A 56,963-nucleotide genomic window follows, 5' to 3' on the forward strand; every position below is an offset into this window, starting at 1 on the left:
TTTCTACTGTTTGCTGGCGCCGTGGGTTTGGGGGGTGGCTTGGTTGTTTTTTTTGTGCACACACAAAACCCCCACCCCCCCACCCACCCGGCGCCGGTGACCCGCGCGGGGGGGGTTGGGTTGGCGACAGGCATCGAACATGTGTTCTACTGTCCGCGCCGGTCCCGGAGGGGGAAGCTCCGCGGGCCGGCACCGGACTTCAGGGAGGCACGGATGGCGGTCAAGATCACCCATCTCACCAACGGGCAGCAGGTGCGCTTCGCGAACGCGGACGGCGCCCGCCGCTACGCCGAGATCATCGGCGGCGGGGTCGACAAGTGGCGGTTCACCGTGGTCAGCGGGCATGAGCGCCCGGAATTGTCGGGGCGGGTCGTTAATGTGCCGGTATGGCGTATGACTTCCAGGTGACCGTGGACTCCGCTCATCCGCACAACCTCGCCGGCTGGTGGGCCGAGATGCTCGGCTGGCAGGTCGAGGAGAGCAACGAGGAGTTCATCCGCGAGATGGTCGCCAAGGGTTATGCCCCGGAAGAGGCGACCACCACGCACAACGGTGTCCTGGTGTGGAAGGACGGCGCGGCGATCGTCCATCCCGAGACCAAGCAGCGGTTCCTCTTCCAGCTGGTGCCGGAGGGGAAGACGGTCAAGAACCGCCTGCACCTCGACATCCGGGTGGGGGCGGACAAGATCGAGGCCGAGCTCGAGCGGCTGACCGCGCGCGGTGCGACGTTCCTGCACCGCGGCAAGCAGGGTCCCGCCGAGTGGATCACGATCGCCGACCCGGAAGGCAACGAACTCTGCCTCTCCTGAGGCGGGCCCACGAGGGCCCGCCACTGGGGGTGTCATGAAGGGACCTGGTCCCGTCGGCTGTGCCCTTCATGACCGAGCGCGCGGCCCTCGTGCGCGTCAAGGCCCTCGTGAGTGGCAAGGACGGTTAGAACCGTCCTTGCCACTCACGAGGCCCGATGTCTAGGCGAGCTTGTCCAGTGCGCGCGGCAACGCGGTCGCGAGCAGGTCGAGCTCGGCTTCCCCGGCGATCAGCGGCGGCGACACCGCGATCCCCTTGGCCAGGTTCCGCACGAGGACGCTTTCGTCCCGCGCCAGCCGCTGCAGCCGGTTCGCCGCGCCGGGGTTCGCCTCGACGACTTCGGCCTTCAGCTCGACCGCGCCGAGGAAGCCGAGCCCGGCTCGGACCTCGGCGACCAGCGGATGCGAAGCCAGCCCGGAAAGCGCGTCCGCCAACGGCTTCTCCAGTTCACGCCCGCGCGGGATGAGCCCGTCGCGCTCGTAGATGTCCAGCGTCGCGTTCCCCGCGGCGCAGGCCACCGGATGCCCGGCGTAGGTCGCGCCGTGCCGCAGCACCGGCGCCCCCGGCTTCCCGGTGAAGAACGGCTCGGCCACCCGGGGCGCGACGATCAGCGCGCCCAGCGGGATCGTCCCGCCGGTGATGCCCTTCGCGGTCGTGATCATGTCCGGTTTCACCGCCCACCGGTCGATCCCGAACCAGGTGCCGAGCCGCCCGAACGCGGCGATCACGCAGTCCGCGACGAACAGCACTTCGTGTTTGCGGCAGATCTCGGCGACCGTCTCGATGTACCCGTCCGGCGGAAGCAGGACGCCGCCCGCACCGATCACCGGTTCACAGAAGAAGGCCGCGACCCGCTCCGCGCCGACCCGCAGAATCTCCGCTTCGAGCGCTTCGGCGCTGTCGTAGGGCACGTGCGAGATGTCGCCGGGCAGCGGCCCGAAGCCCGCCGCGTTGGCCGCGATACCGCCGACGGCCGTGCCGAAACCGTGGGTGCCGTGGTAACCCTGCACCCGGCCGATGACGTGCACCTTCTCCGGCCGCCCGGTGTGCGCGAAATACGAGCGGGCGATCTTGACCGCGGTGTCGATGACGTCACCTCCGCCCGAGCCGAAGAAGACCTTCGAGCCCGGTTCGGGTGCCAGCCCGGAAACACGCTCGGCGAGCTTCAGCGCGGGCTCGTTGGCGTTGTAGCCGAACAGGTTGTACGAATCGAGCGTCCGCAACTGGTCCGCGACCGCCCGAGCGATCTCCTCGCGCCCGTGCCCGAAGTTCGCGTACCAGAGTGACGCCGTCGCGTCGAAATACCGCTCGCCCTCGTCGTCCCAGACATAGGAACCCTCACCGCGGGTGACGACGAGCCGGTCGCCGTCGACCGCCCCCATGTCCGCGAAGGGGTGCCACAGCGGATTGCGCGCGGACGCCGACGAAACCATGATCTTCCTCCTCGTGCTCGTGCCCCATCCTCACCCGGATCCGGCCGGGACGCGAACACTCCATCGTGCACAGTTCGCGCGCCGGACCTGTCCGGCTTGTCGCGGCGCCCGCCGGTGAATCTCCAACACCATCCCTTCGGCTCTTGACCGGCGCCGATCGATCCTGTTGCTTGATGAGTGAGTTTGTTCAAAGTTGAGCATTCTGGGAGGAACTTATGCGTCGTCTCGCCGGCACGCTCGTCGCCGCCTGCACGCTCACCGCCCTCTGCGTCGTCCCGGCGGCGACCGCCGCCGAGAGCCCACCACCGGTCGCGACCCCGCCGATGGGGTGGAACAGCTGGAACAAGTTCGGCTGCGACATCAACGAGAACCTGATCCGGGAGACCGCGGACGCGATGGTCTCGTCCGGGATGAAGGCCGCGGGCTATCAGTACGTCAACATCGACGACTGCTGGGCCGAGAAGAACCGCACCCCCGACGGGAAGTACGAGCCACACCGCACGCGCTTTCCCAGCGGCATCAAGGCGTTGGCCGACTACGTGCACGGGAAGGGCTTGAAACTCGGCATCTACACCAGCGCCGGCACGGAAACCTGCGCGCGGACCATGCCCGGTTCACTCGACCACGAAGAGGTCGACGCGCGGACGTTCGCGGATTGGGGAGTCGACTACCTCAAGTACGACAACTGCCACAACCAGGGCCGCCCCGCGCTGGAGCGGTACACGAAAATGGGCGAGGCGCTGAAGAAGACCGGCCGCCCGATCGTCTACGCCCTGTGCGAATGGGGCGAGAACAAGCCCTGGGAGTGGGGCAAGAGCGCGGGGGCGCAGTTGTGGCGCACCACCGGCGACATCAGCGACTCCTGGTCGAGTATGACCAATCTCCTCGACCAGCAGGTCGGCCTGGAACGCTATGCCGGGCCGGGCGGATGGAACGATCCGGACATGCTCGAAGTGGGCAACGGCGGCATGACCGACACGGAATACCGCTCCCACTTCGCGCTCTGGTCGTTGCTCAACGCGCCGCTGCTGGCGGGCAACGACCTGCGCTCGATGTCCGACGCGACCAAGAAGATCTTGCTGAACAAGGATCTTCTCGCGGTCGACCAGGACTGGGGCGGCAAGCAGGGGCACAAGATCCGCGACGACGGGGACACCGAGGTCTGGGCCAAGCCGATGTCCGACGGCTCGGACGTCGTCGTGCTGTTCAACCGCGGCGGTGCGCCGGCGACCCTGTCCGCCACCGCCGCCGAGATCGGCGCCCCCGCGGCGTCCGGCTACCGGGTCCGGGATCTGTGGACCGGCGCGGAGACCGAATCCGCCGGAACCTTGCGGGCCGGGCTGCCGAGCCACGGTTCCGCGGTGTTCCGCGTCTGGCCGTCGAACCAGCCGAAGGCCGCGCCGCATACGACGCTTTCCTTGACCTCGCCCGAATACGCGGCCGTCGACAAACCGTTCACCACGACGCTGCGGGTGTTCAACGACGGCCGGACGCCGGTCCGGGCAGGGATGGTGAAGCTGGCGGTCGGCGCGGGCTGGAAGCCCGACGGTGCCACCGAAGCGCGCATTCCCGCTGTCGCGCCGGGCAAGTCGTGGGAGCAGACCTGGACCGTGCGGCCGTCGTCCCCCGGCGGCGACCGGGTCGAGGTCTCCGGGCATTTCGGCTACCGGACGTCCTGGGGCGCGCGGTCGTTGTCCGTCACCGGAAGCGCGCCCATCGTGAAACCGCCGGCCGCCGGGGAGAACGCACTGTCGAAGGCGGTGTTCATGACGGCCGACAACGGTTATGGCCCGGTGGAACGCGGGACCAGCAATGGTGAATCGAAGGCAGGCGACGGCCATCGGATGAGCATCGGCGGGGTGACCTACGACGACGGGCTTGGCGTCCACGCGCCGTCGAAGGTCCGGCTCTACCTCGGCGGCGGATGCGCGTCGTTCACCTCGTCCGTCGGGGTCGACGACGAGAAGGCCGGTGGCAGTGTGGCTTTCGAGGTCGTCGGTGACGGCAAGCGGCTTGCGAGCACCGGCGTGCTCAAGCGCGGCCAAGCCGCGGAGAAGCTTTCCGTGCCGCTGAGCGGGGTTCAGGTGCTCGATCTGGTCGTCACGGACGGCGGCGACGGGGTCGACTCCGACCACGCGGACTGGGCGGGCGCGACGCTGCGCTGCTAAAGCTCGTGAGTGGTAAGGACGGTTCTAACCGTCCTTACCACTCACGAGTCCCGGCGGTCATAAGCGGCCAGAAGCTGCTTTTCCGCATCCCGCAGGTACTTCTCCAGCGCGGTCTCGGCGGGCCCGAAGCGGCCTCGCTCCAGGTCACGCAGGATCCGCTCGTGCCGCTCCAGGAACGGCTCGAAGAACGCGCGCGTGTTCTCGGCCAGCACGAAGAAGAGCCGCGTCTCCGCCAGCACCTGACGCATCGTCGTGCTGACCCGCTCGCTGCCCGCCAGATCTCCCACCGCCTGATGGAACGCGATGCTCGCGGTCCCGACGGCCTGCCAATCGCCTTCGCCGGCCGCGGCACGGCCGTCCCGCACGGCGTCCGCGACGGCCGAAAGATCCACAGTGGACAGTTCCGACGCACGCCGCAGCGCACCGCATTCGGTGACCCGCCGCATCACGTACAGATCCGAGATGTCCTGCGCGGTCAGCTCACGGACGAACACGCCGCGGTTGAGTTCGTGCACCGCGAGCCGTTCGTGCGCCAGCAGCTGGAACGACTCGCGCAGGGTGTTGCGCGAAACGCCGAGCGCGGCGCTGATCGACGGTTCGGAAAGCCTCGACCCCGGCGGGAAGACGCCTTCGGTGATGCGCTGGCGCAAGATCTCGGCGACCCGTTCCGCGGTCCCGCTCCGTTCGAGCAGGGGCCTGTCGCGGGCCAGCGTCTCCTCGGCGGCAGGTGTGGACACGGCGCTACCTGACGCCGAGTTCGAAGTCGAGACTGTACCGGTTGCCCGGCATGGCACCGGCCGCCTTCGCGCCGTCGATCGGGAGCGCGACCCCGTTGACGAACCGGGATTCGTCGCTGGCCAGGAAGACCACGGCCTTCGCGACCTCCCACGCCTCGCCGACCCGTCCGGCGGGCGTGCTCGCGACAAGCTGGTGCTGCTTGGCTTCGAAATCCTCCGGCGAAGCGAGGGTGCCGCGCAGCATGTCCGTGTCGATCGCGCCCGGGTTGACCGTGTTCGCCCGGATCCCCTGGTGCGCGTGCGCGACGGCGATCGACTTCATCATGCCGACCAGCGCGTGCTTGGTGGCGTTGTACACCGGGTCGCCGGGGCGGCCCATCACCCCGCCGTTGGACGAAGTCGTGACGATACTGCCCGCCTTGTTCGCGATCATCTGCGGCAGCACGGCCCGCGTGCCCAGGAACGCCGCCCGCACGTTCAGCGCGAAGATGTTGTCGAATTCCGCCAACGTGGTGTCGGCCAGCGGTTTCCCGAGGTGGATGCCGACGTTGTTGAACAGCACGTCGACCCGGCCGGTTTCGGCGACCACGCCGCGCACGAACTCGTCGACCTGTCCCTCGTCGGTCGCGTCCACAATGGAGTGGCGGGCGCCCTCGACGGATTCCGCGGGTTCGCGGATGTCACTGGTGAACACAGTCGCACCCTCGGCGACGAACTCCTTCACGGTCGCGAGACCGATGCCCCTCGCTCCCCCGAAGACCACCGCGACCTTGCCTGCCAGCCGGCCCATGCTCATTTCCTCCCTCTCGGCGAAACCGCCGTGTAATCCTCCGGAAGGCGCACCAGCGCCCCGGGTTCCCCGTGATAGGTGACCTCGACGCCGTACAGTTCGCGCGCCGCTTCCACCGAGATGTATCCGTCGACGACGTCGGCGAGCACGGCCTCCGGGTCCCGTTCGAGGGGATCGCCGTAACCGCCGCCACCTGGCAGGAACACGTTCACCACGTCGTCGGGCCGCAGGTTCACCCGGCTCTTCGACGGCAGGGCACCGCGGGTCAGCTCGAACCGGCCCACCGCGCCATCGTGTCCGGAGTCCACGCCGGACGCGGGCCGGTGAACCCGGTCGACGTTTCCGTTGACACTCCAGGAGATCTCACCACGGGCGGCCATGGTCGTGCACTGGCCGAGGCCGCCGCGCCACTTTCCGGCGCCGCCCGAGTCCGTGCGCAGCACGCGTTCGCGCTGGATCAGCGGAGCCATCGTCTCGATGACCTCCGTCGGCGTCGAGCGCAGGCCGCTCGGGAAGCCGGTGGTGTTCAGTCCGTCCTTTGTGGACCTGGCGCCGATCCCGCCGGTCTGGAAGACGTTGAGCATGAACTCGCGGCCATCGGCGTCGGCGCCGCGCCAGATGGTCATCCACAACGCGTCCGCGCTGTGCGCCATGGCGTTTCCGGGCAGGGCGGTCATCAGCAGGGACGGCAGGAAATGCCCGATCAGATGCCGCGACGCGACCGGAGCGGGCGGCGTGCAGTTGAGCACCGATCCCTCCGGCGCGGTGACGTGCACCGGCCGGAACGAGCCCGCGTTGTGCGGTACTTCCGGCGAAATGGCCGCCTTGATCGCGAACGACGCGTACGCCCTGGTGTAGTTCAAGACGACGTTGATCCCGCGTCGGCTCTGCGGCGACGATCCCGCGAAGTCGAGGTAAATGTCCTCACCGTCGATGGTCACGGCGACCTTGAGGACGACCTCTTCGTCGTCAAAACCGTCTGTCGCCAATTCACTCGTATACGTGCCGTCCGGAAGTTTCGCCAGTGCGTCGCGCAGCGCCCGTTCGGAGCGGTTCATGATCTCCGCGGCGACGTCGTCGAGCGAATCCAGACCGAATTCCTCCAGCAGCCGCACCAGGCTGGCCGCGCCGACCTCGTTCCCGGTGACCTGGGCGTACAGATCCCCGATGGTCTCCTCCGGGGTGCGGACGTTCGCGCGGATCAGCAGTTCGAGATCCGCGTTGACCTCGCCCGCACGGAGGAACTTCATGGTCGGCAGGCGCAGTCCCTCTTCGAACACCTCGTGCGCCTCGGCGGAGACCAGCCGCCCGCCGATGTCCGGTGCGTGGCAACAGGAAGCGAACCAGGCGACCAGCCGTCCCCGCAGGAACACCGGCGTCGCGACGGTGATGTCGTTGATCTGCCCGGCGGTCTGCCACGGGTCGTTGGTGAGCAGGACGTCGCCCGGCGCCAACGTCTCCGGCGGATACGCGGCGACGAAGTGGTGCATCCCGGTCGCCATCGCGTTGATATGGCCGGGGGTCCCGCCGACGGACTGGCCGATCATCTCGCCGCGCGAGTCGAACACCGCGCAGGCGAGGTCGAGCGATTCCCGCACCACGGACGAGAACGCCGTGTTGACGAGCGCGTTCTGCTGCTCGGCGAGGATCGAATGCAGCCGGTTCCCCAGCAATCCCACGAGAATCGGGTCGACGCTCATACCGTCACCACCAGACTGGCGTCTTCGCCGACGACACACCGCGCTCCAGGAGGAACGACCACAGTGGACTCTCGTTCCTCCACGATGGCCGGTCCTTCGACCCGGTCACCGGCCTTGAGCCGATACCGGTCGAACACCGCCGTGTCGACAAATCCACCTGCGGCGGGAAAGTAAGCCGGCCGGCTCCCCTTGCGCGCGTCGCCCTCCGCCTCGGCACCCGCGAGTTTCAGTGTGACCTCGGGCGCCGGCCCGCTGGAGACGACCCGCCAGTTGAGCACCTCGATCGCGACGTCCGGCCCGGTCCGCCGGTACAGCGTCCGGTAGGTCTCGGTGAACGCGCCGATGAGCGATTCCGGCCAGTTGCCCCGCTCGACCGGCACGCGGATCTCGTAGCCCTGTCCGGAGTACCGCATCTCGGCGATCCGGCGATGGGTCACATCGTCCACACCGGACTTCCGCAGTAGTTCCGCGCCCTCGGTCTCCATCTCGGTGAACAACGCGTCGACCTGCTCCCAGGAGAGATCGAGTACCGCCGAGCGCGCCGAACGGACGAAGTCGAAAGCCAAGGGCGCGGTGAGGAATCCCGCCGCGCTCAGCACCCCGGCGGCGGGCGGCGCGACCACCTCGGGCGCGCCGAGCGCCCTCGCCACACCGACGCCGTGCACCGGTCCGGCCCCGCCGAAGGTGAACATCGGCAGTTTCGCCGGATCCTTCCCGCGTTCGACGGCGTGAACGCGCGCGGCGTTGGCCATGTCCTCGTTGACGCTGGTGTGAATACCCCAAGCGGCTTCTTCGACGCTGACGCCGAGCGGTACAGCGATCTTCGAGCGGATCGCCTCCCGCGCGCCATCGGCGTCCAAAGTCATTCCGCCGCCGAGGAAATACCCCGGATCCAGGTAGCCGAGCACGAGATCGGCGTCGGTCACGGTCGGCTCGATACCGCCTCGTCCGTAGCAGACGGGGCCTGGTTCGGACCCCGCCGAATCCGGGCCGACGGTGAGCAGGCCGAGCGCGTCGATCCGCGCGATCGAGCCGCCGCCGACGCCGATCTCGATCATGTCGGTGACCGGAACCTTGACCGGCAGCCCGGATCCCGGCAGCAGGCGGTATTTCCGGTCCACTTCGAACTCGTGCGTCACCAGCGGCGCGCCGCCGGAGATCATGCACAGTTTCGCCGTCGTGCCGCCCATGTCGAAGGCCAGCAGATCCTCGACACCGGCCGCGGCGCCGATCGCGGACGCGGCCAGCGCGCCGCCCGCCGGACCGGATTCGAGGATGCGGATCGGATAGCGCGCGGCGGTGTCGACGGTCGCGATCCCGCCGTTGGACAGCATGATGTGCGGCGACGGGCGCACCCCGGTCTCGTGCAGACGCCGTTCCAGGTCACGCAGATACCGTTCGGTGAGGTCCTGGACGTAGACGTTGGCGACCGTGGTGGACGCGCGCTCGAACTCGCGGATCTCGGGGACGACCTCGCTCGACAGCGCGACCCGCAACCGGGGCGCCACCTCGGCGAGTACCTCGGCCGCCCGCCGTTCGTGCGCGGGATTCGTGAAGGCGTGCAGGAAACAGATCGCGACCGCGTCGATCCCGCGGGCGTCGAGCTCACGGCCGAGCCGAGTGACGTACTCCTCGTCCAGTCCCGTGTGGACGGTTCCGTCGGCGAGGATCCGCTCGGGAACGTCGAACCGCAGATGACGCGGGACCAACGGGGCGGGGAGTTCGATGAGCAGGTCGTACAGTTCGTACCGGTGCTCGCGCCGCATTTCCAGCATGTCACGGAAACCCGCGGTCGCGAGCAGCGCGGTGCGGGCTCCCTTGCGCTCGATCAGCGCGTTCGTGACCAGTGTGGTGCCGTGGACGAACTGCTCGACGTCGCCCGCGTCCAGCCCGGCGTCGGCGAGTGTCCTCTTGAGACCTTCCTCGACCGCTCGGGCGGGCTCGTCATGCGTCGTCAGCACCTTGCCGACGGCGACGACCCCGGTTTCGCCGAGCACGCAGAGATCGGTGAACGTGCCGCCGATGTCCACGCCGACACGGAGCCCCGTCACGGGGATTCCTTGCGGTACCAGCGCGGTGAGGTGTTGAGCGGTGGCGCCATCTTCGCGCGGACGACCAGCACGTTCGGCTCGTCGGACTCGACGAACTCGCCGAGCAGCCGCCGGAAAGCCCGCCCGAATCCGGAGACGCGATCCGCGTGCACGCCGAAGGACCTCGCCAGTCCGACGAAATCGGGGCTGTCCCAGTCGACACCCCGGCGCGGCAACCCGGCGCGATCCTGGTCGTAGCGAAGCATGCCGTACCCGCCGTCGTCGACGACGATCGTCGTGACCGGCAGCTGTTCCTGCGCGAGCGTGTGGAGATCACCGCAACCGAAGAGGAAACCGCCGTCACCGGTGACACAGATCGCGCGGCCCGCCCCCGCGGCACTGGCGCCGAGCGCCGCCGGGAAACCGTAGCCGAGCGTGCCCCAGCCCATCGGATACGCGAGCTTGCGCGGCGCACGGACCCGGTGGAACCCGCCGATCCAGTACCCGGCGACGCACATGTCCGCGACCACGACCGCGTCGGGCGGCAGCACCTCGTCCAAAGTGGACAGCAGATCCGCGGCCTGCGGCTCCTCTTCCTTGATCCGCCGCCGGACCCGGGCGGAGACCTTGGCGAGCCTGCCGACGAGCGCCGCGATACCGGACCGTTCCTCGACCTTCAGCGCCTCGACGAGCATCCGGGCGTCGCCGACCAGCGTGATGTCCGGCTGATAGTTCTTGGCCGCGTCGTCCGGGTCGACGTTGATCGCGATGAGCTTCTTCGGCTTCGGCATCAGCCAGTTCTGCGTCATCAGCCCGTCGAAGTCGGTGCCGATGGCGAGGACGACGTCGGCCTCGTCCCACAGCGCGCCGACCTCGGGCGCGTGCACCGGGTTCGGGGCGAGACAAGGATGATCGACCGGCAGAAGCCCTCGGGCGCCGAACGTGGTGAGCACCGGCGCGGCCAGCCGTTCGGCGAGTTTCCCGATCGCCTCGCCCGCCTCGGCGCGCAGCGCGCCACCGCCTGCCCAGATCAGCGGCCGGTCGGCGGCGGCCAGCAGGGCCTCGGCCTCGGTGAGATCCGGGATCTCGGCGGGCCGGGCGTGCGAACGCGGCGGACGGCGCGCGGGCGTCCGCTCGGACAGGAAGTCGGTCGGGATGCCGAGGTACACCGGCCCGCTCTGCGGCTGGAGCGCGAGCCGGGCCGCGCGGTGCAGGGTGGCGGCGACCTGATCGGCGCTCGTGACGGTGAACCCGGCCTTGGTGACCGGCGCGAACATCGCCTGCTGATCCGACGTCTCGTGCAGGACACCGCGGACGACGCCCGGCCGCCGCAGCGTGGACGGGATGTCGGTCGCGATGATCAGCACCGGTGCCGCCGACGCCATGGCCTCACCGACCGCGGCGAGCGTGTTCGCCGCGCCCGGCCCCGTGGTCACCAGCGCGACCCCGAGCTTCCCCGTGGCGCGGGCGTAACCGTCGGCCGCGTACCCCGCCGTCTGCTCGTGCCGGACCCCGACGAGCCGGATGTCCGTATCGGCCAGCGCCTCCCATAACGGCAGGTTGTGCACCCCGGGGAGACCGAAGACGACTTCGGTCCCCAGAGCGGTCAGCGCGTCGGCGAGATGCTGGGCTCCGGTGGGTGCAGGCACCTCGCCGATAGTGCCAGATCGTTCAACGATCCAGCAACCAACCGCGCTGGGCCTCGTGAGTGGCAAGGACGGTTAGAACCGTCCTTGCCACTCACGAGGTCAGTACAGACCGGCGGCGTACCGCTCCGGCTCGTAGTACGCCTCGAGGTCGGCCAGGGAATCCTCCGGCCGCTCGAAGGTCTTCGCGATCGCCGCCCGCGACGGGAGCGCGTCGGGCGTCCAGGTCTCCGGCGACCAGAGCTTCGACCGCATGAACGCCTTCTGGCAGTGGTGGAAGATCTCGTCGATGTCGACCACCAGCGCGAGCTTCGGCCTGCTGCCCTTCACGATCATGTCGTCGAAGAACGGCGCCTCACGCACCAGCCGCGCGCGGCCGTTGATCCGCAGCGTGTCGCCGCGGCCGGGGATCAGGTAGATCAGCCCGACGTGCGGATTCGACAGCACGTTGTGGAACCCGTCGGCGCGCCGGTTGCCCGGCCGCTCCGGGATGGCGATCCGCGTGTCGTCCAGCACCAGCGTGAACCCGGCCGGATCGCCCTTCGGCGAGACGTCGCAGGTGCCGTCCGCAGCGGAGGTCGCGATCAGCACGAACGGCGACTCCGCGAGCCACCGCCGGTCCATCTCGTGCAGCTTCGGGCGCGCCTTGTTCGCGGTCCGCTCCAGTGGCGGCGGCAGGATCTCGCGCAGCTCGGCCTCGGTGGTGACTTCGACGAACTCAGACAATGTTGTGCTCCCTCGTCACGGCCCGGTCGCCGGCGAACCGGCGGACGTCGAGCCCGGTGATGTCGATGGCCGGGACCCGCCCCAGGTAGAGGTCCCGCACGAGCTCCCCCACGGCCGGGCCCATCTGGAACCCGTGCCCCGAGAACCCCGTCGCGTAGAAGAACCGCGACAGGTGGACGCTTTCCCCCACGATCTGGTTGCGGTCGGGGGTGACCTCGTACAGCCCGGCCCAGCCGCCGCGGATACCCGCGTCGAGCACGGCGGGCACCCGGCGCGCCGCGATTTCGGCGAGTTCCGGCAGCCACTCGCCCGGTTCGTACCGGGTGTCGAAGCCGGGATCGCCGTCACCGTCGCAGAAGGACATCGCCAGGCCGAGGCCCTCGCGGTGGAAGTAGAACGCCGAAGGCATCTCGATGGTCAGCGGCACTCGCTCGGGCAGGTCCGCGACCGGTCCGGTGAACACGACCTGCCGCCGGTACGGCCGCACCGGGAGGTCGACGCCCGCCAGCTCGCCGATCCGCCCCGACCAGGCGCCCGCGGCGCAGACCACCGCGTCCGTCCGGACGAAACCGGCCGAGGTCCGGACACCGGTGATCTCGTCGCCGTCGCGTTCGATCCCGACGACCTCGACGCCGGTCTTCAGCACCGCGCCGTGCCCGCGGGCCGCCCGCGCGTAGCCCTGGACCGCCGAGTCCGGGGTGGCCTTGGCGTCGTCCGGCGACCACAACGCGGCGATCACGCCTTCGGTGTCGATCAGCGGGGAGAACCGCCGCGCCTCGGCCGGCTCGACGAGACGGCTGCGGACGCCATAGGAGTTCTGCAGTTCGGCGCAGCGCTCGAATTCGGGCAGGTCCGCGGGGTCGGTGATCAGGTACAGGTAGCCGTCGCGGCGGAAGTCGATCTCGGTCCCGTACGTCTCGGCGAAGGAGGCGTACTCGGCCAGCCCGCGCAGCCCGATCTCGATGTTGACCCGGGTGGTGAACGACGACCGGATCCCGCCCGCCGCCTTCGCCGTCGAGCCCGCGCCCAGGGTGTCGCGTTCGAGCAGCAGCACCGAGACCCCGGCGGCGGCGAGCCGGTACGCGCAGGCGATCCCGATGATGCCGCCGCCGATCACGACGACGTCGGTGCGTTCAGGCAGTGACTCCATCCGTGTCCCCGATCCGTTCGTCCTCGGGCGGCGGTCCCGGCGGCGTGCCGTCGCCGAACGGGCGCCCGCCCAGCTGCTCCCGGTGATGCGGCGTCGTCCAGCCGGACAGGTCCGGTCCCAAGGGGACGATCCGCGTCGGGTTCACCTGCTCGTGCACCGCGTAGTAGTGCCGCTTGATGTGGTCGAAGTCGACGGTGTCACCGAAACCCGGCGTTTGGAAGAGGTCGCGGGCGTAGGCCCACAGCACCGGCAGCTCGGCCAGCTTGTTCCGGTTGCATTTGAAGTGCCCGTGGTACACGGCGTCGAAGCGGACGAGCGTGGTGAACAGCCGGATGTCCGCTTCGGTGATCGTGTCACCGACGAGGTAGCGCTGCGTTTCGAGCCGTTCGGAAAGCACGTCCAGCATCGCGAAGAGGCGGGTGTAGGCGTCCTCGTACGCGGCCTGCTTGGTCGCGAAACCGGCTTGGTACACGGCGGCATTGACGTCGGCGTAGACCCCCGCGTTGACGGCGTCGATCTCGTCGCGCAGTCGCTCTGGGTAGAGGTCGGGCGCGCCGGGCCGGTGGAGGCTGGTCCATTCGGTGGACAGGTCGAGGGTGATCCGGGGATAGTCGTTACTCACCAGCCGTTTGCTCGGAATGTCCACAATGGCCGGAACGCTGATCCCGCCCATGTAGTGCGGATCGGCCGCGTGATAGGCCTCGGCCAGGTACTTGATCCCGAGCACGGGATCCCGGTCGCCGGGATCGAGGGTGAACCGCCAGCTCTTCTCGTCCTGGATCGGGTCGGCCACGGCCACGCTCAGCGCGGATTCGAGCCCGAGCAGCCGCCGGACGACCAGCCCGCGGCTCGCCCAGGGACAGGCCCGGCTGACCACCAGCCGGTATCTTCCCGCCTCCACCGGCCAGCCGTCACGGCCGTCGGCGGTGATACGCGCGTCGAAATGGTTGGCGGACCGACGGAACTCACCCGTCTGCGGATCGGTCGGGATCGTCATGTGAGCCACCCTAAAGCGTGAGATGGTGGTTTCGGTGTGCGTAGACTCTGGCACCCGGCGTGTTCGCACGCCGCCGCGCGGAAGGTGGTCCCGACGATGCCGTTCATGCCCGTGACCGATTCGATGTTCCTTCTCGTGGAGACGCGTGAACATCCGATGCACGTCGGCGGACTGCAATTGTTCAAGAAACCCGAGGACGCCGGGCCCGACTACCTGCGCGACGTCCGCCGGAAACTGCTCGATTCCGACAACATGCGCTCGGTGTTCCGCCGCCGTCCCGCCCGGCCGGTCAACACCGCCGGCCACCTCGCCTGGTCGACCGACACCGAACTCGAACTCGACTACCACTTCCGCCATTCGGCACTGCCCCAGCCCGGCCGGATCCGCGAACTGCTGGAGCTGACCGGGCGCTGGCACAGCACCCTGCTCGACCGGCACCGCCCGCTGTGGGAGATCCACCTGGTCGAGGGGCTGCAGGACGGCCGGTTCGCGATCTACAGCAAGATCCACCACGCGCTGATGGACGGCGTCTCGGCGCTGCGGCATCTGCAGGGGACGCTGTCGGACGACCCGGCCGACCTCGACTGCCCGCCGCCGTGGGGCCGCCGCGCCAAACCGGACGGCGGCCGCAACGGCAAGGCGTCGCCCTCGATGCTCAGCACCTTCGGCAAGACCGTCAACCAGCTCGCCGGTATCGCGCCCGCCGCGATGAAGGTGGCGCGGGAGGCGTTCCAGGAGCACACGCTCACGCTGCCGGCGCAGGCGCCGAAGACGATGCTGAACGTGCCGATCGGCGGGGCCCGGCGGTTCGCCGCGCAGTCGTGGTCGCTGGACCGGGTGCGCAAGGTGGCGACCGCCGCCGGGGTGTCGCGCAACGACGTCGTCCTCGCGATGTGCTCGGGCGCGCTGCGCGACTACCTGATCGAACAGAACGCGCTCCCCGACGCGCCGCTCACCGCGATGGTCCCGGTTTCCTTGCGGCGCAAGGACAGCGGGGACGCGGCGGGGAACAACATCGGTGCGCTGCTGTGCAACCTCGCCACCCATCTGACCGATCCGGCCGCCCGGCTCGCGACGATCAACGCGTCCATGCGGAACGGGAAGAAGCTCTTCTCGGAGCTGACCCCGCTGCAGACGCTGCTGCTGTCCGGGATCAACGTCGCCCAGCTCGGCGTGTCACCGATCCCCGGCTTCGTGAACAACACGAAACCGCCGTTCAACCTGGTGATCTCCAATGTGCCGGGGCCGCGCAAGCAGATGTACTGGAACGGCGCCGCACTCGACGGCATCTACCCGGCGTCGGTACTGCTGGACGGGCAGGCGCTGAACATCACGCTGACCAGCAACGGCGACAACCTGGACTTCGGGGTCACCGGTTGCCGCCGGAGCGTGCCGCATCTGCAGCGCATCCTGACCCATTTGGACACCGCGCTCGCCGAACTGGAACACGCGGTGTCCATCGGGCGCGGCTAGCTGCCGTCGGAGACGTAGATCGCGCCCGGGGTGATCGTGTACAGCTGCCCGTCCGGGCCTGCGGTCGCGTCCCGCGTGCGGCCGAGGTTGGTCCAGAGCTTGCCGCCGTTGCCGTTCAGGTCGAGCTTGTACGTGCCGCCCTTGAGCGACGCCATGTACAGCGAACCCTTGTAGGCGGCGAGCCCGCTCGGTGTCGCCGAGGACGTCGGCCAGGACTTGACCGGGTTGGTCATCCCCGCCGTGTTGCACGGGCCCTCGCACGTCGGCCAGCCGTAGTTCTTGCCCGGCTCGATCTTGTTCAGCTCGTCGAGTTTGTTCGCGCCGATGTCGGAGACGTACAGCTGCCCGTTCGCCCAGGTCAGCCCCTGGACGTTGCGGTGGCCGTAGGAGTAGACGCGGCTGTTGAACGGGTTGCCGGGCGCGGCCGCGCCGTCGGTGGTGACCCGCAGGACCTTGCCGCCGAGGGAGTTCTTGTTCTGCGCGTTGGCGCCGTTCTGGCCGTCGCCGGTGCCCGCGTAGAGGTAGCCGTCGGGCCCGAACCGGATCCGCCCGCCGTGGTGATACTGCGAACCACGCGGGATGCCGGTGACGATCGGCGTCGGTGTCTGGCCCAGCTTCAGCTTGGCGATGCGGTTGTCGGAGCTGGTCGTGTAGTAGATGAAGACCGTCTCGTCGGTGGCGTACTTCGGCGAGACGGCGATGCCGAGCAGGCCCGCCTCCGCCGTGACGCTCACCCCGGGGATGGTCTGGACCGTGGTGACCTTGCCCGCCTTGTCGATCTTGCTGATCGTCTTGGCGTCCTTCTGTGTGAAAAGGCCGGTGCCGTCGGGCAGGAAATCGATCGACCAGGCCTGGTTGAGACCGCTCGCGAGCTGTCTGATCGCCTGGACGGACGGCGCTTCGGCGGCCGCCGCCGGGATGGCCGCGATGGACACGGCCGTCGCGGCGGCGAACGTGGCGGCGAGAGTACGACGTAAGGACATGGGACGCCTCCTTCAGCTACACCCCTGGAGCTCGGATGGCGGCGGTAGGCGGGTGGTCGGGGCGCACCCGTCGAGTTGGATAGAAACACACAACATAACGAAACGGACACCACTGGACGGGGTATCGGGCGCGCGGACTGTTAACCGTTGTGTGCGCCGAGCGTGACGAACCGGGCGGCGCGATCCGCCATAGGTAGGAAACTTTACAAAATGCCTCCGGAAATCGGCGGCACGCTTCTAGGGTGACGGTTCGATCCCATGTGGACGTTAGGAGCGGAAATGATCGAGGTATGGACCACCCCCGACTTCGTCGAGTACGAAACCCCCATGGAGGTCACCGCTTACGCGGCCCGCTTGGAGGACTGAGTTCGCATCCGGTGGTGGGGGCCGCCCCCCACCACCGCGCCGCCGTCCCGATCAGCGAGCCGTTGGAGGCAGCACGGTGTCCGTCATGTCGTCCTCGGAGTTCATCGCGGCCCTGCGCGGGCTTTCGCATCGCTATTGGGGCACCCACCCGTTCCACGTGCGGATGCACGCCGGCGACCTGTCCGAGTACGAGCTGAAGATCTGGGCCGCGAACCGCTGGTACTACCAGTGCGTGCTCCCGCAGAAGGACGCGGCCATCATCAGCAACTGCCCGCTGCCGGAGATCCGCCGGGAATGGCTCGACCGCATCGTCTACCACGACGGGACGAAGGCCGGGGACGGCGGAATCGAGCGGTGGCTCCGTTTGTGCACCGCGGTCGGGCTCGACCGCGAAGAGGTTCTCGATCAGCGGCACGTCGCCCCCGGCGTACGGTTCGCCGTCGACGCCTACGTGACTTTCGCCCGCACGAAACCCTGGCTCGAAGCGGTCGCTTCGGGGCTGACCGAAATGTTCGCCGGCCATCTCATGCAGCGGCGGGTCGCCGACATGCTGGCGAACTATTCGTGGATCGCCCCGGAGGACCTCGCCTATTTCACCAACCGCATCGGCAAGGTCTCCGGCGAGGGCAAGGGAACGCTCGACATCGTGGTGCGGCACGCCGTCACCCGTGAGCAGCAGGAGAAGGCGATCGCCGCGCTGTCGTTCAAAACCGACGTGCTGTGGTCCATGCTCGACGCCATCGAGCGCGCGGCGGCCAAGGAGTAGCCATGACCACCCTCGAACTGGGCTCGGTACCGAGGCTCCGGCGTGGGGTCCGGCTGAGTTACGACCAGACCAGGGAAACGCACGTCCTCCTGTTCCCCGAAGGCGTGCTGGTCCCGAATCCCACGGCGGCGGCCGTGCTTTCCCTCTGCGATGGCGTCGAAGACGTCGCCGGGATCGCTTCGGCGTTGCGCGAGCGCTACTCCGGTGTTCGCGAGGAGGAGATCCTGGACGTGTTGTCCCGGCTCGGAGATCGGCGGATCGTCGAATGGACCTGACCACCGCGGCACCGTTGGGCATGCTGGCCGAGCTGACCCATCGCTGCCCGCTGCATTGCCCGTATTGCTCGAATCCGGTGGAGCTGATCGCCCGTGACGGCGAACTGTCCACAGAGGAATGGATCTCCGTGCTCTCGCAGGCTCGCGAACTCGGGGTGCTCCAGGTGCACATGTCCGGCGGCGAACCGCTCGCCAGACCGGATCTGCCCATCCTGGTCGAGCACGCCACGAAACTGGGCTGCTACGTCAACCTGGTGACCTCCGGGCTCGGGCTGACGGAGTCCAGATTGGACGATCTCGCCGAACGCGGTATCGCGCATGTCCAGCTCTCCGTCCAGGGCGCGACCGCCGACCGCGCGGACCGGCTCGCCGGCGCACGGGCCCACGGCCGGAAGCTGATCGCCGCCGAGCTGATCAAGAAGGCCGGGCTCCCGCTTTCGGTCAACGTCGTGCTGCACCGGCAGAACCACGACCAGCTCGCCGGGATCATCGACCTGGCCGAGAAAATGGGCGCGGACCGGCTCGAACTGGCCAATACGCAGTACTACGGCTGGGCCCTGCGCAACCGCGACGCCCTGATGCCGACCAGGCGGCAGCTCGACGAGGCCGAGCCGATCGTGCGCGCGGCCACCGAACGGCTGCGTGGCCGCATGGAGATCATCTACGTCGTCGCCGACTATCACGAGCAGTACCCGAAGCCGTGCATGTACGGCTGGGGCGCTCGGCAGCTGACCGTGGCGCCCGACGGGAACGTGCTGCCGTGTCCCGCGTCCACAGCGATCGAGACCCTCGAGTTCGACAACGTGCGGGACAGGCCGCTGGCGTGGATCTGGTACGAATCCGCTTCCTTCAACGCTTATCGCGGCGAAGACTGGATGCCGGACACCTGCGGCACCTGCGATCGGCGCGCGATCGACTTCGGCGGCTGCCGGTGCCAGGCGTTCCAGCTCACCGGTGACGCCGCGGCGACGGACCCGGTGTGCTCGCGCTCGCCGGATCGCGGCGTCGTCGATCTCATCCTCGCCACACCGTCGAAAACGGACGAACTCGTGATGCGGGCGCCGCGATGAAAGTGATCCTGCTCGGCACCGCGGCGGGCGGCGGTTTCCCGCAATGGAACTGCGCCTGCGCGCTGTGCGTCTCGGACGCGCCGCCGCGGACCCAGGACTGTGTCGCGGTGAGCGCGGACGGCGAAGGGTGGTACCTGCTCAACGTGTCACCGGACATCCGCGCGCAGATCCTCGCCACGCCGCCCTTGCGTGCCGGGCCGGGGCCCCGGGAAATCCCGCTGCGCGGGGTATTGCTGACCGACGCCGAACTCGATCATTCGCTCGGCCTGCTTCTGCTGCGGGAAGCGGGCGGCCTTCCGGTATGGGCGCCGGACGCCGTTCTGGGCGCCCTCTCCGAGCACTTCCCCGCGCGGTCGATCATCGACGGCTACGGCGGCTGGGACTGGTCGCCGTCGTCGGATGTCTCCATCGACGGACTCCGGGTGAGCGTGCTTCCCGTGAGCGACAAGCGGCCGAAGTACGCGCGTTCGTCCACTGAGGACGGACCGTGGGTGGTGGCGTACCGGATCGAAGACGTCCGGACCGGCGGCGTCTTCGTGTACGCGCCTTGCCTGAAGAGCTGGCCGGACGGCTTCGACGACTTCACCCGCGACGCCGGCCTGGTGTTGCTGGACGGAACCTTCTACTCGCCGGACGAGATGGCCGGCACCACCGCGGCCGAGGCCGGCGCTCAGCGCGCGATGGGGCATCTGCCGATCACCGGCAGCCTCGCGAAGCTCCGGCCCGGCGCGCGCTGGGCGTACACGCATCTGAACAACACGAACCCGGTGCTCGACCCGGCGTCGCCGGAACACGCCGCCGTACTGGCCGGCGGCGCCTCACTTCCCTTGGACGGTACGGAATTCGACCTCTAGGCGACACCCTCGGGGCTCGCGCCCGAAACGGGGACGGAGTCGGCGGTGAGCCGGTCGATCTCCGCGAGCTCGTCCGCGGTCAGGTCGATGTCGGCGGCGGCGAGGCTGGACTCGATGTTGGCCGCCTTGCGCGCGCCCACGATCGCGACGTGCACGCCCGGCTGGGCGAGCGTCCACGCGATCGCGAGCTGGCTGACCGAGATCCCCTTGCCCGCGGCGAATTCCTTGAGCCTGCCGACCACGGCGAGGTTGCGCTGGAAGGTCTCGCCGGTGAACGCCGACGACCGGGACCGCCAGTCGGTCTTCTCGAACGTCGTCTCGGGCGTGAAGGATCCGGTCAGCAAGCCGCTGCCGAGCGGGCTGTACACGAGCACACCGATGTCGTTCTCCCGCGCGTACGGGAGAGGATCGGCCTCGATGTCGCGGCGGAACAAGTGATACGGCGGCTGCAGGGTTTCCACCGGGCGGGTCTTGCCGAAGGCGGCCAGGCCCGCGGCGTCGTAGTTCGAGACACCGACGTGCCGGATCTTCCCGGCGTCGACGAACTCCTGCAGGATCCCCGCCGTCTCCTCGGCCGGGGCGTCGGGGTCGGGCCAGTGGATCTGGTAGAGGTCGATGTGGTCGACGTCGAGGAAGCGAAGACTGTCCTCGACGCCCTGCGTCAGCCACTCGCGCCGGGAGTCGCGCGGCCGTCCGGAGCGCGGCTTGATGCCGCCCTTCGTCGCGATGACGAGATTGTCGCGGTCGCGTTTGAGTTCCTCGCGCAGCGCCTTTCCCAGCATGGCTTCGGATTTCCCGAAACCGTAGGCCTGCGCGGTGTCGAAGAGGTTGACCCCGAGTTCGCGGGCGTGGCGGATCGCGGCGATCGCCGTGTCCTCGTCGAACGAACCCCAGTCCCCGCCGAGCTGCCAGGTGCCGAAGGCGATCCTCGACACCTCGAGGCCGCTCCTGCCCAATGTCGTCGTACGCATGACTCCAGCAGAGCACAGACATCGGATCACCGCACCGGTTCTCCCGGCCAACGAAACCCCCAAATAACCGTTTGACGGTCGGCGTCCCGGCAGTCGATACTCGTGACATGTCCGAGTCCCCCAGCCTCGACGGGCTCCGCGTCCTCGCCCATCCCGTGCGGCTGCGCATTCTGTCGCTTTTGACCGGTGTCGCGATGAGCGCGGCCGAAGCCGCCCGCGAACTCGGTGAGACACAAGCGAATGTCAGCTATCACCTGCGGCGGCTGCACGAGGCCGGGCTGCTCGACGTCGCCGAGGAGGTCCGCATCCGGGGCGGGCTGGCGAAACGCTACCGGCACGATCCGGAGTCCGGAATGCGGTTCACCTCGAAGAATCCGGAGGAGGAACAGCTCCTCATCGCGGCGATGGCCGAAGAACTCAAGCGCCGCAGCGAATTCCACCTGCCCGGCGAACACGGGTCGATCAGCGACGCCGAGATGTGGGTCGACCGCGAGACCTGGGAGACGGCGCTCGAACACGCTCGCGAACTGAGCGATCTGCTGCACTCGGCCGCGAAACCGCCCCGCACCAGGGGCACGATCCCGGTCAGCGCGACGGTCGCGATGTTCGAGATGAGGCGACCGTGACGTCACTGCGCGAACCTCTGCGCCACCACAACTTCCGCTGGCTGATCGGCGGCCGCACGTTCGGGGAGTTCGGCAACGCCGTCGCCCCGCTCGCGCTCGCGTTCGCCGTGATCGACCTGACCGGTTCCGCCGTCGACATCGGCATCGTCGTCGGCGCCCGCTCGGTGGCGAGCGTGGTCCTGCTGCTGTTCGGCGGGGTACTCGCGGACCGGCTGCCGCGATCGGTGATCCTGCAAGGCACCGAAGTCGCCGCCACCCTGACCCAGGCCGTCATCGCCGCGAGTGTCCTTTGTGGATTCGCGTCGATCCCGCTGCTGGTCGGCCTGAGCGTGGTCAACGGCGCGGTGGCCGCGATCTCGGCTCCCGCGTCGGCGTCGCTCACCCCGCTGACGGTGCCAGCCACCCAGCTCGCGCAGGCGAACGCGCTGGCCAGGCTGCTGTCGAACTCCGGCCGGATCGCCGGTGCCGGGCTCGGCGGCATCCTGGTCACCGCGGTCGGCCCCGGCTGGGCGCTCGCCGGGAACGCGCTCCTGTTCCTGGGCTCCGCCCTGTCCTACCGGTGCATCCGCCTCAACCGCCGGGAACGGGTCCCCGGCAGCCGCCCGCTGGCGGAACTCGTCGAAGGCTGGCACGAATTCCGGTCGCGCACGTGGGTGTGGGTCGTGGTCGTGCAGTTCATGGTGGTGAACGCCGTCATCGCCGGCGGGATCGCGGTGCTCGGTCCCGTCGTCGCCGACAGCACCTTCGGGCGCTCCGGCTGGGGTTTCGCCCTCGCCGCCCAGACGATCGGCTCACTCGTCGGCGGCATCCTCGTGGCCCGATGGCAGCCGCGGCGCGCGCTGTTCGTCGGCGTCGCCGTGATCCTCTTCGAGGCGCCGCCGCTGATCCTCCTCGGCCAGGCACCTCTGCTGCCGTTGCTGCTGGCGGCCATGTTCGTCTCCGGCCTGGCGATCGAGCAGTTCGTCGTCGCGTGGGACGTCTCACTGCAGGAGAACGTGCCCGAGGACAAGCTCGCGCGCGTCTACTCCTACGACATGCTCGGTTCCTTCATCGCCCTGCCGCTCGGCCAGATGGCGGCCGGACCGGCCGCGCAGCACTTCGGGGTCAGCACGACCCTGCTGGCGTGCGCCGCCCTGGTCGTGGCCGCCACCTGTCTCGCCCTGTGCAGCGGCCAGGTGCGCGGGCTGGTCCGGAAGACGCACGCCGCCCGGCCCTGACGCACTGCCCCGCAAAGTGGTAGCAAAGGTCCCTTGCTCCCTTTCCGCAGGTCACGGCCAGGGGCGAACCTCCTCGAGGAGCTTCGCGACGGCGAGCACCAGGTCGTCGGAGTGCCTCGGGCCGACGATCTGCAGGCCGACGGGGAGGCCGCGGGAAGTGCGGCCCGCCGGCACGCTGATGGCGGGCTGCTGGGTCATGTTGAACGGGTAGGTGAACGGCGTCCAGTCCGGCCAGCCGCTCAGCCCGCTGCCCGGCGGCACCTCGTGCCCGGCTTCGAAGGCGGGGATCGGCAGGGTCGGCGTGATCAGCACGTCGTAGCGCGTGTGGAACTCGCCCATCAGGATGCCCAGCGCGGCCCGCTCGGCGTTGGCGCCGAGATAGTCGCTCGCCGAGAAGGTCTTGCCGAGTTCCCAGACCTTCCGCAGCCCGGGATCGACCTTGGTCTCCGAACCGGCGGGGAAGGTGTCCAGCCACTTGGCCGCCCCCGTCGACCACAGGATGTCGAAGGCGGGCTTGGGATCCGTGAAACCGGGATCGGCCTCTTCGATGTGCAGGCCCGCGTCCCCGAGCGACTGGACCGCCGACTTGACGATCTCCGCGACCTCCGGATCGACGTCGACATAGCCGAGCGTCGGCGAGTACGCGGCGATGAGCCCGCGCACGTCCCGGCGGACGGCCTCGCGATAGGTCGAGACGGGCGGGGCGAGCGCGGCCGGGTCGCGGTAGTCGGGCATCGCGAGAACGTCGAGGAGCAGCGCCGTGTCGTCCACCGAACGCGCCATCGGGCCGGCGTGCGAGAGCGGCCCGAACGGGCTCGCCGGGAACAGCGGGATCCGGCCGTGTGTCGGTTTGAGACCGACGATTCCGCAGAACGAAGCCGGAATCCGGATCGAGCCGCCACCGTCGGTGCCGACGGAAAGCTCGCCCATCCCCGCCGCGACGGCCGCGGCACTGCCCCCGCTGGAGCCGCCCGCCGTCGTCGACGGGTCGACCGGGTTGCGGGTGATCCCGGTCAGCGTGTTGTCGGTGACGCCCTTCCAGGCCAGTTCCGGTGTCGTGGTCTTTCCCAGCAGTACCAAGCCGTTCTCGCGCAGCCGCGCGGTGACCGGACTGTCGACGTCCCACGGCTGGTCGGGGTCGATGCAGCGCGAACCGCGCAGCGTCGGCCAGCCCTGCGTCAGGAACATGTCCTTGATCGACGCCGGGACACCGTCGAGCCAGCCGATCGGATTACCGTCCCGCCACCGAACCTCGGACGCTTTCGCCTGCTCGAGCGCGCCATCGGCGTCGACCAGGCAAAAAGCGTTGGTTTCGCCGTCGCGTTCCTCGATGGCACGCAACGCGTTCTGGGTGGCCTCGACCGGCGACAGCTCCCCGGTGGCATAAGCGGCGACGAGCTCGCTCGCGGTCAACTTGGTGTCGTTCAATCCGGCCCCTAACCTTGGCGAAGCGTCTCCGACGGCACGTATCCGAGCTGCTTGTCCACGACGTTGCGCAGTGGCTCCCCCGCGCGCCAGCGACGGAAGTTGTCCGCGAACACCTCTACCAGAGTATTACGCCAGCCGACGAAGTCACCCGACATATGCGGCGAGATCAGCACGTTTTCCATAGTCCACAAAGGACTTTCGGCAGGCAGTGGCTCCGTGTCGAAGACGTCGAGCGCCGCGCCGCCGAGCGGACCGTCCCGCAGCGCGCCGATCAGATCCGAAGTGACGACGAGTTCGCCGCGGCCGACGTTGACGAACCGTGAGCCGGGTTTCATCGCGGCGAAGGCCTCCGCGTCGAACATGCCCTTCGTCTGCTCGGTCAGCGGCGCGACCGCGACGACGTAGTCCGCTCCGGGAAGATGACGAGACAGCTCCGAAGACGCGTACACGTCACCGAAGTCGGGATCGCCCTCGCGAGGACGGCGTCCGACCCCCGCCACCGACATCCCGGCCGCCCGCAGCATCCGCGCGATCGACCGGCCGATCGGCCCGGTGCCGACCACCAGTACCCGGCGGCCGGAGATCCGTTCACTCTCCCGATGCTTCCACCGCCGCTGCTTCTGCAGGTCCCACGACCGGGCGAAATCCTTGGCGAACGCGAGGACGACCCCGAGCACGTACTCGGCTATCGCCCCGTCGAACACCCCACGCGAGTTGGTGAGGACGACGTCGCTCTCCTGCAGCCCGGGGAAGAGCACCGGGTCGACTCCCGCGCTGGCGATATGCAGCCAGCGCAGCCTGTCGGCCGCGTGCCAGGCGCCCGGGACGGCGGTGGACAGGAAGTCGTAGACGAAGAACGCGTCGGCGCCGGATAACGCGTCGGCCAATCCGGCCGCGTCGGTGTAACGAACCACCGCTTCGGCTTCGATAGCGCGCATGTCCGGTGGGCGCGTGTCTCCGCAGAGCACCGCCAGCACAGGGGTCTCCGAGGCGATCACGTTGACACCGTAAAAGTGGCTCGTATGATTGTCAACAATCCGAGGAACGGACCCCGGAGCACCGGACCTGTGACAGCAGAAGCTTTCCGGAGGCTGAGACTTGGATTTCGACTTACTGGAGTTCGAAGGCCCGTTGGCGCAGCGCGGTATCGGCGTGATCGCCCCCTTCGACCTCGCCCTGGAACGCGAGCTGTGGCGCTGGGTCCCCATGGAGGTCTCCCTCCATCTGGCGCGCACGCCGTACGAGCCCGTGCCCGTCAGCATGGAGATGGCCCAGCTCGTCAGCGACAGCAGGCATCTCGCCGCCGCCACGAGGGACGTGCTCCACGTGGAGCCCGAAGTCGTCGCTTATCTGTGCACCTCCGGCAGTTTCGTCAACGGTGTGGACTACGAGCGTTCTCTGACCAAGGCGATCTGCGACGCCGGCGCGACGGACGCCGTCACCACGTCCGGAGCGCTGGCGGAGGTCCTGCACCAGCTCGACCTCCACCGGGTCTCGGTGCTGACGCCCTACGACGGCGACCTGACCGGGAAGCTGCACGACTTCCTGGCCGAACTCGGCGTTCGCACCGTTTCGAGCGACCATCTCGGCCTGGGCGGCGGCATCTGGAAGGTCAGCTACCGGACCATCGCCGAACGCATCCTCGCCGCCGACCACGCCGACGCCGAAGCCATCTTCGTCAGCTGCACCAACCTCCCCACCTACGATCTGATCGAGCCACTCGAAAGCGCACTCGGCAAACCCGTCCTCACGGCGAATCAGCTCACGATGTGGGCCTGTCTCCGGCGGATGAACCTGCCGATCGTCGGCCCCGGCAAGTGGCTCCGGGAGGTCGACTGACCTCTTCCCTTACGATTGTCGACAATCTGCCCTTCGGAGGTTCCGTGCCCATCACGCCGTTCGCCCCACCCGAGCCGCCGTCCGAGACGACCACCATCGGGTTCATCTATCCCGATCACGCGGCCGAAGACGACTATCCGCTCGCGGAACAGCTCCTCGGCGGGGACATGGCCGGGATCAAACTGCCGGTCGAGCACATCTACGGCACCGATCTCCATGCCGTGCCCGAACTCCTCGACCTAGGCAGCGAAAGCCGGCTCGCCGACGGCGCCGCGCTGCTGGCCAAACACGAGCCGGACGCGGTGGTCTGGGCCTGCACCAGCGGCAGTTTCGTCTACGGCTGGGAAGGCGCCCGCGACCAGGCCGACCGGCTGGCCGCCGTCGCCGGCGTCCCGGCGTCGAGCACCTCCTTCGCCTTCGTCAACGCCGCACGGGCCCTCGGCGTCCGGCGGGTCGCGGTCGCCGCCAGCTACCCCGACGACGTCGCCCGGCTGTTCGTCGAGTTCCTCGGCGCGGGCGGGGTCGAAGTGGTCTCGATGGGCAGCGCGGATATCGACACCGCCGCCGAGGTCGGCGAACTCAGCCCGGAAGCCGTCGTCGAACTCGCGGTGAGCCGCGACCACCCGGCCGCCGACGCCCTGCTCGTCCCAGACACCGCAATGCGGACACTCGGGGAGATCAACACGCTCGAAACCAGGCTCGGCAAACCGGTGCTGACCGCCAATCAGGTCACCGTCTGGGAGGGTCTGCGGCTCACCGGGAAGGCCCCGCTCGTCCGCACCTTGGGCGCCCTGTTCGGACAGAGGAGCAGCTGAACCATGTCCTTGCCGGATATCGAGCCGGTCAACCGGGAATCGACCGCCGGGATCATCGCGCGCCAGCTGCGGGACGCGATCATGACCGGCGCCCTCCCTCCCGGTACCCAGCTCGGTGAAACGGATCTGGCCTCCCGGTTCCAGGTTTCTCGGGGGCCGCTGCGCGAGGCGATGCAGCACCTCGTCTCCGAAGGGCTCCTGCGCAGCGAGCGTCACCGAGGGCTGTTCGTGATCGACCTCGAACCCGGCGACGTCTACGACATCTACTCGGCGCGCTCGGCCATCGAACGCGCCGCGATGCTGCGAGCGTTGCGCGGGGACCGGGAACGGGTCGCCACCGAACTCGAAGAGGCCGTGCGCGCCATGGCCGCCGCCGCGGACGAGGACGACCCGACCGCGCTCTCCTGGGCGGACCTCCGGTTCCACGAGGCGCTGATCGCCGCCTCCGGCAGCAAACGGCTCGTGCGCATGGCACGGACCCTGTTGATCGAGACGCGGATGTGCCTCACCGCCCTGCAAGGGACCTATCAGCAGGTCGAAGAACGGGTCACCGAGCACACCAAGATCATCGAGGCCCTGCGGGCTGGCGACGAAGAGACCGCGCTTTCGCTGCTGGAAGCCCATATGGAGGACGCCGTCCAACGGCTGGCGCCGGGAACCAGCCTGCGGGAGGGCGAAGCTCCCGAGGTGCCCTAGGGATTCAGCCACGGCCGCGCGCCCCCAGCACCGGCTGCCCACCCGTCCCGCCACGGAACTCCCTGTCCCACGGCCAATTGCCGTGCTCGTCCTGGTAGACCAGCTGCAGGGCCCGGAAGTTCTCGCCGTACAGCAGGACGGCGGTGAGCAGATGCGCCGACGGCGAACTGAGCGGGACGACCTCCAACGACGGCCATCCCACCTCTGCCGGCAGCACCTCCCCCGGCTCCGGCGGCCCCGACCGGACCACCCGCTGGGCGAAATAATTCAGCAGCTGGCCGGATCTTCGCTCTCTCAGGCCGGTGACGACGAGTTCCGGAAGACCGGCGTCGGTGAGCCCGACCGTGTACGCGAAGCCTGGTTGCACGATTCCGCGCTCGACCGTCTGCACCATCCAGCCGTACCTCCGGATCAGCGGACGGACCTCCTCGATGAGGTAGTCGTCGCGGGTCTTCCCGGGGTTGTCGCAATGCCAGCACATCGGCACTCCTCCAGTCGTCGAATCCGATGATCGACACTGTGCACCGGGGCACCGACAAAAACTCGCGCCCCGGAGCGGCACGCGTGCGATGAACGGGCTTTCGTACTGGAACTCCCGCCGGGATTCCCTTTCACGGCAACGTTTTTACTCGTCCAGAGAAAATCGGCGGACTTGCCGCACCCGTTGCGGATCGCCGGGCGGCAAGGACCTGCGGAGTTCAACGAGCACTAATGAGGGGTACGACGAAGGTGACGTGTCGCGAAAGCCACTTTCGCAACGTTGAAGGTTGGGAAAGTGGCTTTCGCAACGTCAGCGGCCCGCACACGCACCATCTTGCCCCGCAAAGAAAACCAGCCCACTCCCGGCGCACCGCGTCCGGACCAAGTTCCCAATGTCGCATTAGGGACGGTGAGCGTCTCAAATGCGACATTGGGAACACCGGACCACCCGAAAGCCCCTTACGTGCGCGAAGGGGCCTTCGCGTATGACCCGGAACCATGAATGGACCGTTCATGACATCCGGGACTTGACACGCCACCAGGCTGATGGTTCAAGATAGAGAGGCGACCACCGCGGATCCGAGTTCGGCGGTGGTGGACTTCCCGCCGAGGTCAGGGGTCTGCACGGTCCCCTCCTCGAGAACCTCTTCCACCGCGGCACGGACGTCTTGTGCCGCAACGGTTTCCCCGAGATGCTCGAGCAGCATCGCCCCCGCCAGGATCTGCGCCACCGGATTCGCGATGCCCTGTCCGGCGATGTCGGGAGCGCTGCCGTGCACCGCCTCGAACATGGAAGGGAGCTCACCGGTCGGATTGATATTGCCCGAAGGCGCCATTCCGAGCCCACCCGTCACGGCCGCCGCCAGGTCGCTCAGGATGTCGCCGAACAGATTGGAAGCGACCACGACGTCGAGCCGGTCCGGCGCCTGCACCATCCGCGCGGCGAGCGCGTCGACATGGCATTGTTCGGCGTGCACGTCCGGATACTCCGAAGAGATCTCGGCGAAGATCTCGTCCCAGAACGGCATCGAGTGAATGAGCCCGTTGGACTTGGTCGCCGAACAGACCCGCCCCGTCCGCGTCTTCGCCAATTCGAAGGCGTAGCGGACGATCCGCTCCACCCCGACCCGCGTGAACACGGATTCCTGCAAGACGAACTCGTTGCCGAGACCGCGATTGTGCCTGCCGCCGATCTCCGAGTACTCGCCCTCGGAGTTCTCCCGGACGATCACCATCTCCAGTTCGTCGGCGCTCCGGCCGGCCAGTGCCGACGTCGTCCCCGGCAGCAGCCGGACCGGCCGGAGGTTGACGTACTGACCGAACGCCCGCCGAACCGGGATGAGGAGGCCCCACAACGAAACATGGTCCGGGACACCTGGAAAGCCGACGGCACCGAGAAAGATCCCGTCGAACCGGGAAAGCTGCTCGATACCGTCGTCGGGCATCATCGAGCCGGTCTTGGTGTACCGCTCACAACTCCAATCGAACTCAGTCCAGGACAAGGAGAAACCGTGCGATGCCGCCGCGCGGTCGAGGACCTTGCGGGCCTCGACCGTCACGTCGACACCGATTCCGTCGCCGGGGATGCTCGCGATCCGATACGAAGAAGTCACAGAGCCACCGCGATGTACTTGGTCTCGAGGAACTCGTCGATGCCGACGGTGCCACCCTCGCGGCCGAGGCCGGATTGCTTGATCCCACCGAACGGCGCCGCCGGATTCGAAACCAGGCCTTGGTTGAGGCCGATCATGCCGGCCTCCAACCGTTCCGAAACCCGCAGTGCCCGCTTCAGATCGGAGGTGTACACATAGGACACGAGACCGAATTCGGTGTCGTTCGCCGCCGCGATGGCCTCGTCCTCGCTGTCGAACGGAGTGATCGGGGCGACCGGCCCGAAGATCTCTTCCGATGCGAGCCTGGCGTCCTTGGGCACGTCGGTGAGCACCGTGGCCTGATAGAAGTTTCCTGGACCGTCCACAGTGGATCCACCGGTGAGGACGCGCGCGCCTCGCTCGGTGGCGTCCGAGACCAGGCCGCTGACCTTCTCGACGGCGGCTTCGTCGATGAGGGGGCCGACGACGACACCCTCCTCGGTGCCGCGCCCCATGGGCAGGGCCTCCATGCGCTCGGTGAGGCGCCGGGAGAACTCGTCGACGATGCCTCGCTGGACATAGAAACGGTTCGCGGCCGTGCAGGCCTCACCGATGTTGCGCATCTTCGCGGTCATCGCGCCTTCGATCGCCGCGTCGAGGTCGGCGTCTTCGAAGACGAGGAAAGGAGCGTTGCCGCCGAGTTCCATGGAAGTGCGGAGCACCTTGTCCGCGCACTGTTCCAGCAGCTTCCGTCCGACGCCGGTCGAGCCGGTGAAGGACAGCTTCCGGGCGCGGCCGTCCCGGATCAACGGCTCCATCACGCCGCCGGAATCCGACGTCGTGAGCACGTTCAGCACACCTTCCGGCAATCCCGCTTCGGCGAGGATCGCCGCGAGGGCCAACATCGAAAGGGGGGTCTGAGCAGCGGGTTTGATGATCATCGTGCAGCCTGCCGCCACCGCGGGCCCGATCTTGCGGGTGCCCATCGCCATGGGGAAGTTCCACGGCGTGATCAGCAGACACGGCCCGACCGGCTGTTTGGTCACGAGGAACCGGCCCGTCCCGTTGGGAGCGACGGCGTAGCCACCGTCGATCCGGACGGCTTCCTCCGCGAACCAGCGGAAGAACTCGGCCGCGTAAGTGATCTCGCCCTTCGACTCCGCGAGCGGCTTGCCCATCTCGAGGGTCATCAGCAGCGCGAGTTCGTCGGCGCGTTTGATCAGCAGCTCATAGGCGCGGCGCAAGATCTCGCCGCGTTCACGCGGGGCGACGTTCGCCCAGTCGGCCTGCGCGGCGACGGCCGCGTCGAGTGCGCTGACACCGTCCGCCGGTGACGCGTCGGCCACCTCGCACAGGGCTTCGCCTGTCGAGGGGTCGAGAACGGGGAAGGTCTTCCCGTCGGCGGCGGGCACCCATTTGCCGCCGATGAACAGTTCCTTGTCGACCGCCGTGACTACGCCGGCCTCGCTGATCGAGGTCATCCCAACGCTCCTCCATGTTGTCCCGAACGCCATGCTATGGATATTGTCAACAATCGACAACAGCTCAGCCGACCTAGGAGCGCAGCCCATGGCCCAGCTATCACCGCTGCTCAAGCAGGCAACGCCGGTCGTGGTCGACCACGGTGAAGGGGTTTACCTCTACGGCACCGATGGCAAACGTCACCTGGATTTCACCGCCGGTATCGGCGTGACCAGCACCGGCCACTGTCACCCGCACGTGGTGAGCGCGGCGCAGGAGCAGATCGGCAAACTCATCCACGGGCAGTACACGACGGTCATGCACAAGCCGATGCTGGAGCTGACCGAGAAGCTGGGCGCTGTCCTGCCGGAAGGCCTGGATTCACTCTTCTACGCGAACTCCGGCAGTGAGGCGGTCGAGGCGGCGCTCCGGCTGTCGCGGCAGGCGACGAAGCGGCCCAACGTCATCGTCTTCCAGGGCGGGTTCCACGGCCGGACCGTCGCGGCGGCGACGATGACGACGTCGGGCACCCGGTTCAGCGCCGGGATCTCGCCGCTCATGTCCGGGGTGCACGTCGCGCCCTTCCCGTACGCCTTCCACTACGGCTGGGACGAGGAGACGGCGACGAAGTTCGCCCTGCGCGAGCTGGACTACCTGTTCGCGACGGTCTGCGCGCCGAACGAGACGGCCGCGTTCTTCATCGAGCCGGTGCTCGGCGAGGGCGGGTACGTCCCGGCGAACCCGGAGTTCCTCGCCGGGCTGAGGGAACGCGCCGACAAGCACGGGATCCTGCTGGTGATGGACGAGATCCAGACCGGCTTCGGCCGGACGGGGCGGTTCTGGGGGCACGAGCATTTCGGGGTGCGCCCGGACATCGTGCTCATCGCGAAGGGGCTCGCGAGCGGGTTCCCGATCTCGGGTATCGCCGCGTCGGAGGAGCTGATGGCCAAGGCGCTCCCCGGTTCCCAGGGCGGGACCTACGGCGGGAACGCGGTGGCCTGCGCCGCGGCGATCGCCACGCTCGAAGTGATCCAGCGCGACGGTCTGGTCGAGAACGCCGCCGAACGAGGACGCCAGCTCCTGGAAGGCGTGCGGGTGATCGCGGACAAATCACCGTCGATCGGTGACGTCCGCGGGCTGGGGCTGCTGGTCGGCTCCGAATTCACCACGCCGGACGGCGAGCCGGACACGGCGAAGGCCCAAGCGGCGCAGAAGGCCGCCTCCTCCAACGGGTTGCTGTTGCTGACCTGCGGGGCGTACATGAACGTCGTCCGGATGGTGCCGCCGCTGATCGTCGACTCCGAGCAGGTCGACGAGGCGCTGCGGATCTGGGGTGACGTCGTGGCGGGGGTCGAGTGATGGCCCGCTACATCACGATCACCCTGGACAAGCGCGGGGTGTCCTGCCGCGCCCGGCTGCTCGACGCCGAGGCCCCGCGCACCTGCCGCGCGGTGTGGGACGCGTTGCCGCAGAGCGGTTCGGCCTACCACGCGAAGTACGCGCGCAACGAGGTCTATACGCTTGTGCCGCCCTTCGCCGAGCCGAAACCGGGCCGCGAAAACCCCACGGTGACCCCGATTCCTGGGGATGTCGTGTACTTCGGGTTCGAGGCTTGGGAGATCGGCAATCCGGCGTACGGCTACGACGAGGACAGTGAGGCCCACAGCGACCAGGGCGCGACGGATCTCGCGATCTTCTACGGCCGCAACAACCTGCTGATCAACGGCGACGCGGGCTGGGTGCCCGGCAACGTGTTCGCGACGATCGAAGAGGGCCTGGCCGAGATGGCGGAAGCCGCGCAGGATCTATGGCTGCGCGGTGTCGAGGGCGAGACGCTTTCGTTCGCCCGCGCGTGAAACCCGTGGGCGGTGCGGGTTTCCACCCTCACCGCCCACGGGCCGGCACCCCACCCCGGCTTTACTGTTTCAATTCGGAGAGCCGGTACTCGACGCCACCGACCTCTTCGCCGCGCTGGTCGACCTGAGTCACGTTGACCGTGTACTGCTGCCCACCGGCCGCCTCGGCTCCCGCGGTGAAACTCAGTCTGGCGTCCACCTGTTCACCGGATTTGAACGTCAGACCGCTGATCCGCGCCCTCTGCGGGTTCACGATGGCCAGCTCGGTCTCGCCGATCCGTTCGACACCTTCACCCTTGGCGCCGACCGCCCGCCAGCGTGCGGCGAGGTCGGGACCGAGGTCGATGGTGATCCGCCCCGGACCGGTGAACGGCCTGCCCGGCTGCGTGAAGACGATGTCGCCGACCGCGGTGGGGTCGGGACCGTCCCAGCCGAACACGATCCGCCGATACTCGGGGATCTTGATCTTGAACGGCAGGACGTTGACGTTGTGCCAGCCGATGTTGTTGTTCTTGCGCGCGTTGGTGGACGTGCTCAAGCCTTCGGTCGGCAGGTCGGTCGGCGAAAGCCACCGTGCCAGCAGGCAGAAGTGCGAGCCGAACGGGACCGTCCACGGGATGACGACCGTCTTGGTGCCATACGGCACGGACACGTCGGTCTTCGAACCGATGTAGGTCCACTGGCTCGCCCATTGGGCCACGGTGCCTTGTTTCGTGTAGTAGACCTGCAGTGTCCCCTTCTCGAGGGCATCTCCGTACGGGCCGGGGTTGTTCAACGTGACATGGATGTAGACCTGCTCTCCCTGGTGGACCGGCTGGTCGGTGGCGCAGGGAGGTATTCCCTTGCACACCCGGATGTCAGGACTGGAGTAGAGCGAACCGGTCGAGGGTTCGAACCCGACATCGGACGAGTTGTCGCGGATGAAGACGTCACTCCGGGCCTCCGGCGCGGCCTGCACCGCCGGCGCGACCCCCGCGAACAGCGTCGCGGCGGCCAAGACGGCCGAGGCGAGCAGTGTTCGCCGTCGCCGTGGATTCCTGCTGATCATGGTCCCCTCCTTGGGCGAAACGTTCGACCCGTTGACCGTCGGCCAGAGCGGTTGTGGCGGGGTTGTCGAGATCGTGTGCCCTAATTGGCCGATTTCGGTGGGTCTTCGCCCGGATACGCTCACCGGGGTCACATGCCGGAGGGAGCAGGGTGCCCGGGCCAGGGGAACTACGGGTGCTGGGCCCGGTCGAAGCGATCGGCCCCACCGGGCGGGCGGAGTTGCACGGCGCCCGCCAGCGAGCCGTGCTCGGCGTCCTCGCCCTGCACGCGGGTTCGGTCGTCCCGATCCCCCGGCTGGTCGACGTGCTCTGGGGTGAAGATCCCCCGCGCACCGCGGTGAAGACCCTGCATAGCCATGTCGCCCGGATCCGGCAGGCACTGGAGGATTGCGGGTTCCCACTGGTCCTCCAGACGCGCAAACCCGGATACGTCCTGACGGTCGCACCTTCCTGTGTCGACGCTCTTCGCTTCGAAGAAGAGCTTCGGGCCGCCAAGCGGAGCAATCCCGGTCAGGCGGTGACGGTGTTGCGTGAGGCGTTGCGTCTCTGGCGCGGCGAGGCCTTCGCGGACGCCGAACTCGACGGCTGGGGCCTGCGCGAGGCCGAACGGCTCCAAGAGCTACGGCTGTCCGCCTGGGAAGAGCTCTGGGACGCCGAGCTCAGGCTCGGCGAACACGAGGAGGTACTCCGGGAACTTCCTCGGCTCCGGGCCGAACAGCCGTACCGCGAACGGCTCGCCGCGTTGCACATGCTCGCCCTGCATCGCTGCGGACGGCATGCCGAGGCGCTGGAGACGTTCCAGGCCGTACGCCGAGGACTGGCGGACGAGTTCGGTGCCGATCCCGGACCGGAACTGGTCGAACTGCACACCTCGATCCTGCGACGCGCGCCCGAACTCGACGCACCCGCACGGGGCACCGCGCCCGCGCAGCTCCCCGCCCGTGTCGGACACTTCACCGGGCGGCAGCAGGAGCTCGCCTCACTCGACGAGCTCCTCGACGAAGCCGAGCCGCCGGTCGTGGTCATCTCCGGAGCGGCGGGGATGGGGAAATCCGCGCTCGCCGTGCAGTGGGCGCACCGCATCGCGGACCGCTTCCCCGACGGTCAGCTCTTCCTCGACCTCGCCGGGCACGACCCGCACGAGGCGCTCTCGCCGGGCGACGCGCTCGCGCATCTGTCGCGGGGGCTCGGCCTCCCTGACGACCGGCTGCCCGACGCGACGGCCGAACGCGCCGCGCTCTACCGCTCACTGCTGCACGGCAGGCGGTGCGTGATCGTCGCCGACAACGCGGGCGGTGTCGATCAGATCCTTCCCCTCGTCCCAGGTACGGCCAAGACGATGCTGATCGTCACCAGCAGGCAGTCACTGGCGGCGCTCGGCAGCAGGCACGCCGTCCGGGTGTTCGCCCTCGACGCGCTGGCCGGCCCGGAATCGATGACGTTGCTCACCCGGGTGCTGGGCGCCGACCGGGTCGACCGCGAACCCGCGCAGGCCGCACGGCTGGCGAGGCTGTGCGACGGGATGCCGTTGGCGTTGCGGATCGCCGCCGCGCGGCTGACCGGCGAGCCGAACCGCCCGATCGCGGAACTCACCCACGAGCTCACCGGCGTCGGGCGATTGGAAACCCTTGCGGTTCAAGGGGATTCCCGGACGGTCAAAACCGTCCTCGCGAGTGCCTACCTGCCGCTGGACCGTGCTCCGGCCCGGCTGTTCCGGCTGTCCGGGCTGATCCCGGGGACGTCGTTCAGCGCGGCCCTCGGCGGCGCGCTGTGCGGGGTGCCCGCCGAAGCGGGCCGGGCCTCGGCCGCCGAGCTGTCCGCGGCGCATCTGATCACCCCCGCGGGCACGGATCGCTATCGCCTCCACGATCTGATCCGCGAGTTCGCCGCCGCCTGCGCCCGCACCGACGAAACGACGTCGAGCCGCGCCGAGGCCGCGGACCGGCTGATCGACTGGTACCTGCACGTCGCCGCCGAGGCGAACCGGATCATCGATCCGAACCGCGATCTGGTCACCCCGGCGTTGCGGCATCCGGCGCCCGGTCGTCCGTTCCCGGCGGAAAGACGCGCGGCGCTGGCGTTTCTGGGGGCCGAACGCGCGAATCTGCTGCCCGTGGTGCGGTTCGCCCGCGAATACGGCCGCAACACCGCCGCTTGGCAGCTCACCTACCTGCTCACCAGTTTCTACGACACCACGGGCGGCTGGAACGAGCGGATCGGGCTTTGCCGCGAGGGGGCCGCGGCGGCCGCCGAACTCGACGATCCGTTGGCGGAGGCGGAGATGCTGCGTGCGCTGGGCGCGGCCTACTTCATGACCCGCAGGCTGACGGACGCGCTCGAAACCAACGCCCGCGCGTTGAAGGCCGCCCGCGCGGCGGGTGATCTCGAAGGCGAAGGGCATATCTACAACAACACCGCGAACGCCTACGCCGCGCTTCGCCGGTTCGACGAGGCGATCACCGCGTACCGGCTCGCGGTGGAGCGGTGCACCTCGGCGGGCAACCGGCTCGGGCGCGCCCTGTCCCAGCGCAACCTCGGCCACGCCTACATCCGCCGCGGCCAGCCGATGGACGGTCTCAGTCCGCTGACGGCCGCGCTGGAGACGTTCCGCGAACTCGGCAACGCCCGGCTGGAGGCGGCCACCCTGGACACGCTCGGCGAGGCCTACGAGGAACTCGGCGATCACGCCGTCGCGCTGGACCATCTCGGCAAGGCGCTGGCCGCGTCCAGGGCGATCGGCGACCGCTGGCAGGAGTGGGAGTCGCTGCTGCACGCCGGCCAGGTCCACCTCGCCCGCAAGGACTTCCGGGCCGCGCGGGACGACTTCGACCAGGCGCTGCTGATCAGCCGGGACGTCGGGAACCGGCACAGTGAGGCCGCCGCACTCGACCGGCTCGGCCGCGCCCACCTCGGGCTCGGCGACCTGGCCGCGGCTCGGGAAAGCCTCGAACGCGGCGTCGCGGTCCGGGCGGGCGTCCCGGATCCGTACGAGGAGGCCCATCTGCACCGCGACCTCGGCGACCTGGAGACACGGTGCGGCGACACGGCCGCCGCGGCCGCCCACTGGGCCCGAGCGATCGAGCTGTACCGGCGGGCGAACGCGACGGCCGACGCCGACCTCGTCACCCGGCGGGGCTGATCACCACGGTCGAGGTCGCGTACACGAGCCTGCCCTGCGACGGCTCGAAGAACTCGACCCGCGCCTTCCCCGTTTGCCCGGGCACGATCGTGAGTTCGGCGTATCCCCTGGTCTCACCGCGCTGGAAGGTGACGACGCCGTCCTTCACCGGCTCGTGGGCGGAGCCTTCCGTGCGATAGCGGATCGTGAGCGGCCCCGCGAGCCACGGCCGGGAGAGCACGACCGGCACCTTGCAGGTGGCGCCCGATGCGAAGTTGGGCGGGATCGACCAGCAGATCTCGCCTTCCTGGGTGGTGGCAAGCGGCGCGGTCTTGGCCACGTCGTCGTCGGCCACCCAGGCGACGCCGACGCTGTGCCCGATCCGCACGCCTTTCTCGCCGTACAGGCGCAGCGAGAACATCTCGTCGTTCTCGGCGAAGGAGTCGGCGCGCACCTTGACCGCGATCGTTTGCGTGTCCGCCCGCCCCGACCAGGTCAGCGTGCCCGCACGCGGCAGGTAGTCGGCACTCTCCTTCGCGACGAACGCCGGATCGACCGGCGAGCCGTTGCCCTCGATCGTCCGGTATTCGACCGAGCCCTGCGGCGCGCAACCGCCGTCGGCGAGTGAAACGGTGAAGAGAAGGGTGGTGTATCCGGAGCTTGTCCCCTCGGCCTGGCTGACTCCGCTGACGTTCACCACGGGCGCGGTGCAGCCCGTTTCCCCGCCTTCGGCCGCCGGTACCGCGAGCCCGAACGCGATCGCGAACGACGCCCCCAGCGCCGCGATCCGCCTCATCCTTGATCCCATCGAGCGTCCACCCCTTCCGGCGGGCCGCCGCGGCCCGCTGCGACATGGGTATCCGAGTGAGGTTGTCGTGAGGTTGTGACCGATGGGAGCAAACATGAAAATGATTCATGGCCATCCTCGCCCACGACGTACTACGCTTCGGTAACCAGGCAAAGAAGCGTGAGGAAGGGCAGTCGATGGGCGATGTTGCGGCACGGTTCGCCGAGATCGTCGGGGACGCGAACTTGCTGTCAGGCGAGGCGATCCCCGAGGACTACGCACACGACGAGGCTTTGACCACCTCGGCGCAGAGGCCCGCCTACCTGGCGAAACCGGGAAGCGCCGAAGAGGTCGCGGAGCTGCTCAAGGCCGCGAGCGAACACGGTGTGCCGGTCACCGCGAGAGGATCGGGCACCGGGCTTTCGGGCGGTTCCACACCACGCGAAGACGGCCTGGTGATCTCCTTCGAGCGAATGAACGCCGTGCTGGAGATCGACACCGAAAACCACGTCGCCGTCGTCCAGCCCGGCGTCACACTGTCCGATTTGGACGAAAAGACCACGGAGGCCGGACTCGGCTACACCGTCTATCCCGGGGAACTGAGCGCGAGCGTCGGCGGCAACGTCGGCACGAACGCGGGCGGGATGCGCGCGGTCAAATACGGCGTCACCCGGCACAACGTCGTGGGCCTGCAGGCCGTGCTGCCGACCGGCGAGATCATCCGGACCGGCGGCAAGACCTCGAAGGTGTCGACGGGGTACGACCTGACCCAGCTGATCATCGGCTCCGAAGGCACCCTCGCGATCGCCACCGAGGTCATCGTGAAGCTGTACCCGCGGCTGCCGCACGGCGCCACGGTGTTCGCCCCGTTCGAAACCTTCGACGAAGTGATGACCGTCGTCCCGAAGATCATCTCAAGCGGGCTCGCGCCGCACATCCTCGAGTACATCGACAACCTGACGCTCGCCGCGATCAGCTACAACGAGAAACTCAGCCTCGGCGTGCCGGACTCCATCCGGGACACCGCGCAGGCGTATCTGGTGGTGGCGCTGGAAAACCGCGACAACGACCGGTTGCACGCCGACATCGAGGAACTCGGCGGACTGCTGGGAGACCTCGGCGCGATGGACGTGTACGTGCTCGAAGGCCCTTCGGCCCGCAAGCTCATCGAGGCACGCGAAAAGGCGTTCTGGACGGCCAAGGCGGCCGGTGCCGACGACGTCATCGACGTGGTGGTCCCGAGGTCCGCCATGCCCGAATTCCTGCGCAAGGCGAGGGAAATGGCGATGTCGCGCGAGGCGGGCGCGCTCGGCTGCGGACACGCCGGCGACGGCAACGTCCACCTCGCCATCTTCTGCAAGGACACGGAAAAGCGGAAGCAGCTGCTGACCGACATCTTCGCGCTCGGCATGGAACTCGGCGGCGCGATCTCCGGCGAACACGGCCTCGGAAGGGCCAAGGCAGGCTACTTCCTCGACCTGGAGGACCCGGCGAAGATCGCGCTGATGCGCCGGATCAAGGAAAGCTTCGACCCGGCCGGGATTCTCAACCCCGGCGTTCTTTTCGCTGAGAGGGCTTGAAAAGTGAGTGAGATGAACGGCGCCCAGTCCCTGATCCGCACGCTCGTCGACAGCGGTGTCGACGTGTGCTTTTCGAATCCGGGCACCTCGGAGATGCACTTCGTGGCCGCGCTCGACTCCGTGCCCGAGATGCGTGGCGTGCTCGGCCTGTTCGAAGGCGTCGTCACCGGCGCCGCGGACGGGTACGCGCGCATCGCCGACAAGCCGGCCGCGACCTTGCTGCACCTCGGCCCCGGGCTCGGGAACGGGCTGGCGAACCTGCACAACGCGCGCCGCGCGCACACTCCGATCGTCAACGTGATCGGCGATCACGCGACCTATCACAAGCAGTACGACGCCCCGCTCGAATCGGACATCGAGGCCGTCGCCGGTTCGCTCGAAGGCTGGGTCCGCCGATCCGAGCACACGAAGGACGTCGGTGCCGATGCCGCGGCGGCGGTCGCGGCCTCCCAGGACGCCCCCGGTCAGGTGGCGACACTGATCCTTCCCGCCGACGCGTCCTGGGGCGAGGGCGGCGAAACCTGCGCGCCCATCCCGCCTCGGATCCCGCAGGTCGTCGACGCGACGACGGTGAAGAACATCGCCGAGGTGCTGACCAGCGGGGAACCGGTCGCCCTGCTCGTCGGCGGCAGCGGCTGCCGCGAAGCCGGGCTGCGCGCGACGAGCCGGATCGCGGCCGCGACCGGCGTGAAGACGTTCGTCGAGACCTTCCCCGCCCGGCTCGAACGCGGCGAAGGCCTGCCGACGATCGAGCGGCTCGGCTATCTCGCCGAGCAGGTCGCGTACCAGCTCGACGGGATCAAGCACGTGATCGTCGCCGGTACGAAGGCACCTGTCTCGTTCTTCGCCTACCCCGGCAAGGCGAGCAACCTGGTGCCCGAAGGCGCGCAGGTCCACGTGCTGGCCGAAGTCGCGCAGGACGTGCCGCGAGCGCTGACCGACGTGGCGGAACTGGTCGCGGCCGAGACCGAGCCGGTACTGCAGGAGGCCGCCCGGCCCGCGCTGCCGTCCGGGCCGCTGACCCCGCAGAACTGGGTCGAGGTGATCGGCGCGCTCCTGCCGGAACGCGCGATCATCGCCGACGAAGCGAACACCTCCGGGCTGTTGCTGCCCGCCGCGACCGCGGGGGCACCCCGGCACGATGTGCTGACCCTGACCGGTGGCGCGATCGGGTACGGCATGCCCGTCGCGACCGGCGCCGCCGTCGCCGCGCCGGACCGTCCGGTGATCAACCTGCAGTCCGACGGCAGCGCGCTGTACACGATCTCGGCGTTGTGGACGCAAGCTCGGGAGAACCTCGACGTCACCACGGTCCTGCTGAACAACCGCGCGTACGCGATCCTGCGGCTGGAGCTGCAGCGGGTCGGCGCGGACGCCAACGGCCCCAAGGCGAACGAACTGCTCGACCTTTCCCGGCCCGACATGGACTTCGTCAAGATCGCCGAAGGCATGGGCGTCCCGGCGACCAGGGCGACGACCGCGGAGGAGCTGGCCGAGCAGTTCCAGCGCGCGCTCGCCGAGCCGGGACCGCACCTGATCGACGCGATCGTCCCGACCCTGTTCTGAGCGGAATGTCCTTGCGTTGCGATGAAGTCCCTTCATCGCAACGCAAGGCGCGCTAGTGGACCGAAGCGACCAGCGGCTCGGGCTGACGTTGCTTCGGGACGAAAGCGGTCAAGACGAGCCCCAGGAGCGCCGCACCCGCGGCGACCACGAAGCTCAGCCGGAATCCGGCCGCGGACGGGACGGAGACGCCGCCGACGGTGATCGCCAGCGACGCGAGCATGGACGCCATCACCGCGCTGGACGTCGAAGTGCCGACGGAGCGCATCAACGAGTTCAGCCCGTTCGCGGACGCGGTTTCGGTGACCGGGACCGAGCCCATGATCAGCGCGGGCATGGCCGCGTAAGCGATGCCCACGCCCCCACCGATGATGATCGACGCCGTGATCAGCTCGAAGGCGTTGTCCATCAACACGGTCGCGAAGACATACCCGGTCGCGATGGTGGTGGCGCCGACCATCAGTGTCGTGCGCGGTCCGTAGCGCTCGATGAGCCGGGCCGAAACCGGCGACAGCATGAACATGACCAGACCGTTCGGCGCGAGGCAGAGGCCGGCCTGCACCATCGTCAGGCCGAGGCCGTAGCCGGTCGACGCGGGCGCCTGCAGCAACTGCGGGAACGACAACGCCATCGAGTACAGCGCGAAGCCGATCATGATCGACGCGAGGTTGGTGAACAGCACCGGGCGTCGCGCGGAGACCCGCAGGTCCACGAGCGGATCCCGGCGCCGCAGCTGGTAGGCGCCCCAGACCAGCAGGATCGCCACCGCGCTCCCGCCGAAGGCCAGCGTGCGGCCGCTTCCCCAGCCCCATTCGCTGCCTTTGACGATCGGCAACAGCAAACAGACCAGACCGGCCGTCAACCCGAGCGCACCGAGATAGTCGAACGGCGCCGGTGTCTTCACCGGCGACTCCGGCACCACGAACAGGATCAGCAGGCCGCAGACCAGTCCGAGCCCCGCCGACGCCCAGAAGAGGACGTGCCAGTCGGCGTTCTGCGCGACCAGCGCCGACACCGGGAGCCCGATGGCACCGCCGACGCCGAGCGTCGAACTCATCACCGAGATCGCGGCACCGACCCGTTCCGGCGCGAGTTCGTCGCGCATGATGCTGATGCCCAGCGGGATCGCGCCCATCGCGCAGCCCTGCAGGCCGCGGCCGAGGACCATCAGCGCGAGCGAACTCGTCAGCGCCGACACCACCGAACCGGCAACCAGGAACCCCAGGCTGATCAGCAGCAACCGCCGCTTGCCGTAGAGGTCGCCGAGCCTGCCGCTCACCGGCATCACCACGGCTCCGGCGATCAAGGTCGCCGTCACCACCCACGACGCGTCCGACGGGGTCGTGTTCAGCAGCCGGGGGAACGCCGGGATGAGCGGGACGACGAGCGTCTGCATGAACGAGGCCACCAGCCCGCAGGTGGCGAGCACGACCACGAAGATCCGGGGCGAAGGTGCCCGTCCGGCCGGTTTCACCATGCGCATCCCATGATCCGACCTTACACAGCACCACCCTTCCCAGTGAACGCCGGAGAGCCGGCCGTCAGGCTGTACGTGCACCTGGAACGCGGCCGAACGCGTGAACCCGCCTCGCCGAAGGCCCGCTATCGCGGTGGCAGGGCGCCTGTTCCTCCATCGGAACTCGAATCACCGACCGGCGCCCTGCGACGTCGATCGCGGCCCCGGGTTCACCGACAGGCACTGCCCGGCGGGATCACAGCCAGGTGCGGACCCCACCGTGCCCGGAGCAGGTGCCGCGCCGGTTCTGGCTGTAGCTGTACGAACCGTCCTTGCAGAGGGCGGTCGCGCCGTCGGCCGCGCCGGGTCCGCTCGCCGGCCGATGGACGCACACGCCGTCGGTGTTGCGGTAGTGGTCGCTTCCGCATTCCGCCAGGTTCGGCGCCTTCGCGGCCTGCGTGGTCTTCGGAGGCGTCTTCGTCGGTTTGGGCTCGACCTGCTTCGGCACCTCGACCGCGGCTGTGGTCGTCGGCACGAACTGCTGGGGTTCCGGAGTAGGCGTGGGCGTGCTCGTGGGCGGCGCCCAAGTGCTGGTCGATGTCGGCACCGTTGACACCGGGCTGCTCTGCGGTGTGACCCGCCCGCGGGGCACGGTCTCCACCCCGCAGCCTCCGGCGACCAGAAGCCCGATCGCCAACGCCACGCCCAGCTTCGTCGCCCTCTTCGGCATAACGGCCTCCCAGCACCTGGTGGTGCCGCATAGTCGGGAGGTCGTCCGCCGGTGTTACAGCGGGAGGAACGTCAGTCGACCATCGAGCCGCAACTGATGTTCAACGCCGTCGCCGTGATGCTGCGCGCGTGATCCGATGCGGCGAAGGCGGCCACCCGGGCGACGTCTTCGAGTGAAGCCGTCCGCTTGAGCATGGTCGCGTCGACCATGTCACGGATGGCGTCGTCGAGCCCGGCGCCCGCCGGAATCGTCTCCGGGATCCCGCCGGTGCGCAGGGTCACGACACGGACGCCCTGTGGTCCGAGTTCGCACGCCAGCCCTCGCCGCAACGCCTCCATCGCGCTGAACGCGACCTGTAAACCGCCGAGGTGGTAGCCCGGCAGCGGGTCACCGTCGCCACCGAACATCAGGATCACCCCGGACCCCTGCCCGATCATGTGCCGGGCGGCCGCCCGTGCGGTCAGGAAGTTCGTCCGTACCGCCGTCCGGACCGGGCTTTCCAAGTCCTCCAACGACATCTCGACGAGCGGAGTGCCTTGGACGTCATTGTGCGTGATCACGTTCATCGAGATGTCGACACTGCCCGCCGTGGAAGCCACCGACGCGGCATGCTCGTCGATGGCGGCTTCGTCCAGCGCGTCGAACTCCGCCGTTTCGGCTTTTCCGCCCGCCGTCCGGATTTCGTCGGCCAACGCGTCGAGCTTCTTCAGTGTGCGGCCGGTGAGGTGGACGGTCGCGCCCTCTCTGGCGAATCCGCGGGCCACCGCGCTCCCGATCCCGCCCGCCGCCCCGTAGATGATCGCGTTCCTGCCTTCGAGCAACATCGCTTCCTCCTACTTTCCATCGAGTGTGATGAGTCCTTCGGGCATTCCTTCCAGTTGGATATCGGCCCACAGCGGACGCCACGGGTCGATCTCGTGGAACCGGCGCAATTCCGCCAAACCGCTGAGCCAGCCCATCCACGGGCCGTAGGGCGGCTTCTCCTCGGAGAATCCACTTTGGACGAACGTCAGCTTGGTGCCGCCGCCGGAATCCTCGAGCTCCCAAGTGGCGACGACGCCGTCCTGGTACGCGAGCGACATCTTGGTGCCGGGCACCAGGTCGACGATCTTCGCCGGATCCGGGTCGTTCTCCAGTGACCCCATCGCCCAGCGGCCGCCGATCTCGGTCTCCGCCTCGATCCGGGCGCCGAACCAGCGCGTGAACACGGCGGGATCGGCGATCGAGGAATACACCTCGCCTCGCGGCGCGTCGATCCGCACTTCTTCGCTCATCAGCGGGGAGGTGAGGTCGCAGCGGGCGGTGAGCGGCCGCCCTTCGACGTGGTCGGCCAGGTTCGCGATGGACAGCGCCCAGTACGTGTACATCATGCCGAGTCCCGAATCCGGATCGGCGAGCATCGCGGTGTAGTCCGGCAGACCGCTCTGGCTGAACGACAAGGACGTCCCGTCCCCGTCTTCCGTCAGCGCGATCTCGACGACGGTCTCCGCCCCGCCGACGGTCCACGCGAACCGCAGGACGTCGTCCTCGGCCAGCAACAGCCGCTGGCGCGGACGATCGCCTTCCGGCGTGTAGCGGCCCCAGAACTCGTACCGGGACGGCAAGTCGACCTCCGCGTACTCGGCAAGCCACTCGCGGAGCGCCCCGGGATCGGTCAGCGCGTGCCAGACCTCGTCGATCGGCGCGCGCACGCGCACCTGGAACCTCGTCGGTTCAGTCACGGGCATCTCCCTTCGGGTAACAGGCCACGGCGAGTTTGAAGGCGTCGCCTTCCGCTCCTCCGTAGCGGGTGAACAGGTCCTGCAAAGTCGTCTTCAATTCGTCGAGGAACTCCTGGCGCCGCTCGGGCTCCACCCGGATCTCGCCGGAAACACCGATCGACGGCAGCTCCGGCGCGGCCCTGTCGAGCGCGGCGACGTCCGCCTGGACCTCCTCCATGAGGTCCACCAGGTACCCCAGGCTCAGCTCGTCCCGCGCCGCCCGCGGACCGAGCCGTCCGACCAGGCCCGGTGACAGCCAGTACGAACGGGCGGTCGCCTGGTACACGCCCTCACTGACGGCGCGCACCTTCCGCTCCGACACCTGCTTCACGAGACCGGCTTCCACCAGTCGTTTCACGTGGTAGTAGACCCGCTGCGGGGTCTGATCCAGCACCGTCGCCACCTCTGTGCACGACCGCGGCTCCGCCAGCTGCCGCAGGACGTCGACCCGCTGCGGTTTGAGCAACGCCTCCGCCTGCTCCAGCCGATCGAGGTACTCCACATCCTTCACGACGCCACACCCTTGATCACAAAAATCAGTTTGAACGTAAAAATCCATTTTGTCAATCGGCCTGGATCGCGCTACTCTCGTCGTGTGGCGATCCTGCGGCGGTACGCGGCGGAAATCGCGGTCACCGTGGCGGTGGTCGCGGGTTCCGTCGTGGTCTCGCTCGGAGAGGGCGCGGAGACACCGCGCAACGCGGTCGTCGGCTGGGTCTGCGTGGCACTCGCGTGCGCGGCGTTGTTCCTGCGCCGCCGGTACCCGCTTCCCGTCGCGATCTTCACCGCGGTGTGCTGCGCGGTCTACTACCCGCAGACCGATCCGGACGGGTTCGTCCTGCTCGCGTTCGCCTTCGCGCTGTACAACAACGCCTCGACCGGGCGGATCCGGAGCGCGGCGGTCGTCGCGGCGGCCTCGATGGGCGGCGTCGCGATCGGCGAAGCGGGGGCCGGCGCGTCACGGCAGGTGGACAACTTCGCGTTCCTGCTGATGGCGGGCTGGTTCATCGCCCTGGTCGCGGTCGGCGCCGTGACGTACTACCGCCGAGAGGCCGAGCGCACCAAGGAGGCCGAGGCGCAGCGAAGGGCCACCGACGAGCGACTACGGATCGCGCGCGAACTGCACGACGTCCTCGGCCACAACCTCGCGCTCATCAACGTCCAGGCGGGCGCGGCCCTGCACGGCAAGGACCCGGCGAAGGCCGAGGAGGCGCTGACCACGATCAAACAGACCAGCAAGGAGGCGTTGCGCGAACTCCGCGCCACACTGGGAATGCTGCGACAGGCGGACACCCCGAGCCTGGCCAGGGTCGCCGAATTGGCCGAGTCGGCGGGCGCACACGGGTTGACCGTCCGGACCGAGATCGACGGTACGGCGACGGAGCTGCCGCCCGACGTCGAACACGCCGCCTTCCGGGTCGTCCAGGAGGCGCTGACCAACGTCGCGCGCCACGCCGCCGCGAACACCGTCGTGGTCCGGATCGGCTACACACCCCATGATGTGTCCGTGCAGATCGACGACGACGGCCGGGGAGGCACGGCGGAGCCCGGCAACGGGATCCGCGGTATGACCGAACGCGCCGAGGCCCTCGGCGGTGAACTCACCGCGGCCGCGCGTGAGGACGGCGGCTTCCGGGTCCGCGCCCGGCTTCCCTTGCGGGTGAAGAAATGATCCGGGTCCTGCTGGTCGACGATCAGCGGCTGGTCCGCGCCGGGTTCAAATCCATTTTGGACAGTGAAGACGACATCACCGTGGTCGCCGAAGCGGCCGACGGGCGTGAATCCCTCGAAGCCGCGCGCGAACACGAACCCGACGTCGTCCTGATGGACATCCGGATGCCGGTGATGGACGGGCTCACCGCGACCCGGCATCTGCTCGGAGACCCGGCGCGGGCCGGAACGAAGGTCGTCATCCTCACCACCTTCGACCTCGACGAGGACGTCTACGGCGCGTTGCGTGCGGGTGCCAGCGGGTTCCTGGTCAAGGACACCGAACCGGAGGAACTGATCCACGGTGTCCGCGTGGTCGCCAGGGGCGACGCGTTGCTCGCGCCGTCGATCACGCGCCGCCTGATCTCCGAGTTCGCCGGCCGGGTGGACCGGCCCGCCCCCTCGCCCACCCTGAACCGGCTCACCGAACGGGAACGCGAGGTGATGAGCCTGGTCGCGGCAGGTCTGTCCAACGACGAAATCGCGAAGGAACTCGTGCTCAGCCCGGCGACGGCGAAGACGCACGTCAGCCGGATCATGACCAAGGTGGACGTCCGTGATCGCGCGCAGCTCGTCGTACTGGCCTACGAATCGGGCATGGTCACCCCTCGCTGGTTGACCCCGTGACCACAACCCCGGTAGTACGGGAAGCGCCTTAGGGGTACCCAGAAGTTGCGGCCCGAGTGCCCGCCCGAGCCCGACGCCATGCGGCCGGGGAAAGCCGATGCTTTCCGGCATGGACACCATCACCCTTTCCGAGAAGCGGCCTGGGGGCGGCCTCTCGAAGCTGGCGGGCTGGTCTCAGCGCCACCGCTGGCTAGCCGTTTCGCTCTGGCTGCTCACTCTCGTCGGTGTCACGCTGGGCTCACAGCTGGCGGGCAGCGCCTATCACGACGACCATTCCTTGCCGGGCACCGAATCCCAGCAGATCATGGACATCTTCCAAGCGCAGGCTCCCGCACAGACCGGCGCGACGGCCGAAATCGTCTTCAAGACCGAAAGCGGGCTCGCGACCGCACGCGGACCGATCGACACGATGCTCGCCGAAGTGCGGGACCAGCCGCACGTGAAGTCGGTGACGAGTCCTTTCGACAACCCGTCGGCCATCTCGCGTGAGGGCACGATCGGTTACGCGGCGATCGCTTTCGACCTGGAGTCGAAAGATCTGCCCTACGACGACATCGTGCGTGTCGTCGACACCGCGAAGAAGGCGGAGTCCGCCGGGCTCCAGGTCGAACTCGGTGGCGATCCGATCAAGCGGACCAGCGGGGGCGGCGGACCGTCGGAGGGTGTCGGCTTGCTCGCCGCACTGGTGATCCTCGTCTTCCTGTTCCGCTCGATCCTCGCCGCCGGGCTCCCGGTGATCACGGCGATCTTCGCCGTCGGCAGCACGCTCGGCGTCATCGTGCTCGTCAGCAGGTTCGTCGACATCGCGAGCTACACGGCGCCACTGATGATGCTGGTCGGGTTCGGCGTCGGCGTGGACTACGCGCTGCTCATCTTTTCCCGCTATCGCGGCGAAATCCTCGGCGGTCTCGACCGCGAGCAGGCGGCGCGGCGGGCGCTGGACACCGCGGGCCGGTCGGTGCTGTTCGCCGGTGGCACGGTGATCATCGCGTTGCTCGGCCTGCTCGCGCTCGGCCTCGGTTCGCTGCGCGGGGTCGCTCTCGCCGTCGCGCTGACCGTGCTCGTGACGATGCTCGCCTCGATCACCTTGCTTCCCGCGCTGCTCTCGCTTTTCGGGCGCCGCCTGGAAAAGGGCATCCGCAAGCATGCCGCGAAACGCGAACACGGCAAGGCCTGGGGCAAGCTCGGGGACGCGGTGCAACGGCGGCCGATGGTGCCGCTCGCGATCGGGCTGCTCGTTCTCATCGGGCTTTCCTTGCCCGCGCTGGGCATGCGCCTCGGATTCGCCGACGCGGGCACCGACCCGGAGACGTCGACCACCCGGCAGGCCTACGACCTGATGGCGGAGGGTTTCGGCCCGGGGTTCAGCGAGCCGTTGATCGTGGTCACCGAGAATGGCGATGGCGCCGCGCTGCAACGGAAACTCGAAGCCACGCCAGGGATCGCGGAGGTGACACCGCCGATGGGGCAGGGCGTCACGACGGTTCTCGCCTTCCCCGCGTCTTCGCCGCAGGACGCCGCGACCGCTGAACTGGTCGAGCGGCTGCGGACCGAGGTTCTGCCGGGACTGCCGGGCAAGTACCTGGTCGGCGGGAGTGTCGCGGCGGCGGTGGACTTCGCGGACGCCGTCGGCGACCGGTTGCCGCTGTTCGTGCTGGTGGTCGTCGGCCTGTCGGCGTTGCTGCTGATGGTCGTCTTCCGCTCGATCCTGATCCCGCTGAAGGCGGCGATGCTGAACCTGCTGAGCATCGGCGCCGCGCTCGGCGTGATGACGGCGGTGTTCGGCGACGGACTGTTCGGGGCACAGGCGGGACCGATCGAGGCGTTCGTGCCGGTGCTGATCTTCGCGATCGTGTTCGGGCTTTCCATGGACTACGAGGTGTTCCTGGTGTCCCGGATGCACGAGGAGTGGCGGCGCACCGGCGACGCGCGCCATGCCGTCCGCGAAGGACTCGCCTCCACCGGCGGGGTGATCACGGCCGCGGCGGCGATCATGATCGTGGTGTTCGGGGCGTTCCTGCTCAACCCCGACCGGATGCTGGCGCAGTTCGGTCTCGGGCTGGCGGTCGCGGTGCTGGTGGACGCGTTCGTGATCCGCTGTCTCGTGGTGCCCGCGGTGATGCGGCTGCTCGGGGAACGCGCCTGGTGGCTGCCGCGGTGGCTGGACCGGCGGTTGCCGCACGTGGCGCTGGAACCGTCGTCGCGCTAGGCCCCGGATGACAGGAAAGGCCCCTTCATCGCGAATTTCGCGATGAAGGGGCCTTTCCTGGCACGTGCTTACTCGTAGATCTCGCCCTTCGCGGCCTTCTCGACCAGCGAAGCGGGCGGGGTGAAGTGGTCGCCGTAGCGCTCGGCGAGCTCACGCGCGCGGTCGACGAAGCCCTGCAGGCCACCCTCGTACTGGTTGATGTACTGGATGACACCGCCGGTCCACGCCGGGAAACCGATGCCGAAGATCGAGCCGATGTTGGCGTCGGCGACGGTGGTGAGCACACCTTCGTCGAAGCACTTCACGGTCTCGAGCGCCTCGGCGAACAGCATGCGCTCCTTGAGGTCCTCGAAGGGAACCTCGGCACTGCCCGACTTGAACGCGTCGCGCAGGCCCGGCCAGAGACCGGTCCGCTTGCCCGACTCGTCGTAGTCGTAGAAACCCGAGCCGGTGGAGCGGCCCTTGCGGTCGAACTCCTCCACCATCCGGTCGATGACGCCCTCGGACGCGTGCGCGTTCCAGGTGCCGCCGGCGGCCTCGATCGCCTCGCGGGTCTCCTTGCGGATCTTGCGCGGCAGCGTCAGGGTCAGCTCGTCCATCAGCTGCAGCGGCGGGGCCGGGTACCCGGCCTGCGCGCCGGCCTGCTCGATCGACGCCGGCTCGACACCCTCGCCCAGCGCGGCGACGGCCTCGTTGAGGAACGTGCCGATGACGCGCGAGGTGAAGAAGCCGCGGCTGTCGTTGACGACGATCGGGGTCTTCTTGATCTGCAGGGTGTAGTCGAAGACCTTCGCCAGCGTGGCGGGCGAGGTCTTCTCACCGCAGATGATCTCGACCAGCGGCATCTTGTCCACCGGCGAGAAGAAGTGGATCCCGATGAAGTCCTCGCTCCGCTGGACGCCCTCGGCGAGCGCGGTGATCGGCAGCGTGGAGGTGTTGGAGCCGAGCACGGCGTCGGGGTTGACGATGCCCTCGATCTCCTGGAACACCTTGTGCTTCAGCTCGACGCTCTCGAAGACGGCTTCGATCACGAAGTCGACGCCGGCGAAGTCCTCCGCCTTGTCGGTCGGCTTGATCTTGGCGAGCAGCGCGTCGGACTTCTCCTGCGTGGTCTTGCCGCGGGAAAGAGCCTTCTCCTCCAGCTTGACCGCGTAGCCCTTGCCCTTCTCGGCGCCTTCGAGGGTGACGTCCTTGAGCACGACGTCGATTCCGGCCTTCGCCGAGACGTACGCGATCGCGGCGCCCATCATGCCCGCGCCGACGACGCCGACCTTCTTGGCCGTGTACTTCTCGAAGCCCTCCGGACGCGAGCCGCCTGAGTTGATGCTCTGCAGGTCGAAGAAGAACGCCTTGGTCATGTTCTTCGAGACCTGGCCGGTGGCGAGATGCACGAAGTAGCGGGTCTCGACGGTGATCGCGGTGTCGAAGTCGACCTGCGAACCCTCGATGGCCGCGGCGAGGATCGCCCGCGGGGCGGGCATGTTCGCGCCCTTGATCTGCTTGCGCAGGTTCGCCGGGAACGCGGGCAGGTTCGCCGCGAAGCTCGGGTTCGAGGGGGTGCCGCCCGGGATCTTGTAGCCCTTGACGTCCCACGGCTGCACGCCGCCCTCGGGGTTGGCCTTGATCCACGCCTTCGCGGCCGGGACCAGCTCCTCGACGGTGCCGACCAGCTCGTGCACGAGGCCGAGCTCCTTGGCCTTGGCCGGGCGGTGGCGCTGACCCTGCAGCAGCACGTTCAGCAGCGCGCTCTGGATGCCCAGCAGGCGCACGGTGCGGACGATGCCACCGCCGCCGGGGAGCAGGCCGAGGGTGACCTCGGGAAGGCCGATCTGGCTGCCCTTGACATCGGCGGCGATGCGGTGGTGCGTCGCGAGCGCGAGTTCGAGGCCGCCGCCGAGCGCGGCGCCGTTGATGGCGGCCACGACCGGCTTGCCCAGCTGCTCGAGCCGTCGCATCTGGCCCTTCATCAGGCCGCTGCTCTGGGTGATCTCGGCCGCGTGCTCCGGCTTGGCCTGGATCAGGTCGTTGAGGTCGCCGCCGGCGAAGAAGGTCTTCTTGGCCGAGGTGAGGACGACACCGGTGATGTTGTCCTTCTCCGCCTCCAGGCGGTCGACGACGACGCCGAGCGACTCGCGGAAGTCGGCGTTCATCGTGTTGGCGGACTGCTTCGGGTCGTCCAGGGTGAGCACGACGATGCCGTCGGCGTCCTGCTCCCAGCGGATGGTCTTCGCTTCAGTCATTGTCTCTTCCTCAGACCCGCTCGATGATGGTCGCGACGCCCATGCCGCCGCCGATGCACAGGGTGACCAGGGCGCGGCGCGCCTGGCGGCGCTCCAGCTCGTCGACGACGGTGCCGACCAGCATCGCGCCGGTGGCGCCCAGCGGGTGCCCCATCGCGATGGCGCCGCCGTTGACGTTGACCTTCTCCTCGTCGAGGTGCAGGTCCTTGATCCACTTGAGGACGACCGAGGCGAAGGCCTCGTTCAGCTCCCACAGGTCGATGTCGTCCGGGGTGAGGCCGGCGATCTTGAGGACCTTCTCGGTGGCCGGGGTCGGGCCGGTGAGCATGATCGTGGGCTCGGAGCCGACGGTCGCGGTCGCCACGATGCGGGCGCGCGGGGTCAGGCCGAAGTCCTTGCCGATCTGCTCGTTGCCGACCAGGACCAGCGCGGCGCCGTCGACGATGCCGGACGAGTTGCCGCCGGTGTGGACGTGGTCGATCTTCTCGACCGAGTGGTACTTCTGCAGCGCGACGGCGTCGAAGCCGCCCAGCTCGCCGATGCCGGCGAAGGCGGGCTTGAGCTTGCCGAGGCCCTCGATGGTGCTACCCGGGCGACGGTGCTCGTCGTGGTCGAGGATCGTGACGCCGTTGATGTCCTTCACCGGGACGACGGACTTCGCGAAGTAGCCGCCGGACCAGGCCGCTTCGGCCTTCTCCTGCGAGCGCACGGCCCACGCGTCGACGTCCTCGCGGGAGAAGCCCTCGATGGTCGCGATCAGGTCGGCGCCGGTGCCCTGCGGGACGATGTAGTTGTCGTACGCGGTGGCCGGGTCCATGAACAGCGCGCCGCCGTCGGAGCCCATCGGCACACGCGACATCGACTCGACCCCACCGGCGATGATCAGCTGGTCCCAGCCGGAGCGCACCTTCTGCGCGGCGGTGTTGGTGGCTTCGAGGCCGGAGGCGCAGAAGCGGTTCAGCTGTACGCCGGCGACGGACTCGGGAAGGCCCGCGTTCAGCGCGGCGGTGCGCGCGATCACGGCGCCCTGCTCGCCGACCGGGGACACGACGCCGAGGACGATGTCGTCGATCACGGCGGGGTCGAGGTTCGGGTGCCGGACCTTCAGTTCTTCGATGAGGCCGACCACGAGATCGACCGGCTTGGTGCCGTGGAGGGCACCGCCCTTGTTCTTGCCGCGAGGCGTACGGATCGCCTCGTAGATGTAGGCCTCGCTACTCACAGAAAAACTCCTCCGCGTACGGCGCTGTATCAGGGTGAAACGTACCGGCCAGTAGTCATGCTAATGCCGATTAACATAAACCGCGATAACCCCATGGTGTCAATGGGTTGCGATGCACGCAACCGGCGCTATCGTGGGTTCACCTATGGATCACCCGACCGAGCGTCCAGCCCGACCGCGCGACCGCAAGGCCCAGCTGGCCGGCCTCGCCGCGGAGCTCTTTCGCGCCCGCGGGTTCCACGGCGTCGGCATCAACGACATCGCCGCCGCGGCCGGGATCACCGGGCCCGCGCTGTACCGGCATTTCGCGGACAAGCAGGCCGTGCTGTCCTACGTCGTGCTGTCCGGTATCGACGACATGGAGGCGGCAACCACCGAGACGCTCGCCGACGGTCTCCCCGTCCCCGCCCAGGTCAACGCCCTCTTGGGCACCCTCGCGGCGCAGGCGGTGGAGCGGCGTGAGGTCGCCGCCCTGTGGCGCTGGGAGGGCAGGCATCTGCCCCGGGAGGAACGGCGCGAGATCCGCCGCCGGTCCGGTGCAGTACTCGAAGCGTGGTCCAAGGCGCTTCGCGCGTTGCGCCCGGAACTGACCGCCGACGACGCTGAGCTGCTGTGCTGGGCGGGGCTGAGCGTGTTCGGCAGCGTGTCCGTGCATCACACGTCCGTGGCGAAGAAACGTTTCGCGCAGATCCTCGTGCGGCTGGCGGAGTCGGTGCTGCATGTCACACTCCCCGAAGCCGAGGAGACGCCGGAGGAGACGCCGTCGCTCGCGCTCGGCGAGCCGTCCCGCCGCGAGCAGATCCTCGCGGCGGCGACGGAACTGTTCGGGCAAAGCGGCTTCCGTTCGGTGAGCATGGAGGAGATCGGCGCGGCCGCCGGGATCGCCGGGCCGAGCGTGTACCGGCACTTCCCCAGCAAGGCCGCGCTGATGGTGGCGATCGGGCATCGGGCGGCCGACCGGCTGGCGCTCGCCGCGGAACGCGCGTTGCGGACCGACGACGAACGCGACGCGCTCCGCAGGCTGGCCGCGTCCTATGTGCACACCCTGCTGCGCACGCCCGAGCTGCTGGTGTCGTTCTCCGGCAGTCCCATGGAGCTGCCGGAACGCGACAAGGCGGATCTGATCCGGGTCCAGCGGGACTACGTCGCGCGCTGGATCGCGCTGACTTCGGAAGTCCACCCGGAACTGAGCCTGCGCGAAGTGAAGATCACCGTGCACGCGGCGCTGACCATCGCGAACGACCTCGCGCGCACCCGGCGCGTCAACGGCCGCCCGAACTTCGAGGCCGAGCTGACCGCGCTGACGCACGCCGTGCTGAAAGTCAGCTCTTAGCAAACTCGCGTGTCCCGCAAAGGCCTGCGGTGCACGATATGCGCGTGCCCACGAAACGCGGCCTGCATCTGGTGACCCGGGAAGAAGACCACAAGGTCACCACGCTGGAGCTCTTCTTCGACCTGGTCTTCGTCTACGCCATCACCCAGACCACGCAGCTGATGGCCGATCACCTCAGCCCGCTCGGCATCGGGCAGGGCGTCGCGATGATCGCCGTGCTGTGGTGGTGCTGGTGCGCCTACGCCTGGCTGGCGAACACCCTGCACGTCGACCGCGGCATCGCCCAGCTCGCGATGTTCGCCGCGATGGGGACGATGTTCCTGGTCTCGCTGACCATCCCGGAGGCGTTCACCGACCTGCCCGGCGGCCTGTACGCGCCGCTGATGTTCGTCGGCTGCTACTTCCTCGTCCGGCTGCTGCACCTGACCGCGTATTTCGGTGCCGCGCGGACCGACCCCGAGCTGCGCAAGACCGTCCTGAAGATGTTCGTCGGGCTGCTGCCGAGCGTCGCGCTGCTGACCGCCGCGGCGTTCTTCTCCGGCTGGGTGCAGCTCGGCATCTGGGCCGTCGCGCTGCTCGCCGACTACGTCAACGTCTTCCGGACCCGCTCGTCGGACTGGCGGCTGCACCAGCCCGGCCACTTCGCCGAGCGATTCGGGCTGATCGTGATCATCGCGCTCGGCGAGTCGATCGTGGCGATCGGCATCGGGATCAGCTCGTACCCGATGTCGTGGCCGATCACGCTGGCCGCCGTCTTCGGGCTCACGCTCGCTTCGGCGATGTGGTGGATGTACTTCGCCGTCGTCGCGCACGTTTCCGAGCACAACCTGAAACGCGCCGACGGCGTCGAGCGGGTGCGGATCGGGACGGATACGTACACGTTCCTGCACCTCCCGCTGATCGCCGGGATCGTGCTCGTGGCGCTGGGGCTGAAGAAGTCGCTGCTCTACGTGTCCGACACCGAGCACCACAGCCTCTCCGACGGCCTGCACGGGACGCCGATCTGGGCGCTCACCGGCGGGCTCGCGCTCTATCTGATCGCGTTGAGCGGGCTGCGGCGGCGGAACCTCGGCTCGTGGAACGTGCAACGGCTGGTGCTCGCGGTGGTCCTGCTGGCGGCGACGCCGTTGCTGGAGCTGGTGCCGGCGATCGTGCTGATCGGTGTCGTGGCGCTGGCGGCGGTGGGGCTGGTGGTCTTCGAGAGGCGCAAGCTCGTGAGTAATCCGGGGGTACTCGCCCCTCGGAATCACTCATCGGCGTGACGTTCGCCTCCCCCGTGGTAGCGCTTCCGCCCGAGGAGAGTTAACCTACTCACGAGTAGGTAAGCGAGGCAGGGAGACTCACCGTGGGTGCGCCTAGGAAACGAGACGCGATGGGCCTTGGCCTGTCCGCGCTCACCCGGCTGGCCGGGAGCAAGGTCATTGAACGGGCCGGACTTCGGAAGCCCGTGCAGAACCTGGTCAGTGCCGGGACGCGCAACGGCTTCCGGGTCGCGGGCGCGGCGGGACGGACCTTCAAATCCGCCCAGAAGCTCGGCAAGCCCGCGCGGCTCGCGCCTGCCGAGGACACGGGTCTGTTCGACCTCACCCCGAGTGAGGATCAGCAGCTCATCGTCGAGACCGTGACGGAGTTCGCGGCCGAGCAGCTGCGGCCCGCCGCGGCCGACGCCGACGCCAAGCTCCACGCGCCGGAGGGTCTGCTGAGCCGCGCCGCCGAACTCGGCATCACGCTCGTCGGCATCCCCGAGGAGCTGGGCGGCGTCGGCACCGAGCGGTCGGTGGTCACGAACGCGCTGGTCGCCGAGGCCCTCGCGCACGGCGACCTGGGGCTCGCGGTCGCGGTGCTCGCGCCGTCCGCGGTCAGCACCGCGCTGGTGTCCTACGGCGACGAGCAGCAGCAGGCGGACTACCTGCCCGCGTTCGTCGGCGAGAACGTCCCGGCCGCGGCGCTCGCGCTGCAGGAACGCACCGCGCTGTTCGACCCGTTCAAGCCCGCCACCAAGGCCCGCCGCACGCCGAAGGGCTACCAGCTCGACGGCGTGAAGTCGCTGGTCCCGCGGGCCGCGGACGCCGAGCTGTTCATCGTGTCGGCCGACCTCGAAGGGCGCGGACCGGCGCTGTTCCTCGTCGAGTCTTCGAACTCCGGCGTCACCATCGAGTCCGAGCCGGCGATGGGCCTTCGCGGCGCGGCGACAGGGAAGCTGCACCTGGAGAAGGTCGCCCTGCCCGCCGGGGCGTTGCTCAGTGGCGGCAAGGCCGAGGTCTTCACCGAGGTCGTCCGGCTCTCGCGGCTCGGCTGGGCCGCGCTGGCCGCCGGGACCGCGAAGGCCGTCCTCGACTACGTGGTGCCGTATGTCAACGAGCGCAAGGCGTTCGGCGAACCGGTGAGCCACCGCCAAGCCGTCGCGTTCTCGGTGGCCGACATCGCCATCGAGCTGGAGGGGCTGCGGCTGGTGACGTTGCGCGCCGCTTCCCGCGCCGAGCAGGGCAAGCCGTACGCCCGCGAGGTCGCGCTGGCCCGGAAACTGGCCGCCGACAAGGGAATGCAGATCGGCAGCGCTGGCGTGCAGCTGCTCGGCGGGCACGGGTTCGTCAAGGAGCACCCGGTCGAACGCTGGTACCGCGACCTCC

The 56,963-nt window shown here is 68.7% G+C and carries 50 protein-coding genes (1 of these 50 cut by a window edge); 25 read left to right on the forward strand and 25 right to left on the reverse strand.

Going from position 1 to position 56,963, the window contains the following annotated elements:
- Positions 1-213 precede the first annotated feature (213 nt).
- The gene (locus ACFWIW_RS18565) at positions 214-408 is read left to right on the forward strand and encodes a hypothetical protein (protein WP_007028443.1); all 195 of its coding nucleotides are present in this window, start codon (positions 214-216) and stop codon (positions 406-408) included.
- Positions 387-809 (forward strand): VOC family protein, encoded by a 423-nt coding sequence (locus ACFWIW_RS18570; RefSeq protein WP_378369543.1) that lies wholly within the window; start codon positions 387-389, stop codon positions 807-809. Before ACFWIW_RS18565 ends, ACFWIW_RS18570 begins: the two co-directional genes overlap by 22 nt.
- A gap of 159 nt (positions 810-968) precedes the next feature.
- Here the strand turns inward: ACFWIW_RS18570 and ACFWIW_RS18575 are convergent, their stop codons facing one another.
- Entirely contained in the window at positions 969-2,240 is a 1,272-nt protein-coding gene (locus ACFWIW_RS18575; protein WP_378369544.1) for an aspartate aminotransferase family protein, read from the reverse strand.
- Between the two features lie 215 nt (positions 2,241-2,455).
- Here ACFWIW_RS18575 and ACFWIW_RS18580 point away from each other — a divergent pair, with 215 nt between their 5' ends.
- Positions 2,456-4,408 carry an NPCBM/NEW2 domain-containing protein gene (locus ACFWIW_RS18580; protein WP_378369545.1) on the forward strand — a complete coding sequence of 651 codons (1,953 nt, stop codon included), beginning with the start codon at positions 2,456-2,458 and terminating at the stop codon, positions 4,406-4,408.
- Positions 4,409-4,449: 41 nt separating this feature from the next.
- On the opposite strand, the gene ACFWIW_RS18585 is transcribed toward ACFWIW_RS18580, so the two are convergent.
- From ACFWIW_RS18585 to ACFWIW_RS18620, 8 genes are all read right to left on the reverse strand, one after another.
- Positions 4,450-5,145 (reverse strand): GntR family transcriptional regulator, encoded by a 696-nt coding sequence (locus tag ACFWIW_RS18585; protein ID WP_378369546.1) that lies wholly within the window; start codon positions 5,143-5,145, stop codon positions 4,450-4,452.
- Between the two features lie 4 nt (positions 5,146-5,149).
- A complete protein-coding gene (locus ACFWIW_RS18590; RefSeq protein WP_378369547.1) occupies positions 5,150-5,935 on the reverse strand; it encodes an SDR family NAD(P)-dependent oxidoreductase in 786 nt (261 codons plus the stop codon).
- 2 nt (positions 5,936-5,937) lie between these two features.
- Positions 5,938-7,635 (reverse strand): hydantoinase B/oxoprolinase family protein, encoded by a 1,698-nt coding sequence (locus ACFWIW_RS18595; protein WP_378369548.1) that lies wholly within the window; start codon positions 7,633-7,635, stop codon positions 5,938-5,940.
- Positions 7,632-9,686, reverse strand: a complete 2,055-nt coding sequence (locus ACFWIW_RS18600; RefSeq protein WP_378369549.1) for a hydantoinase/oxoprolinase family protein — start codon at positions 9,684-9,686, stop codon at positions 7,632-7,634. Before ACFWIW_RS18600 ends, ACFWIW_RS18595 begins: the two co-directional genes overlap by 4 nt.
- Positions 9,683-11,314 (reverse strand): thiamine pyrophosphate-binding protein, encoded by a 1,632-nt coding sequence (locus ACFWIW_RS18605; protein ID WP_378369550.1) that lies wholly within the window; start codon positions 11,312-11,314, stop codon positions 9,683-9,685. The genes ACFWIW_RS18600 and ACFWIW_RS18605 overlap by 4 nt, the downstream gene beginning before the upstream one ends.
- Before the next feature lie 99 nt (positions 11,315-11,413).
- Positions 11,414-12,037 (reverse strand): pyridoxamine 5'-phosphate oxidase family protein, encoded by a 624-nt coding sequence (locus ACFWIW_RS18610; RefSeq protein WP_378369551.1) that lies wholly within the window; start codon positions 12,035-12,037, stop codon positions 11,414-11,416.
- On the reverse strand, positions 12,030-13,187 hold the full coding sequence (locus tag ACFWIW_RS18615; protein ID WP_378369552.1) for an NAD(P)/FAD-dependent oxidoreductase: 1,158 nt from the start codon (positions 13,185-13,187) through the stop codon (positions 12,030-12,032). Before ACFWIW_RS18615 ends, ACFWIW_RS18610 begins: the two co-directional genes overlap by 8 nt.
- Complete coding sequence (locus tag ACFWIW_RS18620; RefSeq protein WP_378369553.1) at positions 13,171-14,184, reverse strand: glutathione S-transferase family protein; 1,014 nt, start codon at positions 14,182-14,184, stop codon at positions 13,171-13,173. The genes ACFWIW_RS18615 and ACFWIW_RS18620 overlap by 17 nt, the downstream gene beginning before the upstream one ends.
- A gap of 96 nt (positions 14,185-14,280) precedes the next feature.
- Here ACFWIW_RS18620 and ACFWIW_RS18625 point away from each other — a divergent pair, with 96 nt between their 5' ends.
- Entirely contained in the window at positions 14,281-15,657 is a 1,377-nt protein-coding gene (locus ACFWIW_RS18625) for a wax ester/triacylglycerol synthase family O-acyltransferase (protein ID WP_378369629.1), read from the forward strand.
- On the opposite strand, the gene ACFWIW_RS18630 is transcribed toward ACFWIW_RS18625, so the two are convergent.
- Positions 15,654-16,640 (reverse strand): PQQ-dependent sugar dehydrogenase, encoded by a 987-nt coding sequence (locus tag ACFWIW_RS18630; protein WP_378369554.1) that lies wholly within the window; start codon positions 16,638-16,640, stop codon positions 15,654-15,656. The two genes, ACFWIW_RS18625 and ACFWIW_RS18630, sit on opposite strands and share 4 nt — an antisense overlap.
- Before the next feature lie 279 nt (positions 16,641-16,919).
- Here ACFWIW_RS18630 and pqqA point away from each other — a divergent pair, with 279 nt between their 5' ends.
- The 5 genes from pqqA (at position 16,920) to pqqB (ending at position 19,971) form a co-directional block, all read left to right on the forward strand.
- Positions 16,920-17,006: a pyrroloquinoline quinone precursor peptide PqqA gene (gene pqqA / locus ACFWIW_RS18635; RefSeq protein WP_378369630.1), complete on the forward strand. Its 87-nt coding sequence runs from the start codon at positions 16,920-16,922 to the stop codon at positions 17,004-17,006.
- Between the two features lie 85 nt (positions 17,007-17,091).
- Positions 17,092-17,772, forward strand: coding sequence for a pyrroloquinoline-quinone synthase PqqC (gene pqqC, locus ACFWIW_RS18640; protein ID WP_378369555.1), 681 nt, complete (start codon positions 17,092-17,094; stop codon positions 17,770-17,772).
- Between the two features lie 2 nt (positions 17,773-17,774).
- On the forward strand, positions 17,775-18,047 hold the full coding sequence (pqqD, locus tag ACFWIW_RS18645; RefSeq protein WP_378369556.1) for a pyrroloquinoline quinone biosynthesis peptide chaperone PqqD: 273 nt from the start codon (positions 17,775-17,777) through the stop codon (positions 18,045-18,047).
- Positions 18,038-19,117 (forward strand): pyrroloquinoline quinone biosynthesis protein PqqE, encoded by a 1,080-nt coding sequence (pqqE, locus tag ACFWIW_RS18650; RefSeq protein WP_378369557.1) that lies wholly within the window; start codon positions 18,038-18,040, stop codon positions 19,115-19,117. The genes pqqD and pqqE overlap by 10 nt, the downstream gene beginning before the upstream one ends.
- Entirely contained in the window at positions 19,114-19,971 is an 858-nt protein-coding gene (pqqB, locus tag ACFWIW_RS18655) for a pyrroloquinoline quinone biosynthesis protein PqqB (protein WP_378369558.1), read from the forward strand. Before pqqE ends, pqqB begins: the two co-directional genes overlap by 4 nt.
- Here the strand turns inward: pqqB and ACFWIW_RS18660 are convergent.
- Positions 19,968-20,942, reverse strand: coding sequence for an aldo/keto reductase (locus ACFWIW_RS18660; RefSeq protein WP_378369559.1), 975 nt, complete (start codon positions 20,940-20,942; stop codon positions 19,968-19,970). The two genes, pqqB and ACFWIW_RS18660, sit on opposite strands and share 4 nt — an antisense overlap.
- A gap of 107 nt (positions 20,943-21,049) precedes the next feature.
- On the opposite strand from ACFWIW_RS18660, the gene ACFWIW_RS18665 reads away from it, so the two are divergent.
- Together ACFWIW_RS18665 and ACFWIW_RS18670 are read left to right on the forward strand one after the other, a co-directional pair.
- Positions 21,050-21,568, forward strand: a complete 519-nt coding sequence (locus ACFWIW_RS18665; RefSeq protein ID WP_378369560.1) for a helix-turn-helix domain-containing protein — start codon at positions 21,050-21,052, stop codon at positions 21,566-21,568.
- Complete coding sequence (locus ACFWIW_RS18670; protein ID WP_378369561.1) at positions 21,565-22,785, forward strand: MFS transporter; 1,221 nt, start codon at positions 21,565-21,567, stop codon at positions 22,783-22,785. The genes ACFWIW_RS18665 and ACFWIW_RS18670 overlap by 4 nt, the downstream gene beginning before the upstream one ends.
- A 51-nt stretch (positions 22,786-22,836) precedes the next feature.
- Here the strand turns inward: ACFWIW_RS18670 and ACFWIW_RS18675 are convergent, their stop codons facing one another.
- On the reverse strand, positions 22,837-24,213 hold the full coding sequence (locus tag ACFWIW_RS18675; RefSeq protein WP_378369562.1) for an amidase: 1,377 nt from the start codon (positions 24,211-24,213) through the stop codon (positions 22,837-22,839).
- An 8-nt stretch (positions 24,214-24,221) separates the two neighbouring features.
- A complete protein-coding gene (locus ACFWIW_RS18680; RefSeq protein ID WP_378369563.1) occupies positions 24,222-25,211 on the reverse strand; it encodes a D-2-hydroxyacid dehydrogenase in 990 nt (329 codons plus the stop codon).
- A 100-nt stretch (positions 25,212-25,311) separates the two neighbouring features.
- Between ACFWIW_RS18680 and ACFWIW_RS18685 the strand changes: the two genes are divergently transcribed.
- Genes ACFWIW_RS18685 through ACFWIW_RS18695 form a run of 3 tightly spaced genes read left to right on the forward strand, consistent with a single transcriptional unit; the run spans position 25,312 to position 27,563 of the window.
- Complete coding sequence (locus ACFWIW_RS18685) at positions 25,312-26,052, forward strand: maleate isomerase (protein ID WP_016336992.1); 741 nt, start codon at positions 25,312-25,314, stop codon at positions 26,050-26,052.
- A gap of 44 nt (positions 26,053-26,096) precedes the next feature.
- Positions 26,097-26,867: a maleate cis-trans isomerase gene (locus ACFWIW_RS18690; RefSeq protein ID WP_378369564.1), complete on the forward strand. Its 771-nt coding sequence runs from the start codon at positions 26,097-26,099 to the stop codon at positions 26,865-26,867.
- A gap of 3 nt (positions 26,868-26,870) precedes the next feature.
- On the forward strand, positions 26,871-27,563 hold the full coding sequence (locus tag ACFWIW_RS18695; RefSeq protein WP_378369565.1) for a GntR family transcriptional regulator: 693 nt from the start codon (positions 26,871-26,873) through the stop codon (positions 27,561-27,563).
- A gap of 4 nt (positions 27,564-27,567) precedes the next feature.
- On the opposite strand, the gene ACFWIW_RS18700 is transcribed toward ACFWIW_RS18695, so the two are convergent.
- From ACFWIW_RS18700 to ACFWIW_RS18710, 3 genes are all read right to left on the reverse strand, one after another.
- On the reverse strand, positions 27,568-28,044 hold the full coding sequence (locus ACFWIW_RS18700) for a DUF4262 domain-containing protein (protein ID WP_378369566.1): 477 nt from the start codon (positions 28,042-28,044) through the stop codon (positions 27,568-27,570).
- A gap of 550 nt (positions 28,045-28,594) precedes the next feature.
- A complete protein-coding gene (locus ACFWIW_RS18705) occupies positions 28,595-29,656 on the reverse strand; it encodes a tartrate dehydrogenase (protein WP_378369567.1) in 1,062 nt (353 codons plus the stop codon).
- A complete protein-coding gene (locus ACFWIW_RS18710; protein WP_378369568.1) occupies positions 29,653-31,116 on the reverse strand; it encodes an NAD-dependent succinate-semialdehyde dehydrogenase in 1,464 nt (487 codons plus the stop codon). The genes ACFWIW_RS18705 and ACFWIW_RS18710 overlap by 4 nt, the downstream gene beginning before the upstream one ends.
- Positions 31,117-31,204: 88 nt before the next feature.
- Here ACFWIW_RS18710 and ACFWIW_RS18715 point away from each other — a divergent pair, with 88 nt between their 5' ends.
- Both ACFWIW_RS18715 and ACFWIW_RS18720 read left to right on the forward strand, forming a co-directional pair.
- Positions 31,205-32,455, forward strand: a complete 1,251-nt coding sequence (locus tag ACFWIW_RS18715) for an aspartate aminotransferase family protein (protein WP_378369569.1) — start codon at positions 31,205-31,207, stop codon at positions 32,453-32,455.
- The gene (locus ACFWIW_RS18720) at positions 32,455-32,952 is read left to right on the forward strand and encodes a DUF3830 family protein (protein WP_038508763.1); all 498 of its coding nucleotides are present in this window, start codon (positions 32,455-32,457) and stop codon (positions 32,950-32,952) included. Before ACFWIW_RS18715 ends, ACFWIW_RS18720 begins: the two co-directional genes overlap by 1 nt.
- Positions 32,953-33,013: 61 nt before the next feature.
- On the opposite strand, the gene ACFWIW_RS18725 is transcribed toward ACFWIW_RS18720, so the two are convergent.
- Positions 33,014-34,000 (reverse strand): hypothetical protein, encoded by a 987-nt coding sequence (locus ACFWIW_RS18725; RefSeq protein ID WP_378369570.1) that lies wholly within the window; start codon positions 33,998-34,000, stop codon positions 33,014-33,016.
- Between the two features lie 173 nt (positions 34,001-34,173).
- Here ACFWIW_RS18725 and ACFWIW_RS18730 point away from each other — a divergent pair, with 173 nt between their 5' ends.
- Positions 34,174-37,137: a BTAD domain-containing putative transcriptional regulator gene (locus ACFWIW_RS18730; protein ID WP_378369631.1), complete on the forward strand. Its 2,964-nt coding sequence runs from the start codon at positions 34,174-34,176 to the stop codon at positions 37,135-37,137.
- Here the strand turns inward: ACFWIW_RS18730 and ACFWIW_RS18735 are convergent.
- Positions 37,121-37,912 (reverse strand): Calx-beta domain-containing protein, encoded by a 792-nt coding sequence (locus ACFWIW_RS18735; RefSeq protein WP_378369571.1) that lies wholly within the window; start codon positions 37,910-37,912, stop codon positions 37,121-37,123. The genes ACFWIW_RS18730 and ACFWIW_RS18735 overlap by 17 nt on opposite strands.
- A gap of 188 nt (positions 37,913-38,100) precedes the next feature.
- Here ACFWIW_RS18735 and ACFWIW_RS18740 point away from each other — a divergent pair, with 188 nt between their 5' ends.
- Both ACFWIW_RS18740 and ACFWIW_RS18745 read left to right on the forward strand, forming a co-directional pair.
- Positions 38,101-39,483 (forward strand): FAD-binding oxidoreductase, encoded by a 1,383-nt coding sequence (locus ACFWIW_RS18740; protein ID WP_378369572.1) that lies wholly within the window; start codon positions 38,101-38,103, stop codon positions 39,481-39,483.
- 12 nt (positions 39,484-39,495) lie between these two features.
- Positions 39,496-41,049 (forward strand): acetolactate synthase large subunit, encoded by a 1,554-nt coding sequence (locus ACFWIW_RS18745; protein ID WP_378369573.1) that lies wholly within the window; start codon positions 39,496-39,498, stop codon positions 41,047-41,049.
- Between the two features lie 52 nt (positions 41,050-41,101).
- On the opposite strand, the gene ACFWIW_RS18750 is transcribed toward ACFWIW_RS18745, so the two are convergent.
- From ACFWIW_RS18750 to ACFWIW_RS18770, 5 genes are all read right to left on the reverse strand, one after another.
- The gene (locus tag ACFWIW_RS18750; protein WP_378369574.1) at positions 41,102-42,529 is read right to left on the reverse strand and encodes an MFS transporter; all 1,428 of its coding nucleotides are present in this window, start codon (positions 42,527-42,529) and stop codon (positions 41,102-41,104) included.
- Between the two features lie 229 nt (positions 42,530-42,758).
- Positions 42,759-43,232: a DUF3761 domain-containing protein gene (locus ACFWIW_RS18755; RefSeq protein ID WP_378369575.1), complete on the reverse strand. Its 474-nt coding sequence runs from the start codon at positions 43,230-43,232 to the stop codon at positions 42,759-42,761.
- Between the two features lie 71 nt (positions 43,233-43,303).
- Complete coding sequence (locus ACFWIW_RS18760; RefSeq protein ID WP_378369576.1) at positions 43,304-44,056, reverse strand: SDR family NAD(P)-dependent oxidoreductase; 753 nt, start codon at positions 44,054-44,056, stop codon at positions 43,304-43,306.
- 9 nt (positions 44,057-44,065) lie between these two features.
- Complete coding sequence (locus tag ACFWIW_RS18765) at positions 44,066-44,953, reverse strand: SRPBCC domain-containing protein (RefSeq protein ID WP_378369577.1); 888 nt, start codon at positions 44,951-44,953, stop codon at positions 44,066-44,068.
- Positions 44,946-45,503 carry an ArsR/SmtB family transcription factor gene (locus ACFWIW_RS18770; RefSeq protein ID WP_378369578.1) on the reverse strand — a complete coding sequence of 186 codons (558 nt, stop codon included), beginning with the start codon at positions 45,501-45,503 and terminating at the stop codon, positions 44,946-44,948. Before ACFWIW_RS18770 ends, ACFWIW_RS18765 begins: the two co-directional genes overlap by 8 nt.
- 84 nt (positions 45,504-45,587) lie before the next feature.
- Between ACFWIW_RS18770 and ACFWIW_RS18775 the strand changes: the two genes are divergently transcribed.
- The 3 genes from ACFWIW_RS18775 (at position 45,588) to ACFWIW_RS18785 (ending at position 49,538) form a co-directional block, all read left to right on the forward strand.
- A complete protein-coding gene (locus ACFWIW_RS18775) occupies positions 45,588-46,664 on the forward strand; it encodes a sensor histidine kinase (protein ID WP_378369579.1) in 1,077 nt (358 codons plus the stop codon).
- The gene (locus ACFWIW_RS18780) at positions 46,661-47,329 is read left to right on the forward strand and encodes a response regulator (RefSeq protein ID WP_378369580.1); all 669 of its coding nucleotides are present in this window, start codon (positions 46,661-46,663) and stop codon (positions 47,327-47,329) included. Before ACFWIW_RS18775 ends, ACFWIW_RS18780 begins: the two co-directional genes overlap by 4 nt.
- Positions 47,330-47,438: 109 nt before the next feature.
- Positions 47,439-49,538, forward strand: a complete 2,100-nt coding sequence (locus tag ACFWIW_RS18785; RefSeq protein ID WP_378369581.1) for an MMPL family transporter — start codon at positions 47,439-47,441, stop codon at positions 49,536-49,538.
- A gap of 68 nt (positions 49,539-49,606) precedes the next feature.
- On the opposite strand, the gene ACFWIW_RS18790 is transcribed toward ACFWIW_RS18785, so the two are convergent.
- Both ACFWIW_RS18790 and ACFWIW_RS18795 read right to left on the reverse strand, forming a co-directional pair.
- On the reverse strand, positions 49,607-51,778 hold the full coding sequence (locus ACFWIW_RS18790; protein ID WP_378369582.1) for a 3-hydroxyacyl-CoA dehydrogenase NAD-binding domain-containing protein: 2,172 nt from the start codon (positions 51,776-51,778) through the stop codon (positions 49,607-49,609).
- A 10-nt stretch (positions 51,779-51,788) separates the two neighbouring features.
- Positions 51,789-53,000 (reverse strand): acetyl-CoA C-acetyltransferase, encoded by a 1,212-nt coding sequence (locus tag ACFWIW_RS18795; protein WP_016337012.1) that lies wholly within the window; start codon positions 52,998-53,000, stop codon positions 51,789-51,791.
- A 145-nt stretch (positions 53,001-53,145) separates the two neighbouring features.
- Between ACFWIW_RS18795 and ACFWIW_RS18800 the strand changes: the two genes are divergently transcribed.
- The 3 genes from ACFWIW_RS18800 to ACFWIW_RS18810 form a co-directional block, all read left to right on the forward strand.
- Positions 53,146-54,333 carry a TetR/AcrR family transcriptional regulator gene (locus tag ACFWIW_RS18800; RefSeq protein ID WP_378369583.1) on the forward strand — a complete coding sequence of 396 codons (1,188 nt, stop codon included), beginning with the start codon at positions 53,146-53,148 and terminating at the stop codon, positions 54,331-54,333.
- Positions 54,334-54,371: 38 nt separating this feature from the next.
- Positions 54,372-55,595: a low temperature requirement protein A gene (locus tag ACFWIW_RS18805; RefSeq protein ID WP_378369584.1), complete on the forward strand. Its 1,224-nt coding sequence runs from the start codon at positions 54,372-54,374 to the stop codon at positions 55,593-55,595.
- A gap of 110 nt (positions 55,596-55,705) precedes the next feature.
- Positions 55,706-56,963: the 5' portion of an acyl-CoA dehydrogenase family protein gene (locus ACFWIW_RS18810; RefSeq protein WP_378369632.1), read on the forward strand. It continues 38 nt past the right edge of the window; only the first 1,258 of its 1,296 coding nucleotides appear in the window; its start codon is at positions 55,706-55,708; its stop codon lies off the right edge, out of view.

The sequence above is a fragment of the Amycolatopsis sp. NPDC058340 genome (assembly GCF_042723975.1).
GTDB lineage: Bacteria > Actinomycetota > Actinomycetes > Mycobacteriales > Pseudonocardiaceae > Amycolatopsis.

Bases quoted from the DNA above. Each gene is read 5' to 3' on its own strand.
- ACFWIW_RS18565 (WP_007028443.1), top strand. From the start codon at position 214: ATGGCGGTCAAGATCACCCATCTCACCAACGGGCAGCAGGTGCGCTTC.
- ACFWIW_RS18570 (WP_378369543.1), top strand. From the start codon at position 387: ATGGCGTATGACTTCCAGGTGACCGTGGACTCCGCTCATCCGCACAAC.
- ACFWIW_RS18575 (WP_378369544.1), bottom strand. From the start codon at position 2,240: ATGGTTTCGTCGGCGTCCGCGCGCAATCCGCTGTGGCACCCCTTCGCG.
- ACFWIW_RS18580 (WP_378369545.1), top strand. From the start codon at position 2,456: ATGCGTCGTCTCGCCGGCACGCTCGTCGCCGCCTGCACGCTCACCGCC.
- ACFWIW_RS18590 (WP_378369547.1), bottom strand. From the start codon at position 5,935: ATGGGCCGGCTGGCAGGCAAGGTCGCGGTGGTCTTCGGGGGAGCGAGG.
- ACFWIW_RS18595 (WP_378369548.1), bottom strand. From the start codon at position 7,635: ATGAGCGTCGACCCGATTCTCGTGGGATTGCTGGGGAACCGGCTGCAT.
- ACFWIW_RS18615 (WP_378369552.1), bottom strand. From the start codon at position 13,187: ATGGAGTCACTGCCTGAACGCACCGACGTCGTCGTGATCGGCGGCGGC.
- ACFWIW_RS18620 (WP_378369553.1), bottom strand. From the start codon at position 14,184: ATGACGATCCCGACCGATCCGCAGACGGGTGAGTTCCGTCGGTCCGCC.
- ACFWIW_RS18625 (WP_378369629.1), top strand. From the start codon at position 14,281: ATGCCGTTCATGCCCGTGACCGATTCGATGTTCCTTCTCGTGGAGACG.
- ACFWIW_RS18630 (WP_378369554.1), bottom strand. From the start codon at position 16,640: ATGTCCTTACGTCGTACTCTCGCCGCCACGTTCGCCGCCGCGACGGCC.
- pqqA (WP_378369630.1), top strand. From the start codon at position 16,920: ATGATCGAGGTATGGACCACCCCCGACTTCGTCGAGTACGAAACCCCC.
- pqqC (WP_378369555.1), top strand. From the start codon at position 17,092: ATGTCGTCCTCGGAGTTCATCGCGGCCCTGCGCGGGCTTTCGCATCGC.
- pqqD (WP_378369556.1), top strand. From the start codon at position 17,775: ATGACCACCCTCGAACTGGGCTCGGTACCGAGGCTCCGGCGTGGGGTC.
- pqqE (WP_378369557.1), top strand. From the start codon at position 18,038: ATGGACCTGACCACCGCGGCACCGTTGGGCATGCTGGCCGAGCTGACC.
- pqqB (WP_378369558.1), top strand. From the start codon at position 19,114: ATGAAAGTGATCCTGCTCGGCACCGCGGCGGGCGGCGGTTTCCCGCAA.
- ACFWIW_RS18660 (WP_378369559.1), bottom strand. From the start codon at position 20,942: ATGCGTACGACGACATTGGGCAGGAGCGGCCTCGAGGTGTCGAGGATC.
- ACFWIW_RS18665 (WP_378369560.1), top strand. From the start codon at position 21,050: ATGTCCGAGTCCCCCAGCCTCGACGGGCTCCGCGTCCTCGCCCATCCC.
- ACFWIW_RS18695 (WP_378369565.1), top strand. From the start codon at position 26,871: ATGTCCTTGCCGGATATCGAGCCGGTCAACCGGGAATCGACCGCCGGG.
- ACFWIW_RS18700 (WP_378369566.1), bottom strand. From the start codon at position 28,044: ATGTGCTGGCATTGCGACAACCCCGGGAAGACCCGCGACGACTACCTC.
- ACFWIW_RS18710 (WP_378369568.1), bottom strand. From the start codon at position 31,116: ATGACCTCGATCAGCGAGGCCGGCGTAGTCACGGCGGTCGACAAGGAA.
- ACFWIW_RS18715 (WP_378369569.1), top strand. From the start codon at position 31,205: ATGGCCCAGCTATCACCGCTGCTCAAGCAGGCAACGCCGGTCGTGGTC.
- ACFWIW_RS18720 (WP_038508763.1), top strand. From the start codon at position 32,455: ATGGCCCGCTACATCACGATCACCCTGGACAAGCGCGGGGTGTCCTGC.
- ACFWIW_RS18725 (WP_378369570.1), bottom strand. From the start codon at position 34,000: ATGATCAGCAGGAATCCACGGCGACGGCGAACACTGCTCGCCTCGGCC.
- ACFWIW_RS18735 (WP_378369571.1), bottom strand. From the start codon at position 37,912: ATGAGGCGGATCGCGGCGCTGGGGGCGTCGTTCGCGATCGCGTTCGGG.
- ACFWIW_RS18740 (WP_378369572.1), top strand. From the start codon at position 38,101: ATGGGCGATGTTGCGGCACGGTTCGCCGAGATCGTCGGGGACGCGAAC.
- ACFWIW_RS18745 (WP_378369573.1), top strand. From the start codon at position 39,496: ATGAACGGCGCCCAGTCCCTGATCCGCACGCTCGTCGACAGCGGTGTC.
- ACFWIW_RS18750 (WP_378369574.1), bottom strand. From the start codon at position 42,529: ATGCGCATGGTGAAACCGGCCGGACGGGCACCTTCGCCCCGGATCTTC.
- ACFWIW_RS18755 (WP_378369575.1), bottom strand. From the start codon at position 43,232: ATGCCGAAGAGGGCGACGAAGCTGGGCGTGGCGTTGGCGATCGGGCTT.
- ACFWIW_RS18760 (WP_378369576.1), bottom strand. From the start codon at position 44,056: ATGTTGCTCGAAGGCAGGAACGCGATCATCTACGGGGCGGCGGGCGGG.
- ACFWIW_RS18780 (WP_378369580.1), top strand. From the start codon at position 46,661: ATGATCCGGGTCCTGCTGGTCGACGATCAGCGGCTGGTCCGCGCCGGG.
- ACFWIW_RS18785 (WP_378369581.1), top strand. From the start codon at position 47,439: ATGGACACCATCACCCTTTCCGAGAAGCGGCCTGGGGGCGGCCTCTCG.
- ACFWIW_RS18790 (WP_378369582.1), bottom strand. From the start codon at position 51,778: ATGACTGAAGCGAAGACCATCCGCTGGGAGCAGGACGCCGACGGCATC.
- ACFWIW_RS18800 (WP_378369583.1), top strand. From the start codon at position 53,146: ATGGATCACCCGACCGAGCGTCCAGCCCGACCGCGCGACCGCAAGGCC.
- ACFWIW_RS18805 (WP_378369584.1), top strand. From the start codon at position 54,372: ATGCGCGTGCCCACGAAACGCGGCCTGCATCTGGTGACCCGGGAAGAA.